This window comes from Curtobacterium sp. ER1/6 (assembly GCF_001742745.1).
GTDB classification, from domain to species: Bacteria; Actinomycetota; Actinomycetes; order Actinomycetales; family Microbacteriaceae; genus Curtobacterium; species Curtobacterium citri.
In genome coordinates this window covers 111,535-160,533 of record NZ_MJAK01000006.1, presented here as the reverse complement: position 1 = coordinate 160,533, position 48,999 = coordinate 111,535, and the positions used below count along the sequence as shown (strand labels likewise).

At 72.9% G+C, this 48,999-nt stretch carries 53 protein-coding genes (1 of these 53 only partly in view); 26 read left to right on the top strand and 27 right to left on the bottom strand.

Translation table 11 applies throughout. The annotated features are described in order from the left end of the window. Positions 1-241 precede the first annotated feature (241 nt). Both Cus16_RS11205 and Cus16_RS11200 read left to right on the top strand, forming a co-directional pair. On the top strand, positions 242-427 hold the full coding sequence (locus Cus16_RS11205) for a hypothetical protein (RefSeq protein ID WP_069712730.1): 186 nt from the start codon (positions 242-244) through the stop codon (positions 425-427). Between the two features lie 62 nt (positions 428-489). Further along, positions 490-1,347 (top strand): NAD-dependent epimerase/dehydratase family protein, encoded by an 858-nt coding sequence (locus Cus16_RS11200; RefSeq protein ID WP_069712729.1) that lies wholly within the window; start codon positions 490-492, stop codon positions 1,345-1,347. An 83-nt stretch (positions 1,348-1,430) separates the two neighbouring features. Here the strand turns inward: Cus16_RS11200 and Cus16_RS11195 are convergent, their stop codons facing one another. The 3 genes from Cus16_RS11195 to Cus16_RS11185 all read right to left on the bottom strand — a co-directional run bounded on the left by Cus16_RS11195 (position 1,431) and on the right by Cus16_RS11185 (position 3,277). Beyond that, positions 1,431-1,625 (bottom strand): zinc transporter permease, encoded by a 195-nt coding sequence (locus tag Cus16_RS11195; protein WP_069712728.1) that lies wholly within the window; start codon positions 1,623-1,625, stop codon positions 1,431-1,433. Between the two features lie 69 nt (positions 1,626-1,694). Further along, complete coding sequence (locus Cus16_RS11190; protein ID WP_223246596.1) at positions 1,695-2,210, bottom strand: GNAT family N-acetyltransferase; 516 nt, start codon at positions 2,208-2,210, stop codon at positions 1,695-1,697. A gap of 101 nt (positions 2,211-2,311) precedes the next feature. After that, positions 2,312-3,277, bottom strand: coding sequence for a DNA-3-methyladenine glycosylase 2 family protein (locus Cus16_RS11185; protein WP_189319579.1), 966 nt, complete (start codon positions 3,275-3,277; stop codon positions 2,312-2,314). A 77-nt stretch (positions 3,278-3,354) separates the two neighbouring features. Here Cus16_RS11185 and Cus16_RS11180 point away from each other — a divergent pair, with 77 nt between their 5' ends. The 5 genes from Cus16_RS11180 to Cus16_RS11160 all read left to right on the top strand — a co-directional run bounded on the left by Cus16_RS11180 (position 3,355) and on the right by Cus16_RS11160 (position 8,332). After that, positions 3,355-4,383 (top strand): 6-phosphofructokinase, encoded by a 1,029-nt coding sequence (locus Cus16_RS11180; protein ID WP_069712726.1) that lies wholly within the window; start codon positions 3,355-3,357, stop codon positions 4,381-4,383. A 47-nt stretch (positions 4,384-4,430) separates the two neighbouring features. Further along, positions 4,431-5,408 carry an MDR family oxidoreductase gene (locus tag Cus16_RS11175; RefSeq protein ID WP_069712725.1) on the top strand — a complete coding sequence of 326 codons (978 nt, stop codon included), beginning with the start codon at positions 4,431-4,433 and terminating at the stop codon, positions 5,406-5,408. 94 nt (positions 5,409-5,502) lie between these two features. After that, positions 5,503-6,171 (top strand): GntR family transcriptional regulator, encoded by a 669-nt coding sequence (locus tag Cus16_RS11170; protein ID WP_069712724.1) that lies wholly within the window; start codon positions 5,503-5,505, stop codon positions 6,169-6,171. 8 nt (positions 6,172-6,179) lie between these two features. Continuing rightward, complete coding sequence (locus tag Cus16_RS11165) at positions 6,180-7,550, top strand: hypothetical protein (protein WP_069712723.1); 1,371 nt, start codon at positions 6,180-6,182, stop codon at positions 7,548-7,550. After that, positions 7,547-8,332 (top strand): ABC transporter ATP-binding protein, encoded by a 786-nt coding sequence (locus tag Cus16_RS11160; protein WP_069712722.1) that lies wholly within the window; start codon positions 7,547-7,549, stop codon positions 8,330-8,332. Before Cus16_RS11165 ends, Cus16_RS11160 begins: the two co-directional genes overlap by 4 nt. A 125-nt stretch (positions 8,333-8,457) precedes the next feature. Here Cus16_RS11160 and hemL read toward each other — a convergent pair whose 3' ends face one another. The 11 genes from hemL to hemE form a co-directional block, all read right to left on the bottom strand. Then, positions 8,458-9,807 carry a glutamate-1-semialdehyde 2,1-aminomutase gene (hemL, locus tag Cus16_RS11155; RefSeq protein WP_069712721.1) on the bottom strand — a complete coding sequence of 450 codons (1,350 nt, stop codon included), beginning with the start codon at positions 9,805-9,807 and terminating at the stop codon, positions 8,458-8,460. Beyond that, entirely contained in the window at positions 9,804-10,859 is a 1,056-nt protein-coding gene (gene hemB / locus Cus16_RS11150; RefSeq protein ID WP_223246595.1) for a porphobilinogen synthase, read from the bottom strand. Before hemB ends, hemL begins: the two co-directional genes overlap by 4 nt. Next, positions 10,856-11,605, bottom strand: a complete 750-nt coding sequence (locus Cus16_RS11145; protein WP_223246594.1) for a uroporphyrinogen-III synthase — start codon at positions 11,603-11,605, stop codon at positions 10,856-10,858. The genes hemB and Cus16_RS11145 overlap by 4 nt, the downstream gene beginning before the upstream one ends. Before the next feature lie 86 nt (positions 11,606-11,691). Continuing rightward, positions 11,692-12,768 (bottom strand): hydroxymethylbilane synthase, encoded by a 1,077-nt coding sequence (hemC, locus tag Cus16_RS11140; RefSeq protein ID WP_083263901.1) that lies wholly within the window; start codon positions 12,766-12,768, stop codon positions 11,692-11,694. Beyond that, on the bottom strand, positions 12,765-14,003 hold the full coding sequence (locus Cus16_RS11135) for a ferrochelatase (protein ID WP_083263900.1): 1,239 nt from the start codon (positions 14,001-14,003) through the stop codon (positions 12,765-12,767). The genes hemC and Cus16_RS11135 overlap by 4 nt, the downstream gene beginning before the upstream one ends. After that, positions 14,000-14,752, bottom strand: a complete 753-nt coding sequence (gene hemQ / locus Cus16_RS11130; protein ID WP_083263899.1) for a hydrogen peroxide-dependent heme synthase — start codon at positions 14,750-14,752, stop codon at positions 14,000-14,002. Before hemQ ends, Cus16_RS11135 begins: the two co-directional genes overlap by 4 nt. A gap of 70 nt (positions 14,753-14,822) precedes the next feature. Continuing rightward, entirely contained in the window at positions 14,823-15,053 is a 231-nt protein-coding gene (locus Cus16_RS16370) for a hypothetical protein (RefSeq protein ID WP_069712720.1), read from the bottom strand. A 35-nt stretch (positions 15,054-15,088) separates the two neighbouring features. Beyond that, the gene (locus Cus16_RS11120) at positions 15,089-15,523 is read right to left on the bottom strand and encodes a phage holin family protein (protein WP_069712719.1); all 435 of its coding nucleotides are present in this window, start codon (positions 15,521-15,523) and stop codon (positions 15,089-15,091) included. Continuing rightward, on the bottom strand, positions 15,520-15,774 hold the full coding sequence (locus Cus16_RS11115) for a hypothetical protein (RefSeq protein ID WP_069712718.1): 255 nt from the start codon (positions 15,772-15,774) through the stop codon (positions 15,520-15,522). The genes Cus16_RS11120 and Cus16_RS11115 overlap by 4 nt, the downstream gene beginning before the upstream one ends. Before the next feature lie 100 nt (positions 15,775-15,874). Beyond that, positions 15,875-17,203, bottom strand: a complete 1,329-nt coding sequence (locus Cus16_RS11110; protein ID WP_069712717.1) for a protoporphyrinogen/coproporphyrinogen oxidase — start codon at positions 17,201-17,203, stop codon at positions 15,875-15,877. Further along, complete coding sequence (gene hemE / locus Cus16_RS11105) at positions 17,200-18,330, bottom strand: uroporphyrinogen decarboxylase (protein ID WP_069712716.1); 1,131 nt, start codon at positions 18,328-18,330, stop codon at positions 17,200-17,202. The genes Cus16_RS11110 and hemE overlap by 4 nt, the downstream gene beginning before the upstream one ends. A 117-nt stretch (positions 18,331-18,447) precedes the next feature. On the opposite strand from hemE, the gene Cus16_RS11100 reads away from it, so the two are divergent. Both Cus16_RS11100 and Cus16_RS11095 read left to right on the top strand, forming a co-directional pair. Continuing rightward, positions 18,448-19,770: a glutamyl-tRNA reductase gene (locus tag Cus16_RS11100; protein WP_069712749.1), complete on the top strand. Its 1,323-nt coding sequence runs from the start codon at positions 18,448-18,450 to the stop codon at positions 19,768-19,770. After that, positions 19,767-20,207 carry an NUDIX hydrolase gene (locus Cus16_RS11095; protein ID WP_069712748.1) on the top strand — a complete coding sequence of 147 codons (441 nt, stop codon included), beginning with the start codon at positions 19,767-19,769 and terminating at the stop codon, positions 20,205-20,207. The genes Cus16_RS11100 and Cus16_RS11095 overlap by 4 nt, the downstream gene beginning before the upstream one ends. 38 nt (positions 20,208-20,245) lie before the next feature. On the opposite strand, the gene Cus16_RS11090 is transcribed toward Cus16_RS11095, so the two are convergent. Continuing rightward, on the bottom strand, positions 20,246-20,524 hold the full coding sequence (locus Cus16_RS11090; RefSeq protein ID WP_069712715.1) for a hypothetical protein: 279 nt from the start codon (positions 20,522-20,524) through the stop codon (positions 20,246-20,248). A gap of 103 nt (positions 20,525-20,627) precedes the next feature. Between Cus16_RS11090 and Cus16_RS11085 the strand changes: the two genes are divergently transcribed. Then, on the top strand, positions 20,628-21,302 hold the full coding sequence (locus tag Cus16_RS11085) for a DUF4232 domain-containing protein (RefSeq protein ID WP_069712714.1): 675 nt from the start codon (positions 20,628-20,630) through the stop codon (positions 21,300-21,302). A 76-nt stretch (positions 21,303-21,378) separates the two neighbouring features. Here Cus16_RS11085 and Cus16_RS11080 read toward each other — a convergent pair whose 3' ends face one another. Then, entirely contained in the window at positions 21,379-21,672 is a 294-nt protein-coding gene (locus tag Cus16_RS11080; protein WP_141718945.1) for a hypothetical protein, read from the bottom strand. Between the two features lie 211 nt (positions 21,673-21,883). On the opposite strand from Cus16_RS11080, the gene Cus16_RS11075 reads away from it, so the two are divergent. After that, positions 21,884-22,312, top strand: coding sequence for a MarR family transcriptional regulator (locus tag Cus16_RS11075; protein ID WP_069712713.1), 429 nt, complete (start codon positions 21,884-21,886; stop codon positions 22,310-22,312). Between the two features lie 64 nt (positions 22,313-22,376). Here Cus16_RS11075 and Cus16_RS11070 read toward each other — a convergent pair whose 3' ends face one another. The 4 genes from Cus16_RS11070 to Cus16_RS11055 all read right to left on the bottom strand — a co-directional run bounded on the left by Cus16_RS11070 (position 22,377) and on the right by Cus16_RS11055 (position 26,293). Continuing rightward, positions 22,377-22,934, bottom strand: a complete 558-nt coding sequence (locus tag Cus16_RS11070) for a hypothetical protein (protein ID WP_141718944.1) — start codon at positions 22,932-22,934, stop codon at positions 22,377-22,379. After that, positions 22,931-23,731, bottom strand: a complete 801-nt coding sequence (locus Cus16_RS11065; protein WP_223246592.1) for a serine hydrolase — start codon at positions 23,729-23,731, stop codon at positions 22,931-22,933. The genes Cus16_RS11070 and Cus16_RS11065 overlap by 4 nt, the downstream gene beginning before the upstream one ends. A gap of 197 nt (positions 23,732-23,928) precedes the next feature. After that, on the bottom strand, positions 23,929-25,893 hold the full coding sequence (locus Cus16_RS11060; protein WP_069712711.1) for a M13 family metallopeptidase: 1,965 nt from the start codon (positions 25,891-25,893) through the stop codon (positions 23,929-23,931). Between the two features lie 67 nt (positions 25,894-25,960). Further along, entirely contained in the window at positions 25,961-26,293 is a 333-nt protein-coding gene (locus Cus16_RS11055; RefSeq protein ID WP_069712710.1) for a hypothetical protein, read from the bottom strand. Between the two features lie 188 nt (positions 26,294-26,481). On the opposite strand from Cus16_RS11055, the gene Cus16_RS11050 reads away from it, so the two are divergent. From Cus16_RS11050 to Cus16_RS11015, 8 genes are all read left to right on the top strand, one after another. After that, positions 26,482-28,122: an APC family permease gene (locus tag Cus16_RS11050; RefSeq protein ID WP_069712709.1), complete on the top strand. Its 1,641-nt coding sequence runs from the start codon at positions 26,482-26,484 to the stop codon at positions 28,120-28,122. Between the two features lie 10 nt (positions 28,123-28,132). Next, positions 28,133-28,504 carry a tRNA-dihydrouridine synthase gene (locus tag Cus16_RS11045; protein WP_223246591.1) on the top strand — a complete coding sequence of 124 codons (372 nt, stop codon included), beginning with the start codon at positions 28,133-28,135 and terminating at the stop codon, positions 28,502-28,504. Further along, positions 28,504-29,811, top strand: a complete 1,308-nt coding sequence (locus Cus16_RS11040) for a glutathionylspermidine synthase family protein (RefSeq protein WP_069712707.1) — start codon at positions 28,504-28,506, stop codon at positions 29,809-29,811. Before Cus16_RS11045 ends, Cus16_RS11040 begins: the two co-directional genes overlap by 1 nt. A gap of 141 nt (positions 29,812-29,952) precedes the next feature. Next, positions 29,953-30,387 carry a hypothetical protein gene (locus Cus16_RS11035; protein ID WP_069712706.1) on the top strand — a complete coding sequence of 145 codons (435 nt, stop codon included), beginning with the start codon at positions 29,953-29,955 and terminating at the stop codon, positions 30,385-30,387. A gap of 1,254 nt (positions 30,388-31,641) precedes the next feature. Then, a complete protein-coding gene (locus tag Cus16_RS11030) occupies positions 31,642-32,979 on the top strand; it encodes a uracil-xanthine permease family protein (protein WP_069712705.1) in 1,338 nt (445 codons plus the stop codon). A 126-nt stretch (positions 32,980-33,105) separates the two neighbouring features. After that, positions 33,106-34,440, top strand: coding sequence for an MATE family efflux transporter (locus Cus16_RS11025; protein ID WP_069712704.1), 1,335 nt, complete (start codon positions 33,106-33,108; stop codon positions 34,438-34,440). Next, positions 34,437-35,675 carry a lipopolysaccharide biosynthesis protein gene (locus Cus16_RS11020; protein WP_069712703.1) on the top strand — a complete coding sequence of 413 codons (1,239 nt, stop codon included), beginning with the start codon at positions 34,437-34,439 and terminating at the stop codon, positions 35,673-35,675. Before Cus16_RS11025 ends, Cus16_RS11020 begins: the two co-directional genes overlap by 4 nt. 43 nt (positions 35,676-35,718) lie before the next feature. Further along, positions 35,719-36,864, top strand: a complete 1,146-nt coding sequence (locus Cus16_RS11015; protein WP_069712702.1) for an ATP-binding protein — start codon at positions 35,719-35,721, stop codon at positions 36,862-36,864. 34 nt (positions 36,865-36,898) lie between these two features. Here the strand turns inward: Cus16_RS11015 and Cus16_RS16695 are convergent, their stop codons facing one another. Further along, positions 36,899-37,996 carry an alpha/beta hydrolase gene (locus Cus16_RS16695; protein ID WP_069712701.1) on the bottom strand — a complete coding sequence of 366 codons (1,098 nt, stop codon included), beginning with the start codon at positions 37,994-37,996 and terminating at the stop codon, positions 36,899-36,901. A gap of 128 nt (positions 37,997-38,124) precedes the next feature. Beyond that, entirely contained in the window at positions 38,125-39,279 is a 1,155-nt protein-coding gene (locus Cus16_RS11005; RefSeq protein WP_083263895.1) for a LacI family DNA-binding transcriptional regulator, read from the bottom strand. A gap of 106 nt (positions 39,280-39,385) precedes the next feature. On the opposite strand from Cus16_RS11005, the gene Cus16_RS11000 reads away from it, so the two are divergent. From Cus16_RS11000 to Cus16_RS10985, 4 genes are all read left to right on the top strand, one after another. Further along, positions 39,386-40,741 carry an MFS transporter gene (locus Cus16_RS11000; protein WP_083263894.1) on the top strand — a complete coding sequence of 452 codons (1,356 nt, stop codon included), beginning with the start codon at positions 39,386-39,388 and terminating at the stop codon, positions 40,739-40,741. 9 nt (positions 40,742-40,750) lie between these two features. Continuing rightward, a complete protein-coding gene (gene nucS, locus Cus16_RS10995) occupies positions 40,751-41,446 on the top strand; it encodes an endonuclease NucS (protein ID WP_069712700.1) in 696 nt (231 codons plus the stop codon). A 106-nt stretch (positions 41,447-41,552) separates the two neighbouring features. Beyond that, the gene (locus tag Cus16_RS10990) at positions 41,553-42,215 is read left to right on the top strand and encodes an HAD hydrolase-like protein (protein ID WP_069712699.1); all 663 of its coding nucleotides are present in this window, start codon (positions 41,553-41,555) and stop codon (positions 42,213-42,215) included. Continuing rightward, entirely contained in the window at positions 42,212-43,483 is a 1,272-nt protein-coding gene (locus Cus16_RS10985; protein WP_069712698.1) for a CynX/NimT family MFS transporter, read from the top strand. The genes Cus16_RS10990 and Cus16_RS10985 overlap by 4 nt, the downstream gene beginning before the upstream one ends. Positions 43,484-43,659: 176 nt before the next feature. Here the strand turns inward: Cus16_RS10985 and Cus16_RS10980 are convergent, their stop codons facing one another. The 3 genes from Cus16_RS10980 to Cus16_RS10970 all read right to left on the bottom strand — a co-directional run bounded on the left by Cus16_RS10980 (position 43,660) and on the right by Cus16_RS10970 (position 44,803). Then, the gene (locus Cus16_RS10980) at positions 43,660-44,256 is read right to left on the bottom strand and encodes a TetR/AcrR family transcriptional regulator (RefSeq protein WP_083263893.1); all 597 of its coding nucleotides are present in this window, start codon (positions 44,254-44,256) and stop codon (positions 43,660-43,662) included. 70 nt (positions 44,257-44,326) lie between these two features. Then, on the bottom strand, positions 44,327-44,506 hold the full coding sequence (locus Cus16_RS10975; RefSeq protein ID WP_069712697.1) for a hypothetical protein: 180 nt from the start codon (positions 44,504-44,506) through the stop codon (positions 44,327-44,329). Between the two features lie 78 nt (positions 44,507-44,584). Further along, entirely contained in the window at positions 44,585-44,803 is a 219-nt protein-coding gene (locus Cus16_RS10970) for a hypothetical protein (RefSeq protein WP_069712696.1), read from the bottom strand. Between the two features lie 239 nt (positions 44,804-45,042). Between Cus16_RS10970 and Cus16_RS10965 the strand changes: the two genes are divergently transcribed. Continuing rightward, positions 45,043-45,996, top strand: a complete 954-nt coding sequence (locus tag Cus16_RS10965; protein WP_069712695.1) for an AraC family transcriptional regulator — start codon at positions 45,043-45,045, stop codon at positions 45,994-45,996. An 11-nt stretch (positions 45,997-46,007) separates the two neighbouring features. Beyond that, positions 46,008-46,979, top strand: a complete 972-nt coding sequence (locus tag Cus16_RS10960) for a helix-turn-helix transcriptional regulator (RefSeq protein WP_069712694.1) — start codon at positions 46,008-46,010, stop codon at positions 46,977-46,979. A gap of 408 nt (positions 46,980-47,387) precedes the next feature. Here the strand turns inward: Cus16_RS10960 and Cus16_RS10955 are convergent, their stop codons facing one another. Both Cus16_RS10955 and Cus16_RS10950 read right to left on the bottom strand, forming a co-directional pair. Beyond that, positions 47,388-48,221, bottom strand: a complete 834-nt coding sequence (locus Cus16_RS10955; protein WP_069712693.1) for an NmrA family NAD(P)-binding protein — start codon at positions 48,219-48,221, stop codon at positions 47,388-47,390. 58 nt (positions 48,222-48,279) lie between these two features. Beyond that, a complete protein-coding gene (locus Cus16_RS10950) occupies positions 48,280-48,921 on the bottom strand; it encodes a nucleoside/nucleotide kinase family protein (RefSeq protein WP_069712692.1) in 642 nt (213 codons plus the stop codon). A 37-nt stretch (positions 48,922-48,958) separates the two neighbouring features. On the opposite strand from Cus16_RS10950, the gene Cus16_RS10945 reads away from it, so the two are divergent. Continuing rightward, positions 48,959-48,999, top strand: partial view of a VOC family protein gene (locus Cus16_RS10945; RefSeq protein ID WP_069712691.1) — the 5' portion only. Its footprint extends 328 nt past the window's final position; only the first 41 of its 369 coding nucleotides appear in the window; the start codon lies at positions 48,959-48,961; its stop codon lies beyond the right edge, outside the window.

Here is a 48,999-nt window from a genome sequence, read left to right as displayed (position 1 = left end):
CGCTCGGCGCGGCATGCTGTGTGCGCGCCGAACACACCCCGACCAGGGGTGGAGAACCAGCTACGTGCGGCTGGTGAGCGCTCCGGGTGTTTCCCGGCTTGTGACAGTGGTTCGGCACCCTCCGCCGGAGGGTTTGGGTCGGTTCGGTCTCGTTACCGTTCTGTTACAGAACCGGGGGACACCCCCTCGTTCGAGGGGCACCCGGACGGCGATGGAGCCGACGGCGCGTAGCGTGCGCCGCATGAGCGACCAGCACAGCGACACCAACCCGACCGACGGTTCCACGGACGCCCCCGAGAGCGAGTTCCAGCGCACCGAGGACCTGCCCGACGGCTCGTCCACCGGCAACGCGACCGAGGACCCGCAGCAGGACAGCGACGTCGACTCGGGCGGCGAGCCCGAGTCGCCGGACAACGAGCAGGTCTGACGGCCGTCGGCCCGGGCGCTCGCGCCCGGGCCGCTCCGACGTCGACCTGACAAGCTCGGAGCATGCAGCACCACTCCCCCGTCGTCATCGCCGGCTGCGGCGACCTCGGTACCGAGGCCGGCCTGCGCTTCGCTGCGCTCGGCCACTCGGTGACCGGCCTCCGCCGCCGTGCCGAGCGCATCCCGGCACCGATCACCGGCCGGAGCGTCGACCTGCGGTACGAGGCCCCGCCCATCGACCCGGACACCGGCGTGGTGGTGGTCGCGTTCGCGGCCGGGTCGCGTGACGTCGACGAGTACCGCGCCACCTACGTGGACGGTCTCCGGAACGTCCTCGACGGCATCGACGCGTCGGGGGCGACACCGCGCCTCCTGGTCGTGTCGTCCACCGCGGTGTACGACGTCGACGACGGCAGCGAGGTCACCGAGCAGACGTCGACCCGTGCCTCCACCCCGACGGCGGGCGTGCTGCTCGAGGCCGAGGCGCTGCTGCGCGACCGGGCGCCCGATGCCGTGCTCGTCCGCCTGTCCGGCATCTACGGGCCGGGGCGGGAACGGCTCATCGAGCAGGTGCGCAGCGGGAGGGCGACGCTCTCCACGGGCGACTCCCCGCACACGAACCGCATCCACCGCGACGACGCCGCCCAGGCGCTCGTGCACCTGGCGGGCGTGGACCAGCCCGCGCCGACCTACCTCGCCACCGACGACGAGCCCGTGCGGCTCGACGACGTCCTGACCTTCCTGGCGTCCGAGCTCGGCGCCCCGGAACCCCCGTGTGCGGACCCCGAGGGGCGGCAGGCCGGCGGGGACAAGCGCCTGTCGAACGCGCTGCTCCGGTCCACGGGCTGGGAGCCGCGCTACCCGACGTTCCGCGAGGGCTACCGCGCGGTGCTCGCCGGCGAGGGCACGCGGCACCCGTAGTCGGGTGCGCGGTCGACGGACGGGAGGGACGTGGCGGGCTCGCCCCGTGCCTCCCGGCCGTCAGGTGGTCGCGTCAGCGTCCGTCAGTGCTCGTCGTAGTGGTCCTCGTGGCGGGCGTGGCGGTGCCCGTCGTGCACGAAGTCGACGTGGTCGCCGTGCTCGACGGTCTCGTGCTCGCCGCCGTCCTGCTCGTGGTCGTGTCCCGCGACGTCGTGCTCGGCGACGCGGTGCGCCTCGGTCTCGGCCTCGACGGCGGGGGTGGTGTTCGGGTCCGACATGGTTCCTCCTGAGTGAGATCGGTTCTCACCTGGAGCGTACGTCGCGATCAATCGAATGTCCGGTGCAGGTCACGCACGAGGCTCGAGCGTGACCCACTCCTCGTCCGTGACGTAGCCGAGACGTTGATTCGCGCGGATGATCGCCCGGTTGTCCGCCGATCCACCGGTGCGGAACCGCCGGACACCCTCTCCGGCCAGTACCCGCACCGAGAACGCCTTGAGGGCGACACCGATCCCCCGCCCTCGGTGCGCCGATCGGACGACCGTGAAGTCTGTCTCAGCAGCAATCCCGCTGACGTCCACGTAGGTCATCGCGAGCAGCACGCCCGCCTCGTCGAGGGCGCCGAACGCCCGGCGCGTGCGCGACGGGGTCGCTCGCTCGCGGTCCAGTGGGTCGTGTCGGGTCGCGAGGCTCCCCGGGTAGTCGCCGAGCGTCGCCGCGTCGAGCCGGAGCACGGCGTCGACGTCACCCTCGGCGAGGGAGCGGAGGGCAATCCCGTCACCGATCGTCGAGACGAGTGCGCTCAGTCGGTCGACGTCGGCGTCCGAGACGTCCAACCGGGCGCCGAACGACCGAGCGGTCACCGACCACCCCTCCGCCTCGAGGCGCGCACGTCGCGGATCCCCGGCCGGTACGACGACGACGTTCCCCACGACCCGATCATGACACGACCCCGCGAGGCCGGTCAGTGCCAGCGGTGGTCCTGGATCGTCATCCGCGGACCGAACGCCGGCTTCCGGAATCCCGAGCCTCCGATCAGCCGCACGACCCGCTCCCGGTGCCCGCGCCACGGCTCGAGGAGCTCGAGCATGCCGTCGTCGTCGACCGGTCCTCCGGCGAGCGCCCACCCGACGAGCGCCGGGACGTGGAAGTCACCCACGCTCGGCGAGTCCGGGTCGCCGTGGGACCGCTGCGCCGTCTCGGCAGCCGTCCACGGTCCGATGCCGGGGACCGACCGGAGCCGCTGCGACACGACGGCACCGCCGCGGCCGAGGGCGAGCGTCCGCTCGAGTGCCGGTGCGAGCTTCACCGCGCGCATCACCGTGGCGGAGCGTCCGGGCTCGATGCCGGCCCGGTGCCACTCCCAGCTCGGGATCCGCGCCCACTGCTCGGGGGTCGGCGGGACGAACATCTCGACGGGGACCGGTCCCGGTGCCCGTTCGCCGAAGCGGCGGAGCAGGTACCGCCAGGCACGCCAGGCCTGCCGCGAGGTCACCTTCTGCTCCATCACCGCGGGCACGAGCATCGCGACGACGGTGTTCGTCCGGAGCAGCCGCAGCCCCGGCTGCCGGTGTCGCGCCTCGGCGAGGAAGGCGTGCGCGCTGACGTCGAGGCCGGACCAGTCGTCGCCGCGTCCGAGCAGGTCCGGGGCGTGGGTGACCGCCCAGGCGGCTCCGTCGCCCCATGCGGACACCGCGATCGCGTCGTTGCCCGCTCGGCGGACCAGCACGGAGGCCGCTCCGGCCGGTGTGCGCAGGGCGAGCCACGTGTCGGCGCCGACCACCTGGAAGGCGGGGTCGCCGGAGCCGCGCTGCAGGGGCCGGAGGGTCGCGCGGACGTCCACCGCGCCTCCCGGCCGGTACACGGTGTCCACCCGACCGGCCGCACCGGACGCGTCACCGGACGGACCGGAGGCGAGGGCGGCGGGCAGGGACACACGGGGATGGTAATGCCACACCACCGTCAGACATGATGGGAGCGTCCCCTGCACCAGACGACGGAGTTCCCATGCGCATCGGCATCCTCACCTCCGGAGGCGACTGCCCCGGACTCAACGCGGTCATCCGGGCCATCGTGCTCAAGGGCATCGCGATCTACGGGCACGAGTTCGTCGGGTTCCGTGACGGCTGGCGGGGCGTCGTCGACGGGGACATCGTGCCGCTCGGGCGCAAGGACATCCAGGGTATCGCGAAGCAGGGCGGCACCATCCTCGGCACGAGCCGGACGAACCCCTTCGAGGGCCCGAACGGCGGCGTCGAGAACATCACCAAGACCCTCGGCCGGCACGGCATCGACGCGATCGTCGCGATCGGCGGCGAGGGCACGCTGGCGGCAGCGAAGCGCCTGACGGACGCCGGGCTCAAGATCGTCGGCGTCCCGAAGACGGTCGACAACGACCTCGGCGCCACCGACTACACCTTCGGGTTCGACACCGCCGTCGCGATCGCGACCGAGGCCATGGACCGCCTCCGCACCACCGGCGAGTCCCACTCGCGCTGCATGGTCGCCGAGGTCATGGGCCGTCACGTCGGGTGGATCGCGCTGCACTCCGGCATGGCGGCGGGGGCGCACGCCATCCTCATCCCCGAGCAGAAGACGAGCATGGAGCAGATCGCGGCCTGGGTGCGTGCCGCCTACGACCGCGGTCGCGCGCCGCTGGTGGTCGTGGCCGAGGGCTTCGTGCCCGACCACGAGGACAACGCCCACACCGAGCGGGGGCTCGACGCCTTCGGACGGCCGCGGCTCGGCGGGATCGGGGAGCGCCTGGCGCCGCTCATCGAGGAGATGACGGGCATCGAGACCCGCGCCACGACCCTCGGGCACATCCAGCGCGGTGGCACGCCGACCGCGTACGACCGGGTGCTCTCGACCCGGCTCGGTCTCGCGGCGATCGACGCGGTGGTCGAGGAGCGGTGGGGCCGGATGGTCGCGCTCCGCGGGACCGACATCGAGCACGTGTCCTTCGAGGAGGCCCTCGGCGAGCTGAAGACCGTGCCGCAGGCACGGTACGACGAGGCCGCCATCATGTTCGGCTGACGCGGTCCCGCCACGTCGGACGGGAGGCACGGGGTAGCGTCCGGCGCATGACGCGCGCAGTCCTCGTCTCCCGTTCCACCCCGCCGACCGTCACGCAGGTCGACCTGCCGGACCCCACCGAGGGCGAGGTCCTCGTCGACGTGACGTGCTCGAGCGTGAACTACAAGGACGGGCTCGCCCTGGCCGGCAACCCCGGTGTCGCCCGCATCGACCCGCTCGTCCCCGGCATCGACGTCGTCGGGACGGTGTCGGCGCTCGGCCCCGGTGTCCACGACGTCGCGATCGGCGACCGGGTGGTCTGCAACGGCGCCGGCCTCGGCGAGACGCGGTACGGCGGCTGGGCGGAGCACGCGGTGGTGCCGAGCGGCGCCCTCGTGGTGCTGCCCGACGCCGTCGAGGACTCCTTCGCCGCCGCGATCGGCACCGCCGGCTTCACCGCGATGCTCTCGGTGCTCGCGCTCGAGCGCACGGTGTCCCCGGACGACGGCCCGGTCCTCGTGACGGGAGCGTCCGGCGGTGTCGGCACGGTCGCGATCGCACTGCTCGCCGCCCGCGGGTACCGGGTGACCGCGTCGACGGGGCGGACGTCGAACGAGGCCTCGCTCCGCGCGCTCGGTGCCACCGAGGTCGTCGACCGGGCGACGATCGCCGAGCTCGGCCGGCCGCTGCAGCGGGCGACCTGGGCCGGTGCCGTCGACAGCGTCGGGGGTGCGACGCTCGCGAACGTCCTGGCGTCGACGCGGTGGGGCGGGGCGGTCACCGCATGCGGCCTCGCGCAGGACTCGGCGCTGCCGACGACCGTGATGCCCTTCATCCTGCGTGCGGTGTCACTGCTCGGCATCAACTCGGTCGAGGCCCCGCTCCCGCTCCGGCAGCGGGCGTGGGACCGGCTCGCGACCGACCTCGACCGCGTCCTGCTCGCCGACGTCACCCGGACGGTCGACCTCGAACGTGCGGTGGCGGTGGGCGCGGACGTCGTCGCCGGCCGCGTGCACGGGCGGACGGTGGTCGACGTCCGGGGGTGACGCCGACGCCCTCGCGGGCGATTTCCCAAGCGCTTGCTCAGTGACACGCTAGGTTTGGTACACGGCACACACCGGACCCTGTGAGGAGCAGCGCATGCCCGTCCCCAAGTCGACCGTCGAGAACTCCCCCCGGAAGCTCCTGCGTGACGTCGTCTACGAGAAGATGCTGGCCGCGCTCCGCGACGGGACCCTCGAGCACGGCGAGCGCCTCAACGACGACGAGCTCGTCGCGTGGCTCGGCGTCAGTCGAACGCCCATCCGCGAGGCGATCGCGAAGCTCGTCGACATCGGGCTCGTCGAGATGGAGGCGAACCGGTACACCCGCGTCGCGACCCCGACGCTCGACGACTGGGTGACCGCGAGCCGTGCGATGGCCGGGTTCTTCGAGCTCAGCCTGCGCTGGGGCGTCCCGGAGTACTCCGACGCCGAGGTCCGCGACCTGCGGAAGCTCCTGGACCGCGCGGACGACCTGCGGAAGGTCCGCGACAACGGCTTCAGCGGCGCGGTCACGGCCGTCATCGAGTTCGCCGTCGAGCACTCGGGCAACCCGCTCGTGCGGAACGCGGCACAGGGTGCCCTCGAGCGCGTCCGGTTCACGCTGAACCCGACGCCGCCGTTCGAGCAGTGGGACTCCGAGGCGTTCTTCTCGATCCTGCGCGAGTCGCTGGAGGACCGCGACGGCGAGACCGCCGCCGAGGCCGGGCGTGCGCTCACCCGGAACATCGAGCACCACATCGACGCGGTCCGCTCCTCGCGGGGCTGACCGGAGCGGTGCGGGACACGGGGGCCGACCGGGCGGACACCCGGGAGACGCCGTGGGACGACACGTGGCTGGCGATCCTCCGCGCCGCTCGGTCCGGCGTGCTCGCGGAGGGCAGACCGTGGTCGGTCGCCGAGCTCGCCGCGCGACTCGGTGCCGCGCCCGGTGCGGTGCGCGGGGCGCTCTTCCGGCTCGAGTACCAGGGATTCGCCCGACGGGTCGACGACGACGTCGTCGTCCTGACGCAGGCCGGACCCGAGCGGTGGGCCGCCGGCACCCGCGCCCTCGTCGGCATGCTCGAGTACGCGGTCCGCAGTGCGGTCCCGGTGCTGACGGCGGACGACGTCGACCGCTACCGCACGCTCGTCGACGAGGCCGACCGAGCCCTGCGCCTCCGGTCGGACGGCGCACGGTCGGCGCTGCTCGCGACGCTCGGGTTCTGGGTGGACGTGTGTCCCGACGTCCTGCTCGCACGCTTCACGCGACGCATGCTCGAGCTCGTCACGTTCGGGCTCGTGCCGGGGACCGCGTGGCGCACCTGGGACGCCGACGCCTGGCTCGCCTCGTCCCTGCTCGCGGCGACGACCGGCGACCGTGACACGGCCCACGACGCCGCCCACGCGCTCGCCCGGTTCCGCGACGTCCGGGTCGCCGACGTCGAGACGCAGGCCGGGCTGGCGGACGGTACCCTCGTGCGTCCGTCGGACCTGCGTCCGGCCGTCCCGAGCGTCGTGCCGTCGAGCGCCGCCGGCACCGCCTGGGACGCCCTGCTCGGAGCGGTCCGCAGCGGCGCGCTCGAGGCCGGGCAGCGGTACACCGTCGACGACGTCGTGCGGATCACCGGGCAACGGGACGCCGATGCGGACCTCGCGGTCCGGCAGCTCGAGGTCATGGGGCTCGCCCGGTTCCTCCCGGGCAACCGCACCGACTTCAGCCCCCGCACGCCGTCGCTCGACGAGTGGGCGGAGAACGCCGCCGCCGTCGTCGCGTTCGCCGAGCTCGGTCTCCGGATCCTGGTCGGACACGACGACCACACGCAGGTCGCCGAGGCCCGGGCGATCGTCGACCGTGTCCGCCGCCACGCGACCGTCCGCGACCCGCGACTGACGAGTGCGCTGGTCGACCTGGCCGGGTGGATCGCCGACCACGTCCCCGACCCGTTCGTACGCGACGCCCTGCACTACACGCACAGCCGCGCGTTCCTGCTGCTCGACGAACCGCCGCCGTTCCGGCAGTGGGGTGTCACGGATTTCGCGGCGCACCTCGACCGGGCGTTCGACGGGGACGAACGGGCCGCCGCGAACGCGGCGCACGCCCTCGCGCGCCACGTCGACGCGCACGTGGCCGACGTCCGGAACCGGTACGGCACGATGGGGACGTGACCGACCTCCTCGTCTCCGCCACCGGCCTCCGCGTCACCCGCTCCGGTCGCGACCTGCTGCACGACGTCGACCTGACAGTCCGGCGCGGTGAGCACTGGGCGTTGCTCGGACCGAACGGTGCGGGCAAGTCGACGCTGCTCACCGTGCTCGGGGCGGCCGGCCACCCGACCGCGGGGACCGTCGAACTGCTCGGGCGCCGGCTCGGTCGCGTCGACGTCCGGGAGCTCCGCGAGGACATCGGGCACGTCGACCCCCGCCACCGGATGCTGTCGCCGCTGACGGTGCTCGAGACCGTCCTGACCGGGCTGACCGGCACCGCCGACCTCATGCTGCGGTGGGAACCGACGGCCGAGCAGGTCGCCACGGCACGTCGGCACGTCGCAGACGTCGGCCTGGAGGCACGGGTCGACTCCCGCTGGCCGGTCCTGTCCCAGGGGGAGCGCGGTCGGACGCTCATCGCCCGGGCGCTCATGAGCGAGCCACGGCTGCTGCTGCTCGACGAACCGGCGACCGGACTCGACGTCGCCGCGCGCGAGCACCTGCTCGAGACCGTCGACGCCCTGCGGCAGCGACACCCGGACCTCGGCAGCGTCATGGTGACGCACCACCTCGAGGACCTGCCCGCGTCGACCTCGCACGCGATGCTGCTGCGGGACGGCGCCGTGGTGGCGCAGGGTCCCGCCGACGAGGTGATCACGTCCGGGGCGGTGTCCGACGCCTTCGCGTTCCCGTTGACCGTGTCGCGTGACGGGGGCCGCTGGCAGGCGCGCCGGGCGCGGTAGCCGCCCCGCGCCTCCCGGCCGTTGTCCCGCTCGTCCCGCTCGCGAAACGCAACGTCGGCGGCTCCGCGCAGCGGGATGTCGCTGCGAGGAACCGCCGACGTTGCGTCTTGCGGAAGTGGCTCGGGCTAGGCCGTCGCGGCGGCCGCCGCCCGCGCGGCAGCCGGCAGCGCGTCGAGCACGCGGCCGACGGCAGCGTCGTCGTGCGCCGCCGTGACGAACCACGCCTCGAACACGCTCGGCGGCAGGGTGACCCCCGAGTCGAGCATGCTGTGGAAGAACGGGGCGTACCGGAAGACGTCCTGCGCCCGGACGTCGTCGTAGTTCCGCGGCGCGGTCTCGGTGAAGGCGAACGAGAACAGGTTCCCCGCGTGCTGCACGGTGTGTGCGACACCCTCGGCGGACAGCGCGGCGCTGGTCGCGTCGGCGATCGTCGCGGCGGTCCGGTCCAGGTGCGCGTACACGTCGGGCGTCGCGGCCCGGAGCGTGGCGGTGCCGGCGGCCACGGCGAGCGGGTTCCCGGAGAGCGTGCCGGCCTGGTACACGGGGCCGAGCGGTGCGAGGAAGTCCATGACCTCCCGACGGCCGCCCAGCGCGGCGAGGGGCATGCCGCCGCCGATGACCTTGCCGAAGGTGATGATGTCGGGCTTCCACCCGGTGCCCTCGGGGACGGTGCCGTCGGCCTCCAGGCCCCACCACCCGGCGGGGCCGACGCGGAAGCCGGTCAGGACCTCGTCGACGATGAGCAGCGCACCCTGCGCGTGCGTGATCTCCGCGAGCGCCCGGTTGAAGCCGGGCTCCGGCGCGAGCACGCCCATGTTCGCGGCGGCGGACTCGACGATCACGGCGGCGATGCGCTCGGAGTGCTCGTCGAAGGCGGCCCGCACGGCGTCGAGGTCGTTGTACGGCAGCACGAGGGTCTGCGCGGCGGTCTCGGCGGTGATGCCCGCGCTGCCCGGGAGCGCGAGCGTCGCGACGCCCGAGCCGGCCTCGGCCAGCAGCGAGTCCGAGTGCCCGTGGTAGTGCCCGGCGAACTTCACGAGCAGGTCACGGCCGGTGTAGCCGCGGGCGAGCCGGATCGCGGTCATCGTCGCCTCGGTGCCGGTCGACACCATCCGGAGCTTCTCGATCGGACCGTCGCCGTCGACCTGCACGCGCTGCTTCACGAGCTCGGCGAGCTCGGTCTCCCCCGGGGTCGACGCCCCGAACGACAGGCCGCGGGACGCCGCCTGCTGCACGGCCTCGACCGTGCCGGGGTGGGCGTGCCCGAGGATCGCGGGGCCCCACGACGCGACGAGGTCGACGTACTCGCGACCCTCGGCGTCGGTGACGTACGCGCCCTTCGCGGCCGTGAGGAAGCGCGGGGTCCCGCCGACGGAGCCGTAGGCGCGGACCGGCGAGTTCACCCCGCCGGGGATGCTGTCCTTCGCGCGACCGAAGAGCGCGTCGTTGGTCGTGGTCGGTGCGGTGGTGGTCATTCGGGGGCCTTCCCGGTCGAGGCGACGCCGGACACCGCCGCGGTGCTGCCGGACGTGCGCAGGCCGGCCTCCTGATTGAGCTTCCGCGCGATGTCGACCGCGAAGTACGTCAGGATCGCGTCCGCGCCCGCGCGCTTGATGCCGACGAGTGCCTCCATCGCCGCGGCGTCGCGGTCGATCCACCCGTTCTGGGCGGCCGCCGTGATCATCGCGTACTCCCCGGAGATCTGGTACGCCCACACGGGGACCTCGGAGACGTCGGCGGTGCGGGCGAGGACGTCGAGGTAGCTCATCGCGGGCTTCACCATGACGACGTCGGCGCCCTCCTCGATGTCGAGCAGGACCTCGCGCAGGCCCTGGCGGCCGTCGGCGGCGTCGATCTGGTAGGTCCGGCGGTCCCCGACGAGCGTCGAGGCGACGGCCTCGCGGAAGGGCCCGTAGAACGCCGAGGCGTACTTCGCCGAGTACGCCAGGAGTGCGGTGCCGCTGTGGCCGGCGCTGTCGAGGGCGTCGCGGGCGGCGGCGATCTGGCCGTCCATCATGCCGCTCATGCAGACGAGCTCGGCGCCGGCCTCGGCCTGGGCGACCGCCATGTCGCGATAGCGCAGGAGCGTGGCGTCGTTGTCGACCGAGCCGTCGGCCGCGAGCACCCCGCAGTGGCCGTGGTCGGTGAACTCGTCGAGGCACAGGTCGGACTGCACGACGAGCGCGTCGCCCACCTCTTCGCGCGCGATGCGGATCGCGACGTTGAGGATGCCGTCCGGGTCGGTCGCGCCGGACCCCTCGGCGTCCTTCGACGTCGGCACGCCGAACAGGTTCACGCCGCCGACGCCCTGCTCCGCGGCCTCATCGAGCGCTCGGCGGAACGAGTCGAGCGAGTGCTGCTGCACGCCCGGCATGCTCGAGATGTCCACGGCGTCGGTGGCGCCCTCGCGGATGAACATCGGCAGCACGAGCTCGGCGGGGTGGATCCGGGTCTCGGCAACGAGTCGGCGCATGGCGGGGGTCGCACGGAGCCGCCGGGGGCGGACCTGGGGGAAGCGTCCGGTCACGATGACCTTCCTGTTCTGGGGTTCGGGTGGAGGGTCTCGACGACGGCGTCGAGGAGGGCTTCGGCGGACCGCTCGCGGGCGACGACGTGCACGGGGAGCCCGGCTGCACGGGCCGCGTCGGCGGTGGACGGTCCGATGCACGCGACGTGCGTGCGGGGGTCGAGGGGTGTCATCCGGCGGACGACCTGATGCGCGACGCTGCCGCTCGTCACGAGCACGGCGTCAGGGGGCGGGGTGAGGACGACCGGCTCGTCGCCCGTCCCCACGGTACGGTATGCGACCACCTCCGACACCGGGATGCCGCGGGCCCGCAGCGCGTCCACGAAGGTGGGCGCCGCGATCTCGGAGCGGGGGAAGAGCACGTGCGGCGCGTCGGCCGGCAGCGCGGCCGCGAGCCCGGCCGCCGACTCCTCGTCGGGCACCAGGTCGACGGACCACCCGGCGTCACGGGCGGCCCGTGCGGTCGCCCCGCCGACGCACGCCACGCGCACACCGGCCGGGAGGCGCGGCATCCGCCCGGCGACCACGCGCACGGCCGTCGCACTGGTCACCGCCAGCCAGGGGGCGCCGGGACCGGCCCCGTCGGGACGGGTGCGGTCCGCGGGTGGTGCGTCGCGCCTCCCGGCCGGGTCCGTCAGTCGGGCGAGGGCCGCGTCGAGGGCTGCCGGGTCCGCCGGCGGCGCGTCCGTGATGAGCGGGACCACGACGGGCGCGAGCCCGCGTGCGCGTGCCGCCTCGGCGACCACGTCACCCCAGGCACCGCCGCGCGGGACGAGGACGACCGGGGGTCGTGCCTCGTCCGCGGCGGGGGTGGTGTCGTCCGTGATGGTGCCTAGTCCGTCGCGGTGGTCGGCGTGGACGCGGTGTTCGTCGAGGCGTCGTCGGCCGGCTGCTCGGCCCCGGGCGTCGCAAGACCGGGTCCGGCGGAGTGGTCGCCCTCGGCGGGCGTGCCGGAGACCGAGGAGGCCAGGTCGGCGAGCTCGGCCGCACCGTTCTCCAGCAGCTCGGCGGCGACCCGACCGGCCACCTCGAGTGCCTCGTCGAGACGGTCCTGCGCGGACCCGTCGAGGTGCGCGGCGTGCGACGCCGTGCGGTACTCCGAGCCGTCCGGGCGGTAGACCGTCGCCGACACGAGCAGCAGCTCGGCGTCCACGACCGCCGTGGCGCCGATCGGTGCGGAGCAACCCGCCTCGAGCTTCGCGAGCACCTCGCGCTCGGCCGTCACGGTGAGCCGGGTCGGTGCGTGGTCGAGCTTCCGGAGCGCGGCGAGCAGGCCCTTGTCGGTCTCGTCCGCGCGGATCTCGACCGCGAGCGCCCCCTGGCCCGGGGCGCTCGGCCAGAAGCCGAGGTCGAGGAGCTCCGTCGCGGCGTTCAGCCGGTCGATGCGTCCGAGGCCCGCGGCGGCGAGCACGACGGCGTCGAGGTCGTCGTCCACCCGACCGAGCCGGGTGTCGATGTTGCCGCGGATGTCGATCACGTCGAGGTCGGGACGCTTGGCCTTGAGCTGCGCGACGCGGCGGGGTGACCCCGTGCCGACCTTCGCGCCCTCGGGCAGGGTCTCGACCGTCGCGCCGTTCCGCGCGACCAGGACGTCTCGGGCGTCGGCGCGCTTCGGCACCGAGGCGATCGTCAGGCCGTCGTACGGCGCGGTCGGCAGGTCCTTGAGCGAGTGCACGAGGACGTCGACCTCGCCGGCGACCAGGGCCTCGCGCAGGGCGCTGGCGAACACGCCGGTGCCGCCGAGGCTCGCGAGCGAGGCGCGGTTCGTGTCGCCCTCGCTCGTCACGGTGACGAGCTCGACCGGTCGCCCGGCCGCCTTCGCCAGGCGGTCGGCGACGTCCTGCGACTGCGCGACCGCGAGCCGGCTGGCACGGGTACCGAGCCGGATCGCAGCGGAGCCGTCCGTCACGGGGCGACGCCGGCCGCGGCGGGCTTGAACCCGGCACGCACGTTCTCGCAGCAGCCCGGGCGGCACACGTCGTACCAGGGGCCGATGTCCGTCAGGTGCGGGCGCTCCGCGGTCGGCGTGCCGTTGACGCGCTCGAGCACGAGGTCGACCAGGCCGGACACGTACGCCGGGTCCACACCGGGGGTCTGCGTGCGCAGCGACCAGAAGCCGAGCTCGCCCGCGGTCTCGGTCGCCTCCTCGTCGAGGTCCCACATGACCTCCATGTGGTCGCTCACGAAGCCGAGCGGGACGATGAGCACGGCGCGGGTCGGACCGCCCTTGAGCTCCTCGTTCATGTAGTCGTTGATGTCGGGCTCGAGCCACGGCTGCGTCGGGGGGCCGGACCGCGACTGGTAGACGAGCTTCCAGTCGGGCTTCGACGTGCCCCGGAGGTGCGCGTGCTCGGGCTGCTCGAGCAGCTCGTTCCACGCCTGCTCGAGGACGACCTCGCCGACGGCCAGGTGCTGCGCCTCGTACGCGCCGTGCTCGTCGAAGCCGCGGTAGTCGGGGCCGGACCGGGCGGCGTCGGTGGACGGGATGGAGTGCGTCGAGAACAGGATGCGCAGCTCGGTGGCGACGTCGAGCCCCTCGTTCTCGGCGATCGCGCGGGCCATGCCGTCACGCACGCCGTCGACGAACGGGCGGACGAAGCCCGGGTGGTCGAAGAACTGCCGGACCTTGTCGACCTGGATCGTGTCGATCAGGCCGGTCTCGGTGAGCACGCGGGCGTAGTCCTCGCGGTACTGCCGGCAGCTCGAGAAGGACGAGTACGCGCTCGTCGCGATCGCGATGAGCTTCGTGTAGCCCTTGTCGGCGGCCTCGGTGAAGGCCTCCTCCAGGTAGGGCTCCCAGTTGCGGTTGCCCCACAGCACCGGCATGTCGATGCCGCGGGACGCGAGCTCCGCCTCGAGCGCGGCCTTCAGCGCGCGGTTCTGCGCGTTGATCGGGCTGACGCCGCCGAAGTGGCGGTAGTGGTGCGCGACCTCCTCGAGCCGCTCGTCCGGGATCCCGCGGCCCCGGGTGACGTTGCGGAGGAAGGGGATGACGTCGTCCTGGCCCTCGGGGCCACCGAAGCCGGCGAGCAGGATCGCGTCGTACGCGGTCGGCACCTCGACGTGCTCTGGGCCGTCGACGGCAGCGGCAGTGGCGGCGAGGACGGTGCCCCGCCCGTTGGTGATGTTGCTGGTGTCGGTCACGACAGCACCTCCGGCAGCTCGGCGGTCGTCACACGACGACCGGTGAAGAAGGGGACCTCCTCGCGCACGTGCAGGCGCGCTTCGGTGGCGCGCAGGTCGCGCATGAGGTCGACGAGGTCGACGAGCTCCGGACTCTCGAGCGGCAGGATCCACTCGTAGTCGCTCAGGGCGAACGTCGCGATGGTGTTGGTGAGCACGCGACGGTACTTCGCGCCGGCGATGCCGTGGTCGCGGAGCATCTTCGAGCGCTCGTCCTCGGGCAGGAGGTACCACTCGAAGGACCGGACGAACGGGTACACCGTGATCCAGGCCTCGGGGTCCTTGCCGCGCAGGAACGCGGGGGTGTGGCGCTTGTTGAACTCGGCCTCGCGGTGCATGGCCATCGCGTGCCAGACGGGCTCGGCGTCGGCGAACAGCCCGGTGCGTCGGATCTCGCGCAGCACGGCCTGGATCGCCTGGGCGTCGTCGCCGTGCAGCCAGATCATGACGTCGGCGTCGGCGCGGAAGCCGGAGACGTCGTAGAAGCCGCGGATCGTGACCCCGCGCTCGGCGGCGCGTGCGACCACGGCGTCGAGTTCGGCGACCGCCCGGTCGCCGTCGTGCGAGACCGGGCCGAGCGGCCGCTGGAACACGGCCCACAGCGCGAACGCGGTGAGGAGGTTCGGGTCGATGCCGCTCGCCGGGTCGGTCTCGTGCGCGGGGCTGCTGGTGGCGTTGTCGTGCGGTGCTGCGTGCACGTCGGAGCTCATGGTTCCTCGTCTTGTCGGTTGCCTGGGTCGTGGCTGCGCGCCGCGGCCGGAGGACCACCGATCCGGCGGTCTACCGCCGTCGGAGCACCACCACGACGATACTCCCGACCACCGCCACGCCGGCTGCGAGCCCGGCCAGGTAGGGCACCGGCTTCTCGTCGATCCCATGCTTGACCTTCGACGCCGCGATGCCGAGCTGCTTCGGCACGTTGAGCTTGTCCTCGATCGCGTCGAGCGTCTCGAACAACTGCGTCCGCATCGCCGTCACGCGGTTCGCCAGGTCGTCGTGCTGGTCGGTCACAGGGGTCCTCACGTCGGGGGTGTCGGTCGCCCCGCTCAGGAGCGGGGGGTGCGGTCGTGCTGGCCGGGCTTGTTGCCCAGGCCCTTCACCGCGTTGATGTCGTCCTTGACGCTGTCGATCGTGCGCTTCGGCGTGAGGGGCAGCCCCTTCTTGAAGCGCTTCCAGCCCACGAACCCGAGGATCCCGGCCACGATGAGCATCAGGACGGCGAGCAGGAGCGCGGCGAGCCACGCCGGCATCACGGTCGCCAGCCCCATCACGGCGGCGGTGAGCAGGACCCCGATGGCGTACAGCACGATGACGAGCGCGCCGACGAGGAGCCCCGCGGCGAGGCCGAAGACCTTCGCCTTGGCGATCATCTCGGCCTTGAGCAGGTCCACCTCGCCCTTGACGAGGTTCTTCACCAGCTTCGGGACGTCCCCGACCAGACCGAACAGCGATCGCGACTTGCGGTCGCGGGTGTCGGTCATGAGGTGGTCGTGTCCTTCTTCTGGCTGACCTTGCGGACGACCTTCTTGGTCTGCTCACCGACGAACTCGGCCACGTCCGGGCCCTTGTCCTGGATGAACTCCTCGGCCTGGTGCACGCCCTTCTGGACGTTCCCGTTGTTCCAGATCTTGCCGCTGACGGTCTTGATCTGCTCGTACCGCGCCCGTCCGGCTCGCGATCCCAGGACGTACCCGAGTGCGGCGCCGGCGACGAACAGGAGCTTGCCTCGCATGTGCGATCCTCCGTTGTTGAGGGGTGTGCGGTGGTCATGCGCCGAGCGGTATACGTCCGGCGTTCCACTCACAGTAGCCCTCGGGGCCTCGTCGGTCCGCTCAGGAATCCAGGATGCGTCCGGCAGCAGCGCGCGCGGCGGCGACGATGCCCGCGAGACCGCGTCCGGACGAGGTCTCCCCGATGCCGACGACGCCCTCGGCCAGGTCGGCCGCCGCCAGGTCGGGTCCGTACCACCGGACACGGGCCGCGCCGAACACCCGGTCCGCCGTGACCGGCACCCCGAGCAGGGCGGTCGCGTCGCGGGTGGCGCGGGTGCCGACGGCGTCGTCCGGCGCGACCGGGAGGCTCGTGGCCGCGCCCGACGGGTCCGTCACGTCGTCGTGCGGCGGGGTCGCGTAGCTGAGCCGCAGCACGTGCCGTCCACCGGCCGCCCCGGCGAGCCACGGCCACTTCGCGGTCGCGTGGGTGAGCGCCTTCGCACCGACCCCCGCCGCCTCGGGGTGCACGAGCATCCCGGTGCCGCGCGGTGCCACGTCGAGCTCCGGCTGGTCGACGACGAGCGTCACGAGCTCGATGCCGGTGCGGTCCGGCGCCGTGGTCCGCGCCGGGTCGGCCGTCGAGGCGAGCACGTGCTGCGCGGGCAGGCGCTCCCGCGTGCCGTCCGCGGCCAGGGTCTCCACGGCGTACCGCTCGACGGCCGTGGCACGGGTACCGAGCCGGACGTCCACGCCGTACGTCACCGTGTCGGCGACGAGCTCGTCGACGAGGCGGACGATGCCGCCGCGGATGCCCTGCACCGCGGAACCCGCCGCCGCACGGGAGCGGAGGGCGAGCACGGCACGGGCGAGGGAACCCTCCCGCTGCAGGGCCGCACGGAGCCCGGGTGCGACGCGGTCGGGGTCGAGCTGGTCGGGGTGCGTGGAGTAGACGCCGCCGGCGACGGGGACGACGAGGTCGTCGAGGACCCGCTCGCCCATCCGCTTGCGGACGAGCGCGCCGAGCGACTCCGCCCGGGCGCCCACCGGCGAGGGCAGCAGCGAGTCCATCTGTGCGCGGAACGCGGCGCCCTGGCCGATCACGGCCAGGACGTCGGCGGCCATCGGGCTGCCGGGGATGCCGAGGAACCCGGTCTGCGGGATCGGGGCCGTCCGACCGTCGCGGGTCATCAGCCACGCGCCGCGCGGGTCGGGCGACACGATGTCGTTGCCGAGACCGAGCTCGATCGCGAGCCGCTCGACGGCGTCGGTCCGGGTCGCGAAGGACTCCGCCCCCATGTCGAGGTCGAGCCCGGCGACGGTGTGCCGGCGGAGCATCCCGCCCAGGCGGTCCCCCGCCTCGACGAGGACGACGTGGGCCCCCGCCTTCGCCAGGTCGCGGGCGGCGACCAGTCCGGCGACCCCGCCGCCGACCACGACGACGTCGGTCACGCGGCGGACTCCTCGCCCACGCCCGTGCCGTCGCCGAGCGAGTGGACCAGCTCGACGACGCGGGTCAGCACGGCCGGGTCGGTCTCCGGCGGGACACCGTGGCCGAGGTTCACGACGTGCGCCCGGGCCGTGCCGCCGCGGCGGACGACGTCGCGCACGTGGGCCTCGAGCACCGACCACGGGGCGGCGAGCATCGCGGGGTCGATGTTCCCCTGCACGGTCACACCGGTGCCCACGCGGCGCACGGCCTCGTCGAGCGGGAGCCGCCAGTCGACACCGACCGCGTCCACCGCGACCGTGTCCGCCGGGTCGCCCAGCGTCGTCATCTCGTGCAGGACCTCGCCGCTGCCGACGCCGAAGTGGATGCGCGGGACGCCGAGGTCGGCCACGTGCCCGAGCGCCGTCGCCGAGTGCGGGGCGACCGAGGACACGTAGTCCGCGCGGGACAGCGAGCCGACCCACGAGTCGAAGAGCTGCGCGGCCGATGCGCCCGCGGTGACCTGCGCACGGAGGAACCCACCCGACACCCCGGCCGCCCAGTCGAGCAGGCGCGCCCAGGTCTCCGGGTCGCTGTGCATCATCGTGCGGGCGCGGATGTGGTCCTTCGACGGCCCGCCCTCGACCAGGTAGGCGGCGAGGGTGAAGGGCGCGCCCGCGAACCCGATGAGCGGGGTGTCCCCGAGCTCGGCGACGGTGCGCTGCACGGCCTCGGTGATCGGCGCGAGGGCGTCCGGGTCGAGCGGGGCGAGGGCGTCCACGTCGGCCGCCGTGCGGATCGGCGCACCGAGCACCGGCCCGCGACCGGGGACGATCTCGACGTCGACGCCCGCGAGCTTGATCGGCACGACGATGTCGCTGAAGAAGATGCCGGCGTCGACCCCGTGTCGGCGGACCGGCTGCAGGGTGATCTCGGACGCCATCGCCGGGTCGAGGCACGCGTCGAGCATGGCCGTGCCGACCCGCAGCTCGCGGTACTCCGGCAGCGAGCGACCCGCCTGGCGCATGAACCAGACCGGCAGCGTCTCCGGGCGGTCGCCGCGGAGCGCCCGGACGAGCGGCGACCCCGAGGTCCGTCCGGTCACGAGCGGGTGGCTGTCGGGCAGGGCGGCAGGTGCGGCGGTGGTCACGCTCCGATCATCCCATCCGCGACCGGACGGGACACCGAGCGCATTCCCGGCTGCCGGTCCGCTGTGCACGCGGAGGGCGAACAGCCGGTGAACCGATGGCGAGTTACCATGGGACACGTGCTCATCTGTCTCACGGCGTCGCACCGCAACGCCAGCTTCGACCTCCTGGAGCGACTGAGCATCGGCGCACCGACCGCGGCGAGCCGTCTGGTGACGGACTCGGGCGTGCTCGACGGAGCCGTCGTCCTCGCCACCTGCAACCGCTTCGAGGCCTACCTCGACATCGCGGGGGACGACCGCGACTCCGCCGTCTCGGCCACCGTCGACGCCGTCGCCACCGCCAGTGACCTCGTGCCCGCCGAGGTGCTCGAGTCCGTCAACGTGCTCGGTGGCGGGGACGTCGTGCAGCACCTGTTCGCCGTGTCGAGCGGCCTCGAGTCCGTCGTCGTCGGCGAGACCGAGATCTCCGGGCAGGTCCGCCGCGCCCTCGAGGACGCCCGCGCCAACGGCACCACGACCTCGGACCTCGAGCGCCTGTTCCAGGAGGCAGCGCACACCTCGCGCGGCGTGAAGACCCGCACGCGCATCGGTGCCGCCGGTCGCTCGCTCGTACGTCTCGGCCTCGAGCTCGCCTCGTCGCGCATCACCGACTGGGCCCGGACCCGGGTGCTGCTCGTCGGCACCGGCAGCTACGCGGCCACGACCATCGCCGCGCTGCGCGACCGCGGTGCCGCCGACATCCAGGTGTTCTCGCCGTCCGGCCGGGCACCGTGGTTCGCTGCGAAGCACGACCTCGTGGCCGCCACCGACCTGCGCGAGGCGATCCGCACGACCGATGTCCTCATCACCTGCACCTCGACCGAGGTCCCGGTCGTCGAGCCGGCGGACCTCGACGACGGTCGGCGCCGCATCGTCATCGACCTCGGGCTGCCCCGCAACGTCGACCCCGACGTGGCCCACGTCGACGGTGTCGAACTGCTCGACCTCGAGACGATCAGCATCCACGCCCCGATCGCCGAGCTGAACGCCGAGTCCGAGGCGCGCCAGATGGTGGACGACGCCGTGTCCCGGTTCCGGGCGCAGGCGCTCGAGCAGTCGACCACCCCGGCGCTCGTGGCCTTCCGCAAGCACGTGTTCGACATCCTCGACGACGAGATCGACCGCGCGAAGCGCCGTGAGGGCGACACCGAGGCCGCCGAGCAGACCGAGCGCGCGCTCCGGCACCTGGTCGGCGTCCTGCTGCACCGGCCGTCGGTCCGCGCGCGGGAGCTCGGCCGTGCCGGTCGCGGCGAGGAGTTCGTCGGGGCGCTCGACGCCCTGTTCGGGGTGCGTCCCGAGCCCGAGGCGGAGCTGCCGGCGCCGGTGGTGCCGCTCGCGGAGCGCACCGCGCCCGAGTGCCCCGTGTCGACGGACCGCACCGGCGAAGCGGACGCGAGCTGAGCCTCCCCGAGCCCTCGGCGGGACCGCGGACGCTCCGCGTCAGCGCGCTGCTCCTGGTGCGCGACCGGCGCGTGCTCATGGTGCGTGCCCGCGGCCGCAACGTGCTCTACCTGCCCGGCGGCAAGGCGGAGCCCCACGAGACCGACGTGCAGGCAGCGCTGCGCGAGGCGCGCGAGGAGACCGGCCTGCACCTCACCGAGGCGGACGTCGAGCCCTTCGGCACCGTCACCGAGGCCGCGCACGGCCAGGGCGAGGGGACGATGGTCGCGATGTCGCTCTTCACGGTCCGGCCGGGAGGCGCGACCGACTCCGCCACGCCCGTCGCCTCCGCAGAGGTCGACGAGGTGGAGTGGGTCACCTCCGCGGACGCCGACCGGTGTCCGCCGGCGGGCGTCGAGACGCTCCGCCGGCTGGTGGACGCCGGCCTGGTCGACTGAGGATCCGACCAGCCTCGGCCGGGGTCACTCGGTCTCGCTCACTCGTCCTTGTCGACGTAGTGCCCGGTCTCGCCGTCCTGGGCCGGCTCGGCCTCGCCCGGGATGTCCGACTCGACGTACTCGCCCGTGTCGGCCGCCGGTGCGTCGTCCGGCCGCGTCTCGCCGGGGATGTCGCTGGAGACGAACTCCCCCGCGGGCTCGTGCGACTCGACGTGCTGCTCGCCCGGGATCTCGCTGTCGGTGAAGGCTCCGGCGTGGGGCTCGACGCCGTCCGCCCGGCCCTCGTCGCCGCGTGCCTGCTCGTGCTTGCCTGCCATGTTCCGACCTCCGTCGCTCGTGTGCCTGGCTGTGTCGCGAGTGTGGACGCGACGTCTGGACGCTACCCGAACGCGACGGGACGGGCCGGAGTTGCCTCGAGGCATGCACCGCAGCACCGCCGCTCCCGTCCTCCTCGCCACCACCGGGATCGTCCTGGCCCTCGCGCTCTCCGGCTGTTCCTCCGGTGGTCCGGACACGGCGCCCACCGCGACCCGGACGGTGACCGCCGCGCCGACGACCGCGTCCGCGTCGGCGCCTCCGGCGGGGTCGTCCGCGCCGTCGACGGCCTCGACCCCGACGGCGGCACCGAGCTCGACCGGCGGGACCGCGGCCGGCGGCCGCTGTGCCACCGGCTCGCTCGCCGGGAGCATCGAGGCGGGCAGTGGGGGTGCCGCGGGCAGCACCTACGTGCACCTGGCCCTGCGGAACACCGGGTCGAGCACCTGCACGCTGCAGGGCTGGCCCGGGGTGTCCTTCGTCGGGGGTGGTGACGGCAGCCAGATCGGCGCCGCCGCGACCCGCGCCACGGAATCGCCGCACCCGACCGTGACGCTCGCTCCCGGGGCCGTCGCCGTGGCCCCGCTCCAGGTCACCACCGCCGCCAACTACCCCACCGAGAAGTGCCAGCCGGTCGCGGCGGACGGCTTCCGCGTCTACCCGCCGGGGTCGAAGGAGTCGCTGTTCGTGCGGGACTCGGACTTCACCGCGTGCCGGTCCGCCGACGCCGGGCTCCTCAACGTGTTCGGACTGGTGCCGGAGGGCCAGGCGGCGGAGTGACCTGGACCACGCGCGGCCGACGGCCGACCGCCCGTGTGGGCAGCCGGCCGTCGGTGGGACGTGCGTGGGGCGTCGTTCAGACGGCGCGGTGGTCGTCGCCGCGGTCGTCGGACTTGTGGACCCCGGCCTTCGCGATGCCGCGGCTCAGGATGTAGGCCACGGTCACGAGGGCGACGTACGACCACGCCTTCTCGGCACCGAAGCCCTGACCGTCGTCGCCGTTGTCCACGACGGCCGACGCGATCAGGATCGCGATGGAGACGACGAGCCAGACGTAGAACTCCGTCGTCTTCACGGCGGCCTTGGTCTCGGTCCAGGTCCGACGGGCGGTGGAGTCGTTCCGGGCGGGGGTTCCTGCTGTGTTGGTCATGCTGATCCTCTTCGTCGTGCCCACCGTGGTGCCGGTGGGGCGTGGTCCACGGTTCTCGTACCTGGTTGATTACTTCCACGGTTAGGACATTCAGCGCACCGTGGGAGGATGCAGACCGCGGACATCGGACAGGACGGGGGCCGGGATGGACGGACACGGCGGACGGCAGGTGCGGCCACGCCCACGGACACGGCCCCGGACCGAGGCCGGTGTGGCGGCGATCGCAGGCCTCGAGGTGCTTGCCGCGAGCGTGCACGCGGCGGACGACGTCGCCCTCCGCAAGCTCGACCTCCGGCCCACCGACGCCCTCGCACTCCTGCACGTGGTGCAGGCCGCCGCCGCCGACCGTCCCCTCAGTCCCACCGCCCTCGCGTCACGACTCCAGATCACCACCGCCGCGGTGACGAAGCTCGTCGATCGTCTGAGCCGTGCCGGACGTGCGGAACGGCAACCGAATCCCCGCGACAGACGCGGCATCGTCGTCGTGCCCTCGGCGAGTGCGCCGGAGGAACTCGACCGGGCCTACGGGCACATCACGACCCCCCTGATCCGGATCATCGACGAGCTGACCGATGACGAGGCCGAGGTCGTCGCCCGGTTCGCCGACCGTCTCGGGACGGCGATCCGCCACGGCCTCTGACGTCACTGGTGCCGGAGGGGCAGGCGGCGGAGTGACCTGCGCGGTCCGGCGGCTGCCGGACCGGCTACCCGCCGGGGGTCGCCCGTGGGTCCGGCCCTGGTGGTGCGGGCAGGTCGAGCACGAGGGTCCGCTCCGTCTCCGAGCCGGACGTCTCGAAGTCCGGGCACGGGACAGCACGCGACGACACCGCGGAGCTCCCTGCGGTGAGCAGTGCGCGGAAGCACCCGTAGACGGTCGCACTGCTCGAGAGACCGCCGCCCTGCGCGGTGCCCGACACGTAGGCGGACACCTCGACCCCCGTGGACGACCGCGCCGTCCCGTACACGGCGGCTCGCAGGTTGCCGCGCTGGCGGGCCAGCTCCGCAGGGGTGAGCGATTCGACGTCCCCGTACCCACCGAAGCGCTGCTCGCGGACAGCGGCCTGGAGCGCGGGACCGTCAGGGGCCCCCAGCGCCGTGCTGCTCAGGGCCCGCAGCAGGCGGGACCCGTTCGCCTCGGCGATCTCGGTCGCGTCCGACGTCGGAGTGTGCACCTCGACGGAGCAGCCCGTCAGGGCGACCGCGATCACCGCGACGACCGCACCCACGCCCGCCCGGGCCGGCCTGCTCAACGAGGGGCTCACCGGTACGAGGGGGCGTGCACGACCTCGAGCACCTCGGTGCCCACGGTCCGCAGGGCCTCGATGACCGCCAGGCGCTGCTGCAGGGTCGCGTCGTCGAAGGTCACGGTGACGGCGTAGCTCACGGACGAGCCCGGCCCGCGGAGGATCCCGGCCTCGGCGCGGACCCCCGTCGACGAGCCCGTCACGACGACGGCCTGCAGCCCGTGGTCGAGCGCCCGGTGCGCCAGCGGGTCGACGCCGAACGCGCCCGCGACGAGCGACGTGTCACTCGCCAGGGACAGCCACCCGAGCACCCGGTTCGACACCGGCTCGTCGACGACCTCGCCGAGCGCCAGGCCGCGCATGAGCCAGGCGAGCTCCCCCGACGGCGCCACCGAGGCGTCCGGGGCGTCGTCCGGGCCGCGGCGGTCGCGGACCCGGTCGATGAGCGCGGTCCGGTCGATGCCGAGCGCCTCCGCCCGGTGCCGGACCGCGTCGATGCCGACCGTCGAGAGCAGGGCGTTCATCGCCCACGCGTCCGCCGTCGCGCCGACGAGGGTCGCAAGGTCCGGCACCTGCATGGTCGGTTCCTGCAGGAACTGCCACAGGCCCGCACCGGTCGCCGTGTCGCGGGCCATCCGCTGGAGCCGGTCGCCGTGCAGTCGTCCGTCCTCGAGCTGCGCGGCGACCTCGATGAGCAGGAGGATCCGACCGAGGCTCGCGACGGGCTGGACGAGGGTGTCGTCGACGGCGAGCAGGGCCCTGCCGGTCGAGGTGTCGATGACGGAGGCACTGACGGACGCACCGTCCCGTGCCAACGCGCCCAGTGCCTCCAGGCCGGCGCCGAAGCGTTCGTCCGCCCCGCCGCGGTGCCGCCCGCGCGCACGGGCGCCGTCCCCGCCACCGACGTGCTGTCGGCGACGGGGACGGCGAGGTGCGTCTGCGTCGGCTCCGGGCTGCGCACCCGGCTCGGGGGCACCCGGATCTGACGACGGAGCCGCGTCCGGCTCGGTCATCACCAGATCGCGACGCGCTCGGCCGGGTCGAGGTACATCGCGTCCGACTCGGTCACGCCGAAGGTGTCGTAGTAGACGTCGATGTTGCGCACGATCTGGTTGCAGCGGAACTCGTTCGGCGAGTGCGGGTCGATGCTGAGCAGGCGCGCGGCCTCCTCCGGGCGGATCGCCATGCGCCAGGCCTGCGCCCAGCTCAGGAAGAAGCGCTCGGCACCGGTCAGGCCGTCCACCACCGGGGGCTCCTGGCCGTCGAGCGACAGCAGGTAGGCCTTCCACGCGATGGACAGGCCGCCGAGGTCACCGATGTTCTCGCCGATCGTCAGCGCGCCGTTGACGTGCGCGTCCGGCACCTCGGTCGGCACCAGGGCGTCGTACTGGGCGATGAGGGCCTTCGTGCGCTCCTCGAAGGCGGTGCGGTCGGCCTCGGTCCACCAGTTCTGGAGCCGGCCGTCGCCGTCGTACTGCGAGCCCTGGTCGTCGAAGCCGTGCCCGATCTCGTGCCCGATGACGGCACCGATCGCACCGTAGTTCGCGGCGGCGTCACGCGCGGCGTCGAAGAACGGGAACTGCAGGATCGCCGCGGGGAACACGATCTCGTTGAAGCCCGGGTTGTAGTACGCGTTGATGGTCTGCGGGGTCATGAACCACTCGTCGCGGTCGATCGGCTTGCCGATCTTGCCGAGCTCGCGGTCGACCTGGAAGCTCGCGACCGCGCGGACGTTGCCGATCAGGTCGTCAGGGCTGACGGGCAGCGCCGAGTAGTCGCGCCACTTTACGGGGTAGCCGATCTTCGGCGTGAACTTGTCGAGCTTGTCGAGTGCCCGGGCCCGAGTCTCCTCGGTCATCCAGTCGAGCGCCGTGATGCTCTGCCGGTACGCCTCGACCAGGTTCGCGACGAGCTCGTCCATCTCGGCCTTGGACGTCTCGTCGAAGTGCTCCTGCACGTAGATGCGGCCGACGGCCTCGCCCATCGCGCCCTCGACGAGCGAGACGCCGCGCTTCCAGCGCTCGCGCTGCTTCGGTGCGCCCGTCAGGGCGGTGCCGTAGAACGAGAAGTTCGTGGCGGACATCGCGCTCGTCAGGTACGCCGCGGAGCCGCGGATGACCTGCCAGCGAAGCCAGTCCTTCCACGCCTCGAGCGGCTGCGAGCGGAGCAGCTCGGCCAGGCCCGTGACGAAGGAGGGCTCGCGGACCACGACGGTCCCGAACGCGCCCTCCGGAGCCCCGATGGCCTGCCACCAGAGGTGCAGGTCCGCGCCGTTGGCGAGCACGGTGACCTCGTCCCACGACATCTTGTTGTAGGTCTTCTGGCTGTCACGGGTTGTGACGTTGTCCCAGTGCACCGCGGCGAGCGCCGTCTCGAGTGCGATGACGGCCTCGGTGCGCTGCCCGCCGTCGGCGAAGCCGGCGAGGGGGAACATCGAGGCGACGAACTCGCGGTACTTCGAGCGGATGTCGGCGAACCGCTCCTCGCGGTAGTACGACTCGTCGGGGAGCCCGAGGCCGGACTGCTCGAGGAACACGATGTAGGACTCCGGGTCGCCCGGGTCGTTGTCGACGAAGAGCTGCACGAAGCCGGGCAGGCCGAGCCGCTCGAACCGGCCGACCATCGCGATGACGTCGTCGACGGTCTCGACCGCGTCGACCTCGCGGAGCAGCGGGTCGATCGGACCGGTGCCGAGCTCCTCGAGGTGGTGCTCGTCGGTGAAGGACGTGTAGAGGTCGCCGACCTTGCGCTCCTCGGTGCCGGGTGCGGCCTGCTGCGAGCGCTCGACGATGTCGCGGACGGCGACCTCGGCCTCCTCGGCGAGGACCGTGAAGGAGCCGTACCGGGCCTTGTCGTCGGGGATCGGTGTCTGCGCGACCCAGGTCCCGTTCACGTGCCGGTAGAGGTCGTCCTGGGGGCGGACGTCCGGGTCGAGCTCGTCGGTGTGGATCCCTGCGGTGCGTGCGACGTCGGTCATGCGGTCCACGATAGCCACCGGGGCCGCGGCCGCTCGGAGTCGGGGGCATTGTCCGGGCTCCGCGCCGTTACTCGCGCTCCTGCTGCTGCTCCTGCTGCTGCTCCTGCTCCTGCTCCTGCATCTCCGCGTCGCGCTCCGCCCGGAGTGCTCGCCGCCCGGCGATGCGCTGGACGAGCTTCCGGAGGGCGACCAGCTCGAAGGCGACCATGACGGCCAGGAGGAAGAGCGCGAACGCGATGTGCGCCGCATCGAAGCCGCCACTGAGGACGATCACCGGCGCACCGAGCAGCATCGCCCCACCGACCAGCACGTTCCACCACGAGCCGAGGAGCCCGATCGGAGCACGGTTGGTCAGCTCGGGACGGTCCGTCGGATCGGTCTGGTCCCACCACGACGTCACGCGGCACCCCCGGACCGGTCGTCGTGTCCTGTCCGCAACCGGCGCTCCCGTTCTCCTGCTCCCGCTCGCCGCACGTCGTGCAGCACGAGCGGTCGGTCGACGGCGGGCACCCGGATCACCGGGCGCGGCCGTGCGATCACCCTACGTGGCGCGCCCCGGCCGCTGCTCGGATCGTGTTGAGTGCAGGGATGCGTGCCACCAGCGGACCGACCCCGAGCCCCGGAGCGGCCCCTGCCGTCGCGACGACCGGTCCGAGCACCACGGCGAAGGGCCTGAAGCCCGGGTCGATCGGCCTCCTGGGGAGCATCGTCGTCAGCCTGTCGTCGACGGCCCCCGCCTACAGCCTGGCCGCGAGCCTCGGCCTCGTCGTGGCGAGCGGCGGGGTGTTGCTCGCCGGCGTCAAGGCGCCGAGCATCCTGCTGCTGGCGTTCGTCCCGATGTGGATGATCGCGGTGGCCTTCCAGGAGCTGAACCGCCTCGACCCGGACTGCGGCACGACCTTCACGTGGGTGACCCGTGCGTTCGGGCCGACGACCGGGTGGCTCGGCGGCTGGGGGATCATCGCCGCGGACGTCATCGTCATGGCCAACCTGGCCCAGATCGCGGGGTCGTACGGGTTCCGCTTCGTCGGCGCGGTCACGGACGTCGACGCGATCACCGCACTCGGCGGCGACACCCTGTGGTCGACGGTCGCCGGTGTCGCGTGGATCGCGGTCATGACGGTCGTCTGCCACCTCGGTGTCGAGGTGTCCACCCGCCTGCAGTACGCGCTCCTCGGCATCGAGGTGCTGGCACTGGCGGTCTTCGCGGGGGTCGCGGCGTTCCGCGTGCTCGGCGGCACGGCCGGCGTGACGTCGATCACCCCCTCGCTCGACTGGCTCTGGCCGAGCGGTCTCGACCCGGCGACCGTGATCGCGCCCGCGATGCTGACCGCGCTCTTCATCTACTGGGGATGGGACACGGCCCTCTCGCTCAACGAGGAGACGACCGACCCGCGACGCACACCGGGCCGGTCGGCCGTCATCAGCACCGTCCTGCTGCTCGGCATCTACGTCCTCCTGGCGACGGCGACGATCGCCTTCGCCGGTGTCGGGACGGACGGCATCGGTCTGGGGTCACCGGGCAACGCCGACGACGTCTTCGCCGCGATCGCGCCCGCCCTGTTCGGGTCGTCCGTCCTCGGGCACGCAGCCACGGCGTTGCTGGCGTTCGCGATCCTGACCTCGGCGTCGGCGTCCACGCAGACGACGATCCTGCCGACGGCCCGGACGGCGCTCTCGATGGCGGCCCACGGTGCCCTGCCGTCGCGCTTCGCCCGCGTGCACGAGCGCTTCCGCACCCCGACGTGGTCGACCTTCGGGATGGGGATCGCCTCGGCCGGGTGCTACGTGCTCCTCACCGTGCTGTCCGGCACCCTGCTCACGGCGCTCATCGGGTCCGTCGGACTGATGATCGCCTTCTACTACGCCCTCACCGGATTCGCGTGCGTCTGGGTGTTCCGACGGACCCTCCTCGACAGCGCGCGCCACTTCGTGGTGCGCGGCGTCGTCCCGCTCCTCGGCGGCGCGACGCTGACGGTCGCGTTCGGCTACGGGCTCGCGCAGTTCGCGCGGCCCGACTGGCTGCAGGACGCGGACGGGAGGGACGTGACGGTCCTCGGGATCGGTGCGGTCGCCGTCGTGGGCGTCGCCGCCATCGCGGTCGGCGTCGTCCTCATGGTCGTCTGGCGCCTCCGGTCCCCGGCGTTCTTCGTCGGACGCAACGCCGCGGCAGGCGAGGACCCGGACCCGGTCGAGCGACGACAGCCCCGGCCCACCGTGGATCGCTAGGGTCGTGATCGTGAGTGTTCGTCGTCGCGCATCGCGCGCTGTCTCCATCGGCGTGGTCGCCGCGCTGGCCGCTTCCCTGACGGGCTGCGGCCAGGGAGCCGGCGTCAACGCCGACTACGCGAAGATCTGCCGCGACAACTCGACGCAGAAGCGCCTCCCGGACGACGACTGCAACAACCACGGCGGACACGCGGGCTGGTACTACCTGCCCGTGAGCAGCAGCCGCAGCACCCGGGTCCCCGCGGTCGGCGAGCGCGCCTCCGGCGGGACGACGTCGCTGCCCTCGGGGAAGACGGCGAAGTCCGGCCTCTCGTCGCGCGGTAGCTCCGTCTCGAAGGGCGGCTTCGGCGGATCCGGCGAGCACGGCGGGTTCGGCGGCTGATGGAGCGCGTGGAGTACACGCCGCGACCGGACTGGCAGCGGAAGATCCAGCAGACCGGGCTCGTCTACTCGCGGTCGCACCGCGAGGACGGCACCGAGGTCGAGTACTGGAACGACGGCGCCGCCTACGTCTTCACCCTCCCCGAGGTCGAGGCGCTCGAGCAGCAGACCGAGGAGCTGCACCGGATGTGCCTCGAGGCCGCCCGGTACATGGCGTCGGGCGAACTCGGCACCCTCGGCCTGACGCGGGACGGCTTCGAGCTCGCAGCGTGGTCCCTCGAGCAGGGCGAGCCGGACGTCTACGCGCGCTTCGACCTCGCGTACGCCGGCGACGGCTCCCCCGCGAAGCTCCTCGAGTACAACGGCGACACCCCCACCGGGCTCATCGAGGCTTCGGTCACGCAGTGGCACTGGATGCGCGAGCGCGTCGAGTCCGGTGAGCTGCCGGCCGACGCCGACCAGTGGAACGGCATCCACGAAGCGCTCGTCGCACGGTGGCGGACGCTCCTGCACGACTCGCTCCGCGCCGAGGACGGCGGACGGCTGTTCGTCGCGCACTCGGACCTCGACACCGCGGGCGAGGACTGGGACACCGTCGCGTACATGCGCGACCTCGCCGGCGAGGCCGGTTGGGAGCACACCGGCATCGAGATGAAGGACATCGGCTGGCACGGTGTCGCCCGGCAGTTCGTCGGCAACCAGGAGCCCTCGGGGTCCGCGCGGAGCGTCTTCACCCTGCCCGGCGACGAGCCCGGCACGCAGTGGCCGGTCATCCGGAACCTCTTCAAGCTCTACCCGTGGGAGGACCTGGTCTCCGGGGAGGACCGCGCCACGGGCGACCAGGAGTTCGGGGCCTTCCTCGTGCGGGACCGCGGTCGGCTCGGACGTTGGTACGAGCCCGCCTGGAAGATGTTCCTGTCGAACAAGCTCCTGCTCGTGGCGCTCTGGCGGCTGTTCCCCGGGCACCAGAACCTGCTGCCGTCGTACGCCGACGGGCCGAACGGCATGACGGACTTCGTCGTGAAGCCGGTCTTCGGCCGCGAGGGCGACGGCATCGCCGTGCACCGCGCCGACGGGTCGGTGACCTCGAACGGCTCGGAGTACCGTCGCGCCGGGACCGCCGGCGAGCGGGTGTGGCAGCAGTACCACGAGCTGCCGGACTTCCCCGGGTCGAACGGGCACAACCACCCGGTCCTCGGGTCCTGGGTGGTGGACGGCGAGTCGTTCGGCGTGGGCATCCGCGAGTCCGACGGCCCGATCACCGACTACTGGTGCCGCTTCGCGCCGAACGTCATTGCTCCGGGCTGAGCAGGGCCGGCGCGTTCGTCGTAGCCCAGCCGTACCAAAGCCTGCGGCTGCACCTACGGTCGAGCGGGAGCACCCCTGTCGGGGTCGCACCTTCGGGCCCACGGCTCCCAGGTTCGCCACTGACGTGCGGGCGCTGAGCGGATGAACGCGCGGGAGTTGCGGCCGAGGAACAAGGCCGCCCTCTTCGTTCTTCTGGCGGTCGCCACAGCGATCGTGGTGGCGGTCAGCATCGGGATGTGGTGGAGCAGGACAGGCGATGCTCGACTTGCCGATAGCGGAGTGGACACCAAGGGCACACCGACAGGTGAGGTCTGCTCCTTCGAAGTGCGGAAGTACCGGGGGTCGTACACCCAGTACGCGGCGATGTACGCCTACATCGTCGACGGTCGCCGCTACGAAGTCAGGGGAGCAGCCCACTTCGAGGAACCCACAGACGTCCCTACGGACACGACCGGCGTCCGGGTGAAGTACCTGCCGGCTCAGCCGACCCAAGCCATCGCTCACGACGAACGCATCGAACGCAGCTCGGCCCGATCCGGCACGGCTCCGAAGGTCACGACGGACTGCGCTGGATAGCAGCATTCGTCCGATCATGGTGCCGCGCCCGCGACCCGCTGATTCCCGCAGTCTCCCCACGATCAGGCGGCAAGGACGCACCCTGGGAACAAGGCGAGACCCCCATCACGCGCCAATCACGACGAACCAACGTCGCTGACGTCCGGCCGCAACGCACCCGATCCTCGAAGGTCGGCCCCGCGCGGGAGCGAGGTCGTCAATTCGGGCCATTCTTGAGGATGGGGCCAACACGACAAAGGCGCTGCACGCGTAGTGCGTGCAGCGCCTTCGTCGTGAGCTATGTGAGCTCTCATCGTCGCCGGTGCGCGCGGGGCTCTGCCCAGCGCGGGAACGAAGCTGCTGACTGTGACTGCGCTGCTTCACTTGCGACGTTGAAGCAGATTTAGTACCACACCGAGCCAGAGCACGAGACCCCCAGATGCTATCGCCACGGCGAGCAACCAGACTGGGAGGCCATGTCGCGAGACCTGGTCCCGTAGAGGGGAAAAGAGGAATATGCATGCGATCACAAGAAGCACCGACCCCACGATGGCGGCTGGCAACTCCTTGCCATTCTTCACGATCAGGACGAACCCCCCGTAGCTGCGAGTCCACGATCACCATTGACATCGGCCAAAATGCATGCAGCATCGCCCAATAGATCCCCAGATGATGCAGCAGTCGAAGAAGTCAAGAGAACATCTTGGTGGCCGCAACATAGAAAGCCGTACCCATACAGACGAACCCCAAACAGATCAGCAGAACCTCCTGAGGTGTATCGCGCCGTTTTACTCCTCGTGGCTGACCGCGGTAACGCAGGAACGAGCTCAGCACCGCTACACCTGACGTCACCGCCGCTCCGAAGACCAGCGCGACAAAAACGAACTGCCAGAGAAGCTGCCCCATCAGAAAAAGCGGCGAAGCAACGTGAGATGATCCCCAGCAATGCCCAAGTCGTTGATCGTGTTGGCGGCGAGGTCATCACCGGCTTCAGTTGCAAGGTAGATCGACACTCCGGTAGCGCAACCGAGCAGCGCAGTGCCAGCAGACAACGACGACGTTGCGAACACGCGGAAGAACCCCTCATCACGGCCACACCAGCTCTGCAGTCCCCATGACGACGCTGTGCGGCCACTCAGGACGCTACGGAGCATGCCTCATCTGCGCACCCCCACAAGAGGGGGACGATCCGGAACAGCACGGACTGGTAGAGCGCGCGCCCGCGCCGATGTACTCCACCCGCGGAGCACCCACCCCACCCGGTACCGTCATCCCATGGCACTCGGCTGGAAGCTGCACGGTGACGGCGCGACCGTCTCCTCCTCGACCATCGTGGCGCCGGACGAGCGCCTCTCCTGGGGCCGCACGATCGGGCTCGGCGTCCAGCACGTCGTCGCGATGTTCGGCGCGACCTTCCTCGTCCCGCTCATCACGGGCTTCCCGCCGTCGACCACCCTGCTGTTCAGCGGCATCGGGACGATCCTGTTCCTGCTCATCACGGGCAACCGGCTGCCGAGCTACCTCGGGTCGTCGTTCGCGTTCCTCGCGCCGATCGGTGCCGCGACGAAGATCGGCGGCATCCCGCTCGCCCTGTCCGGCATCATCGTGGTCGGTGTCCTGCTCGCGATCGTGGGTGCGATCGTGCACCTGGCGGGCGCCGGGTGGATCGACCGTCTGATGCCGCCGGTGGTGTCGGGCGCGATCGTCGCGCTGATCGGCTTCAACCTCGCACCGGCCGCCCGCGACAACTTCACGAAGGCCCCGGTCGTCGCGCTCATCACCCTCGCGGCGATCATCCTCGTCACGGTCCTCTTCAAGGGGCTGGTCGGCCGGCTGTCGATCGTGATCGGCGTCGCGGTCGGCTACGTCGCGGCGCTCGTCGGCGGCCAGGTCGACCTGTCGAAGGTCGGCGAGGCGGCCTGGATCGGCCTGCCGACCTTCACCGCCCCCGCGTTCGACGCCGGGCAGCTCGCGGTCTACCTCGGCTTCGTGCCGGTCGTGCTCGCCCTCGTCGCCGAGAACGTCGGCCACGTGAAGGGCGTCGGCCAGCTGACCGGCCGCGACCTCACGCCGCTGACCGGTCGCGCGCTCTTCGCCGACGGCGTCTCGACGGTGCTCGCCGGAGCGGGCGGCGGCTCGGCCACGACGACGTACGGCGAGAACATCGGCGTCATGGCCGCCACCCGCGTCTTCTCGACGGCCGCCTACTGGGTCGCCGCGATCGTCGCGATCCTGCTCGGGCTGTCGCCCAAGGTCGGCATGATCATCTCGTCCGTGCCCGCCGGGGTGCTCGGCGGTGCCACGACCGCGCTCTACGGCCTGATCGGCGTCATCGGCATCCGCATCTGGGTCGAGAACCGCGTCGACTTCGCCAAGCCCAAGAACCAGCTCACCGCCGGCATCGCGCTCATCATGGGCATCGCCGACTTCACGTTCTCGTTCGGCGGTGCGACGTTCGGCGGCATCATCGTGGGCACGATCGCCGCGATCGTCGTCTACCACCTGATGGACCTGGTCGGCCGGGCCCGCGGCACGGACCCGGCGACGCCGGAGGCGTCGGACCAGGCGCACGCCGCGACCGGTGCGGTCCCGGCAGAGCCGCGCGCGGACTGAGTCGGACCACCTGACGGACGGGAGGCCCGTGGCGACGCCGCCACGGGCCTCCCGTCCGTCCACCGGTCACACCGCAGGGCGCGCCGCCGGTCACCGGACCGGCCGCGGGACGGCCAGAATGGGCCGGTGCCCCGACCCACGACCACCGCCGAGCGCGCCGAGCGCCGGTCGGTCGACCGGGACGTCGTCCGCCTCGCCGTCCCCGCGCTCGGGGCCCTCGTCGTCGAGCCGCTCTTCCTGCTCACCGACACCGCACTGGTCGGCCACCTCGGGGCGACCGCCCTGGCGGCCGTGGGGCTTGCGAGCGTCGTCCTGCAGACGGTCACCGGGCTGCTCGTCTTCCTGGCGTACGCCACGACGCCCGAGGTCGCACGCGCCCTCGGCGGCGGCGACCGTCGCGGGGCGATGCACGCGGGCATCGACGGCATGTGGCTCGCGCTGGCACTCGGCGTCGTGCTCGCGCTCGTCGGGTGGCCGCTCGCCGGACCGCTCGTCGACCTGTTCGGGGCGTCGCCCGAGGTGTCGGCCGCAGCGACCGCGTACCTGACCCTCTCGCTGGTCGGCCTGCCCGGGATCCTCGTCGTGACCGCCTCGACCGGACTGCTGCGTGGGCTGCAGGACACCCGGACGCCGCTCGTCGTTGCGACCGTCGGCTTCGTGGCGAACGGGCTGCTCAACGCCGTGCTCATCTACGGCGCCGGGTGGGGCGTCGAGGGCTCCGCCGCCGGCACCGTCGTGGTGCAGTGGGCGATGGCCGCGGTGTACGTCGTCATCGCCGTGCGCGCCGCCCGGGCCTCGGGTGCGCCGCTGCGCCCGGGCGCCTCCGGGGTCGTTCGGGCCCTGCGCTCCGGTACCTGGCTGTTCCTCCGGACCGTGTCCCTGCGGGTGGCGATGCTCGCGACCGTGGCGACCGCGAGCGGGCTCGGGACGACCGGCCTGGCGACGACGCAGGTCGGGCTGACCGTGTTCTCGACGCTGGCCTTCGCGCTGGACGCCCTCGCGATCGCCGGGCAGGCGCTCGTCGGGCACGGCCTCGGCGCGCGCGACCCCGCACGGGTGCGACTGGTCACGCGGCGGCTCGTGGTGCTCGGGATCCTCGGCGGTGTGCTGCTCGGCGTGGTCGTCGTCGCCGTCAGCGGCGTGCTCGGCCCGGTGTTCTCGGACTCCGCCGCGGTCCGGTCGGCGCTGCCGGTCGTGCTCGTGCTCATCGCCGTGGGGATGCCCGTCGCGGGCTACGTGTTCGTGCTCGACGGCGTGCTCATCGGCGCCGGGGACGCGCGGTACCTCGCGCTGGCCGGCGTCGTGAACCTCGTCGTGTACCTGCCGCTGCTCTGGTGGCTCGGTGGGAGCCTCGCCGGGCTCTGGGCCGCCTTCGCGCTCGGCTACATCGGCGTCCGCGCGGTCACCCTCGGGGTGCGCGCGCACCGGCCCGGCTGGGTCGGACAGGCGTTGGCCCGGTGAGCGGGCGTTCGCGCGTCGCGTCGTCGGCGCTCCTCGCCACGGTCGGCATCGGCGTGCAGGGACTCGCGAAGCTGCTCGTCACGGTGGTCGTCGGGCGGGTGTTCGGCACCGAGACCCTCGGGCAGACGACGGCCCTGCTGTCCCTCTCGGTGTTCACCGCCCTGCTGTGGCCGAACGCGGCGGGCAACACCGCCTCGCGGGTGCTGGCGATCGCGCTGCGCGGGCACCGGTCCGACACGGCGGTGAACCGACTGCTCGGGGCCTCGATGGCGGTGTCGAGCGTCGTGCTCGCCGCGGTGACCGTACCGGTCGCGATCGCCTGGGGTGCGAGCCCCGGCATGGTGGTCGGTGGGGTCGGGGTCGTCGTCGGGTACGGCCTGTACTGCTACGCCCGCGGCGCCCAGCTCGGGTACGACCGCGCACCACGCGTCGCGCTGTGGGACACGGTCACGAGCCTGCTCGCGCTCGGACTGCTCGTCGCGGCGTGCGTCGCCCGGCTCGAGCCGCTCGTCCTGCTCCCCCTGGCCGTCGGGTACACCGTCTTCGCGATCGCCTGCTGGCCGCGCGGCAACCGGGCCGCCGGCACTCCGGAGCCGACCGCGGGGGTGCTCGGCTTCGCGGCGTGGAACGTGCTCGCTGTCGTGACCTCGAACGGCCTGCTGCAGCTGACGATGATCTCGGCGCAGGTGTCCTCCTCGGCGCTCGAGGCCGGGGTCTACGCCGCGGCCTTCACGCTCGCGACACCCGCGTCGATGGTCGGCCAGGCCCTGGGGCAGGTGCTCGTGCCGGCGTTCGCGCACCGGTCGGACGGCGGGTCACTGCGCTCCCGCGGGGTGCTGCTGCTCGTCGGCGGGTTCGCCGCGGGCACCGCCGTGGTGTTCGGCCTCGTCGCCTGGCTCGCCGGGTGGTTCCTGCCGCTGGTCTACCCGGCCGAGGGAGCCGCCGCGGTCGCGGACCTGCGGTACCTGATGGTCGGCGTGTGGGTGTTCACCGTCGGACTCGTGCCGGCGGCGCTCCTGCTGGCGTCCGGTCGGTCACGGCAGGTGGCGCTGGCGTCGGTGGCGGGGTTCGTCGTGGGCGTGGTGCTCATGGCGGTGCTCGCGCCGTCGACCGGGGTGGCCGGGGGGACCACGGGGTTCCTCGTGGGGAGCGCGGTGAACCTGGTGGCGGTGGTGGTGCTGGGCCTGCGGAGCGGTCACCAGCGCACCACACCCGACCAGGAGGCTCCGCGATAGTCTGTTATGAACAGGGCACTTCATAACAACTCATCGAGGATCCGTGCAACCCAGTCCCTACACTCCAGGCGAGATCGCGCGTGCGGTCCCCGGGCGCGCGCTGCAGCTCGCCGAGATGGACGAACGCCTGTCCGTACTGGTCGATCTCAGGCGTCTCGTCGGCCGGATCCGGGTCGACCACGCTGCCCGCGGGTTCGGGAAGACGTCACTGCTCCGCGAGTACCAGCGCCGCGCGGCCCTGCGCGGTGCTCGTACGGTGTGGGTGACGGCCGGCGAGACGCACGGGCTCGTCGCACAGATCGCGGAGGAACTCCGTCACGTGGCGGACGAAGCAGACCGGGCTGCACTCCTGCGCACCATCGAGTCGCTGCAACTCTCCGTCGGCATCCCCGGAGTGGCGACGGCCACCACCACGCTCCGGTCTCCGGAGCCCAGAGCCGGTACCGACAGCGCTCCGGCGGGAGCTCGCGCGTTCGAATCGGTGATCCGTGCAGCTGCAGAAGACCAGCCGCTGGTGATCCTCGTCGACGAGATACAGTCGGCCGATCCCGAGGGCCTGCGGATCCTCGTCTACGCGTGGCAGCACCTGCAGGCCGAAGGCGCGGACGTCCCGGCCGCTGTCTTCGCCGCCGGCCTGCCCAACGCACCGGAGACCATCGCCGGTGTCGTCACCTTCAGCGAGCGCCTCGCGTACCGACCGCTCGGTCCACTGCACCGTGATGCTGAGGAGGTGGCCCTGATCGGTCCGGCTCGCGTGCTCGGTGTCGACTGGACACCCGATGCCGTCGACCGAGCACTGGCGATCGCTCAGGGCTACCCGTACTCCGTGCAGCTCATCGCGGATGCGTCATGGGCGGCCGCGGGCCGTCCGGATCCGGGTGCCGTGATCGACCTCCCAGCGGTCGAACGCGGACACCGTGCCATGCAGGCGGACCTCGACGCACTCTTCCGCGCGCGGTGGGCAGCGTGCTCGCCCTCGGAACGACGACTGCTCACCGCGATGGCCGGCCTCGGCGACGGCCCGACCCCTCGGGCGGCGATCGCGGAGGCCCTGGGCACCGGGAGCAACCAGCTGTCGACACCTCGCGCTCGGCTCATCGACAAGGGACTCGTCCAGCCTGCTGAACGCGGGTCGCTGGAGTTCACGATCCCCGGGTTCGCCGCCTTCGTCAGGAACATTGGGTCGTAGCGCGCTCCGTGGACGTCGTGCTCGATCCGGACCGTCAGCCGGCGGGCGCCAGCCCCACGTGCGGCTCCAGCCACGCCATACCCGCGGCGATCGCCGCCCGCGCCATCGTCCAGTTGTGCCGAGCACCGGGCAGGACCCACCGCGTCACGTGCATCCCGACCGCCGCCGCACGTTCCGCGACGACGGGCATCGCCGGGCCGTAGTGGGTGTCGAGCTGCGCCGCGGTGAAGAACGCCCACGTCGACGCGTAGTGGCCGTGCCGGGCCATGACCGCCAGGGGCTGGGCCGCCCGGTACGCCGCCGCGTTCCCCGAGAACCCGCGGGCGATCGTCCGCGCCGGGTCCCCGAGGGAGGGGCCGAGCTCGCCGGAGACGTCGATGATGTTCCCGAAGCGGTCGGGGTCCCCGGCGCCGAGCTGGATCGCACACGTGCCGCCCTGCGAGAACCCGCCGATCGTCCAGGCCGCGGCACCGGTCTGCACGCGCAGGTGGCTCGTGATCCATGCGGGGACGTCGTGCTCGAGGTACGACCGGCTGTTGCCGAGCGGCCCGTCGACGCACATCGGGTTGCCCGACTCCGGGCCGAGCTGGTCGGGGACGACGACGATCGGGGTCAGACCACGGTGCAGCTCGGCGATCGCGTCCATCGTCTGCTCGATGTGCCCGCCGTTCTGCAGGTCGTCCGGGCCGGACCCCCGCGACTGCCCGGGCATCACGACCGCCACCGGCAGGGGCGGCGGGTCCGCGACGAGGGCCGCCGGGGGCAGGTAGAGCAGGGCGTCGCGGGCGGTGAAGTGCGACGTCGTGCCCGGGATCGACACGTGCAGCAGCCGACCGGTCTGCGGCATGTCCGACGGCGCCACCCAGGTCGTCGCGAGGTCGACGGTCGACGGCTCGTCCGGGGTCGGGCGCTCGCCCGCGGGGACCGTCGAACCGAGCACCAGCGGCCGGAACACGGACAGCCTGGACCCGAGTCCGTCGGCGGTCGGGGTCGACGCTGCGGTCGGGGTCGCGCTCGGGACCGGGGCAGCAGCGGCGGCAGATCGGTCCGGCGGACGGAACCACCCGACCAGGGCGACGGCGACCGCTGCCGACGTCACGGCGACCACCAGGACGAGGACGACCCTCGTCACGACTCCGACACGCTGGACACGCTGCACGAGGACGGATCGTAGGGACGGCACCTCCGGGTCCGGGTCGACGGCGGCTCGCCGGCGCTGAGGGAACCACCAGCCGACGTCCGGGGTGTGGGACGGGGTGCTCAGCCGCCGATCGCCGCGCGCACCGGCCCGGTCGTGTCCCCGATCCGCAGCTCCGACCGGAAGGCGGCCGGCTCCGGCTGGACCCCCTCGAGCATCGCCAGCGCCGCACGTGCCGCGGCCCGGCCCTTCTGCTCGAACGGCTGCTCGAGCGTCGTCAGCCGCTGGATCGGCGAGCGGTGCAGCAGGCTGTCGTCGACGGTGATGCCGTCGAACCCGATCACGCTGACGTCCTCCGGCACGCGGAGCCCGGCGTCGAGCGCGGCCGAGATCACCCCGACGGCGAGCAGGTCGCTCTGCGCCACGACTGCGGTGGGCACGGGCGCTCCGTCGGTGAACAGGGTCCGTGCGGCGGCGCGGCCGTCCTCCACCGAACTCCCGGCGGCCTCGACCGCGGCCGCGTCCGGGTAGACCTCGCGGACGCCCCGCAACCGCTCGAGCGTCGTGTGCGCGACGCCGGCGGCCTCGCGGGCAGCGTCGACCGGTCCGCAGCGGCGCTCGGCGTCGAGCGGCAGGGTCACGATCGTCACGGCGGTGTGGCCGAGCTCGGCGAGGTAGGAGGCCGCCCGCCGCGAGGCGTCGCGGTTGTCGAGGTGGATCGGCACCGCGCCCTCGATGTCGTCCGCCTCGATCGCGACGACGGGGATCTGCCGACGGCGGAGGACGGCGACCGCGGGGTCGATGCGCACGTTGCACCCGACCAGGACGACGGCGTCCATCGGGGCGTCGACGATGGGCCCGGTGCCGCGCTCGTCGTCGAGGGGACTGCGGACGAGCAGCAGTGACGCCCCGGCCTCGCCCGCGACCTCGGCGATCCCGTCGAGCGTCAGGACGTTCACCGGGTCGCGGAACGCGTCGCTCAGGCGTTCGTCCATGACGACGCCGATCACCCCGGAGCGCCCGCGGCGGAGCGACCGTGCGCGGGGGTCGGGTCCGCCGTACCCGAGCTCCGCGGCGGCGGCGAGCACACGGGCCTTCGCGTCCTCGGACACCGGTCCGGCGCCGCTGAACGCGAGCGAGGCGGTCGACGGGGCGACGCCCGCCGCACGGGCCACAGCGGCCAGCGTGGGGCGGGGCCCACGGCGCGCCGATCCGGCGACGTGGTCGCGGGAGCCGTCGGTCCCGGACGCGCCGCGTGCTGTTGCCGGTTGGTCCATCGCCCGTTAGCGTAGTCACACCGAGCGGTCGAATCGATTCGACAACCGCCGGGACGCACCGCATCCGCAGTCCAGCAGCCGCCACCAGCACGAGACCGGAACCGACATGACGACGACGTCCACCCGCACCGCCCCGACGACCCGGGTGTGGATCACCGCGGTCTTCGTGGCCTTCACGCTCTCCGGGCTCGCCATCGCGACCTGGCTCGGCCGGATCCCGAGCGTCCGTGACTCGCTCGGCGCGACGACCTTCGAGATGGGTCTGCTCGTCCTCGGCATGGCCGTCGGCTCCATCGGTGGCCTGACGTTCGCCGGGCACATCGTGTCGAAGGTCGGCGCCCGTCGGGGCGTGCAGGTCGCGTCCGTGTGCCTGGCCGTCGGGCTGGTGTTCGCCGGCTTCGCCGTCACGTACGGCTGGGGCTTCGCGGCCATCTGGGTCGGGCTGATCGCCTTCGGCTTCGGCAACGGCCTGGTCGACGTCTCGATGAACGTCTCCGGCGCCGCCGCCGAGAAGGCCGGCGGCCGCACGATCATGCCGCTGTTCCACGCGGCCTTCAGCGTCGGGACGCTCGCGGGTGCCGGCCTCGGCGCACTGACCGAGGCCCTCGAGGTGCCCGTCGTGCTGCACTTCGCGGTCCTCGGGGTCGTGGTCTGCCTGGTCATGCTCGCGGCCGCGTCGCGGTTCGGCGACGAGCACCGGTACGAGGAGCACGAGTCCACCGCCACGAGCCCGACGCCCGTGCAGCTCACGCGCTGGCAGGTCTGGGCGCAGCCGTCGACGATCCTCATCGGCGTGATCGTGCTCGGCATGGCGCTGGCCGAGGGCTCCGCCAACGACTGGCTGCCCCTCGCGATGATCGACGGGCACGGGCTCGACAACGCGGCCGGTTCCGCGGTGCTCACGGTGTTCCTCGCGGCGATGACCGCGGGACGCATCGCCGGCAGCCCGCTCATCGACCGGTTCGGCCGGGTGCCGGTGCTCCGGGCGAGCGCGATCGTCGCCGTGGTGGGCCTCGGCATGCTCATCTTCGTGGACGTCGTCCCGATCGCGATCGTCGGCGTGGTGCTCTGGGGCCTCGGTGCCAGCCTCGGCTTCCCGATGGGCATGTCCGCCGCGGCCGACGATCCCCGCTCGGCAGCGCTCAAGGTCAGCGCGGTGGCGACGATCGGCTACGTGGCGTTCCTGGCCGGCCCCCCGCTCATCGGCTTCCTCGGCGAGCACATCGGCCTGCTCGGCGCACTGCTCGTGGTGTTCGTGTTCATCATCGCGGCCGGCCTGGCGTCGGGCGCAGCCCGCGAGACGGGTGCGGCGGCGGAGACGCTGCGGCGCCGACGTGCGCGGCGGGACGGGGGCGACCACGGGTCGGACGGTGACCACGGGACGGACGGGACGACCGACGACGGGCGTGCCTCGCGCCTCCAGGCCGAGCCGACGGACGCCGGAGCGCACACCGACCGTTAGGATCGCCGGGTGCGTCTCGTCATCGCCCGCTGCTCCGTCGACTACGCCGGACGCCTGTCGGCCCACCTGCCGCTCGCGACCCGCCTGCTCATGCTCAAGGCGGACGGCTCGCTGCTCGTCCACTCCGACGGCGGCAGCTACAAGCCGCTGAACTGGATGAGCCCGCCGTGCTCCGTCGAGATCGGCGAGCCCGACGAGGAGCAGGCGAGCGCCGGCATCACGCAGGTGTGGACGGTCACGCAGAAGAAGACGCAGGACAAGCTCATCGTGAGCCTGTACGAGGTCCTCGCCGACGAGAGCCACGACCTCGGCACCGACCCGGGCCTGGTGAAGGACGGCGTCGAGGCGCACCTGCAGCAGCTCCTCGCGGAGCAGATCGAACTCCTCGGTGACGGGCACACGCTCGTCCGCCGCGAGTACATGACAGCCATCGGACCGGTCGACATCCTGGCGCGCGACGACGCGGGGGCGAGCGTCGCGGTCGAGATGAAGCGCAACGCGAACATCGACGCCGTCGAGCAGCTCACCCGGTACCTCGAACTCATGAACCGCGACCCGCACCTGCGTCCGGTGCAGGGCGTGCTCGCCGCGCAGACGGTGGCGCCGCAGGCGCGCACCCTCGCCGAGGACCGCGGCATCCGCGTCCTGGTGCTCGACTACGACGCCATGCGCGGCATCGAGGGCGGGCACACCCGCCTCTTCTGACGTCCGGCCGGTTCTGACGTCCGGCCGGGAGGCACGGCTGCGGTCCGCCACCCCGCTGCGGCCGTCCCGTGGTCGCCGCCACCGCCCCGACTAGGCTGGGCAGGACATGACGCGCCCGTACACCGCCATCCTGTTCGACCTCGACGGCACCATCAGCGACTCCGCTCCGGGGATCCTCGAGAGCATGACGCACACCTTCCGGACGGTCGGCGTGCCCGTGCCCGACCACGCGACGCTGATGTCGTTCGTCGGCCCGCCGATCATGGACACCTTCCGGACCGCGATGGGCATGGACGACGCGCAGGCGGAGCACACGCTCGCCGTCTACCGCGAGCACTACCTGTCCCGCGGCGCGCTCGACTCGGCGATGTTCCCCGGGATCGACGTCGTCCTCCGCACCCTGCACGAGGCCGGGCTGCCGATCTCGACCGCGACGAGCAAGCCCGAGACCCCGGCGACCGTCATCCTCGACCACTACGGCCTGACGCGGTACATCGACTTCGTCACCGGCGCCAGCGACGACGAGGTCCGCAGCGCCAAGGCCGACGTCGTCGCCGAGGCCCTGCGCCGCCTGGAGGCTGCTGGCCACGACGTCAGCCGCCCGGTGCTGGTCGGCGACCGGTTGCACGACGTCGAGGGCGCCCGCGTGCACGGCGTCCCGGTGGTCTTCGCCGAGTGGGGCTACGGTGCCCCGTCCGAGGCCGAGGGGACCGTGGCGCAGGCCGCGACCCCGCTCGACCTGCTGCCGATCCTGCTGCCGGCCTCGTGACGGACGGCACCGCGGTCCGCCGCGGACTCCGCGGGGCCGCCTGGCTGCTGCCCGCCGCGATCGTCCTCATCGCCCTGAACTTCCGCGGCCCGATCGTCGCGCCGGCGCCGGTGATCGGCGAGGTCCGGGTCGACCTCGGGCTGACCGCGACGATCGCCGGGCTCCTCACGACGATCCCGGTGCTGTGCTTCTCGCTCGCGACGCCGTTCGCGAGCTGGGTCATCGCGAAGGCCGACCCCGAGCGTGCGGTCTCGCTCTCGCTCCTCATCGTGCTCGTGGGCACGGTCGTGCGGTCGCTGCCGTCGTCGGCCGCGCTGCTCGTCGGCACCGCGGTGATCGGCGTCGGCATCACGATCGGCAACGTGGTCGTCCCGGTGGTCATCCGGCGGGACACCTCCCCCGAGCGCGTCGGCATCGTCACGGGCGTGTACACGTCGGCGCTCAACGTCGGGTCGATGATCACCTCGCTCGGCACCGCGCCGATCGCCGCCGCGTGGGGCTGGCCCGTCGCGATCGCCGTGTGGGCGGTCTTCGCCGTCGTCGCCGGACTCGCGTGGACGTACACCGTCGGCGCCCGGGCCGCGTGGCTCCGGCCGCTCCACCACGAGCCCGTCGCGGCCACGGGGCCCGTCGAGCTGCTGACCGAGACCGGGTCGATCCGCACCGTCGCGTCGACTTCGCGGTCCGGTGCCGCGGCCGAGCCGGTGCGACCGGCCCGACGGCTCATCACGTGGGGGCTGACGCTGGCCTTCGGCGGGCAGGCGTTCTCGTACTACGCGCTCACGGCGTGGATCCCGACCCTGCTGCACGACGAGATCGGCTTCTCGGCCGAGTCGTCCGGCGCGAGCTCGTCGGTGTTCCAGATCATGGCGGTCGTCGGCGCACTCGGGGTCCCGGTGCTCGCGACCCGGTTCCGGCCGCGCGGGATCATCGCCCTGGTGGGTTTCCTCTGGCTCGCGATGCCGCTCGGGCTGCTGTTCGCGCCGCAGCTCTGGTTGCTCTGGTCGATCCTCGGCGGGGCCGCGCAGGGCGGAGGCATCACGGTCATCTTCATCGTGATCGTCCGGATCGTGACGAGCGACGACGACGCCCGGCGGATGTCCGCGTTCGTGCAGGGCGGCGGGTACCTGATCGGCTCGGCGGGGCCGCTCGTCGCGGGCTCCCTGCACGGTGCGACCGGCACCTGGACGGCACCCCTGCTCGTCGTGCTCGTCGCGGTGCTGACGCTCGGCGTCGCGGGGACGATCGCGGCGCGGCGCGTCGACTGACGCGGGCGGGCTGCGCCGTCGCGCGGCGCGGCGTGCGGCGTGCGGGTGCGCGCGGGATCGCGTCAAACCACGCTTGCGACATCGAACCAGTGTCGACGCCTGGTTCGATGTCGGCAACGTGGTTCGACACGCGCCTGTCGCCGCCCGCGCGAGCGTCGCCACGCCCGCGCGCGGCGTCAGAAGGTCGGACGCGACTCGTAGACCGACATGAGCACGGCCGCGGCCAGCCGAGCGGAGCGCGCCGGCTGAGCCGACCGTTGGACGGCGGACTCGACCCGCGCGCCCTCGATCAGGAGCGACAGGCCCTGCGCGATGTGCGCCGGCATCGCGCCCCGCTCGCAGACGAGCGTGAGGTGCCGCTGGACGTCGAGGAAGTGCTCGCGCGCGAGCTCGGCGACGCCCGGGTCCTGCCGACCGAGCTCCGCGTGGCCGTTGATGAAGGCGCAGCCGCGCCACCCCTCGTCCTCGAAGCACTCCTCGAGGTACCCGAAGATCGCGAGGACCTCGTCCCGCGGATCGCTCTCGGACGACGCGATCCGGTCCAGCGCCCGGCGCCAGGCCCCGTGCCACCGCTGGAGCACGGCGACGACCAGGTCACGCTTGGTCGGGTAGGCGGCGGTGAGCTCGGCGAGGGTCAGCCCCGCGCGGTCCGCGACGTCCTCGAGCGTGACCGGGATGACACCGCGCTCGGTGAAGAGGGCGTCGGCGGCACCGGAGGCGGCGCGCTGCACGTCGGTCTCGCGGCGGGAGGGCGTGAGGGTGAGGAGGGTCATGGTGTGACGTGTCCGTTGTGCGGGGTCCGATCGGGGTGCTGACCGGCACCCGGGTCGGGCGCGGCCGGGATCAGGCCGCGGTGAAGAAGTCCGCGTAGGACGGTTCGAAGGCGGAGCGGGCGGTGCTGGAGAACTGCGCCCCGAGGCGTTCGGAGATCATCCGGTCGAGCTCCGCCGGAGCGGTCATGCCGCGGCGGTGCCACTCGGTCGGGTCCTGGCGGAGGGCGGCGAGGTCGTGGCGGTCACGCATCGGTGCGGTCCTGTTCTGCGAGGAGGGCGGTCATGTCGATGGCCTGGGTGGCCAGATCGTCGTGCGCGAGCAGGGCGCTCATGCGGAGAGGGTGAGGATGATCGCCGCGGAGGCCGCGACGGTGACGGACAGGATGCCGGAGCTCACGGCTGCCACCTGCAGGGTGTGCTGCCGACGCGCCTCGAGGACCTCGGTGAAGGGGCTGCGCTGTGCCGGACGGCGACGGCGACGGAGCGACACGGCGTCGTGCGCGGTCGTCGGCGCGACCTGGAGGTCGGTGGCGGTGATGGTGGTCATGGGGGTGTCCCTCGTTCTGCTCGGCGCCGGATCGGGAGTGGCGTCGGGCGGTGGTCCGACCGTACGGCGCGGGTGGCGACGCCCGCGACCACCGGCGACGAGCTCGTCGGATAGCGGATGCGGTGCCGTCGGATAGCGGATGTGGCTGCGTGGGGACGGCGCCGGTCGGGTCAGATCCTGACGTGTTCCGGATACTGGTCGGCCCCTGCCCGGTTCCTCCGGCACACTGCTGCCACCCCATGGATGACCCGAACCCGACCCGTGTCCAGGAAGCGACGCAGAGCACCGACCTCGATGTCGCTCGCGACTTCCTCTCCGAGGCGTACGCGGGCCAGCAGTGGAGTGCCGACCAGACCCGGCAGCCGTTCTCGTTCCGGTACACCGCCGTCGGTGACCGGTCCATGACGCTCAGGACGATCCGGTTCGACGGACACCTCGACGGCGTGATGACCCCGTCCGAGGACTTCGTCGTGCAGTGGACGACGAAGGGCACCGCGACGATCGGCACCGGTGACGACCAGGTCCGGATGGAGCCCGGTCGGCCGCAGCTCTGGCCGCAGCAGGGTGCGGCGTTCTCGTACGACGACTACGACCAGCGCATCGTCCAGGTGAACCGTGCGGCGCTCGAGACCGTGGCGGGCGAGCGCGGCACGGCACCCGGTGACCTGCGACTCGACCACACGGTCCGCCCGGACGACCGGGCCCTGCAGGTGTGGCGCAGCAGCGTGCAGCTCATCTCCCACACCGTGATGGACCGTCAGGCGTCACCGCTCCTGCAGGCCGAGATGGGCCGACTGGGGGCGCTCGCCCTGCTCGAGCTGTACCCGGTCGTCTCCGCGTCGCTGCCGGCCGACCTGCTGCTGCCGAAGAACAGCCACGTCCGGACCGCCGTGGAGTACGTGCACGAGCACGCCCACCTGCCGATCACCACGGCGGACCTGGCCTCGGTCGCGAACCTCAGCCTCCGTGCCCTGCAGCACGCCTTCCAGCGAACCGTCGCGATGAGCCCGAACGGCTACATCCGGCACGTCCGGCTCGACCGGGTGCGGGACGCGCTGCTCGCCGGCGACCCGGCGACGACGAACATCGCCGACGTCGCACGGCACTGGGGCTTCGCGCACGCCGGTCGGTTCTCCGCCTCCTACGCTGAACAGCACGGGGAGTACCCCCGCGACACCCTCCGCCGCAGCTGAGGAACGGACGCATGCACGACCACGACGACGACCCGGTCGCCGCGACCATCACGCGGACGCGCCTCGTGACGCGGACCCGCGACACCGCGACCGCCCGGAACGCGATCCTGCACACCTTCCTGGTGCGCGGCCTCGACGTGACCGGCAGCAGCGACTTCACGTTCGAGGAGACCCTGACCGGCACGCCGCTGCTGACCCTCGAGTCGACCAGCTGCACCGGCACGGTACGCGGCGAGGTCGACGCGACCGCTGCGATCGTCCTGGTCTGGTTGAAGGCCGGCCACGCCGTGGTGGGTGGCCAGCAGCTGCCGATCGGTCGTCCGGTCCTGTACTCGCCCGGTCGCCAGCAGGTGCAGTGGGACCGGTTCCAGAAGGACGTCCTGCGCATCGACCGCGAGGTCGTCGAGCGCGTCGCCGCCGAGCGCGGCGGGTGGGAGCCGGGGCCGCTCGAGTTCGAGCCGAACCACATCCCGGACGGGGCACCGCTCGCCGCGTGGTGGCTGATGGTCCGCACCGTCGCCGCGGAGATCCTCGGCACCACGGGCGAGGTCTCCCTGGCCCGCGAGCACGAGCTCGCCGCGATGGCCGCCGCGGGCCTGCTCACCGCGATCCCGCACTGGCCCGCGCAGGTCGACACACCGCGGACCGCCCACGCCGGCCTCGCCGACGCCGAGACGTTCCTCCTCGACCACGTCGCCGAGCGCATCACCGTCGACGACGTCGCCGCGGCCGCCGGCATGAGCGTCCGCGGCCTGCAGAGCGCGTTCCAGCGCATCCACGGCACCACGCCGATGAGCTACCTGCGGAGCGTCCGGCTCCTGATGGCGCGGCAGCAGCTCGAGACCGGACAGCACGCCGCGGTCGCGGACGTCGCGCGGGCCGTCGGGATCACGCACCTCGGCCGGTTCTCGGGTGCGTACCGCGAGGAGTTCGGCGAGCTCCCGGGTGAGACGCTCCGGGCGGCCCGGGAGCGGCACGCCTGACCGGGACCGACCACCGGTCGGGGGTTGCGAGGGTGCCCGTAGGTGTTCGGGTCACGGGCGGGCACCCTCGCGCTACGGCGCCGTCGGGTCCGACGCTGGGTGAGACGAGACCAGCCCGGGAACAGGGATCCGGGCTTCCGCGCAGGGTACGGCGCGGAGTAGCGCCGACGACACTACGAGGCGCGGTCGGAGACGCTCCCAGGTGCGTGCGTCATCCGGACAGACACCGGGCCGGCGCTGGGTGCGGTGCCTGGCCGTGACCCGAACACAGCCAGACACGTCGACCGCCGCCCCGGAGGGCTGCAGCGATCCCGGCGCGAGCGCCGGACACCCGTCCATCAGACCACCTCGTCGGCGGGCACCACGAGACCCACAACGCGGGAAGAACGATCGTTCTCCCTCGCCGGCTCAACCGGCTTGCAGGACCTCGCGCAGGGACAGCGGACGTCGACCGGTCACGCGCTCGACGTCCGTCGACACGTGCGCGAGCGCACCCTCGGCGATCGCGGTGTACGTGCTCACCCAGGCGTCCGCCTGCCACGACTCCGGGTTCCACCGCGCCCGCGACGCGTACGCCTCCTCCACCGACTCCGGGTGGTACGTCACCGCACGGCCCCGGACCTCGGACACGGTGGCGGCGGCCTGCGCGAGGGTGATCGCCTCGGGTCCGGTCAGCTCGTAGGTGCGGTCACGGTGCTCGTCCGGGTGGAGCAGCACCTCGGTGGCGACCCGTGCGACGTCCGCCCGGGCGACCGCGGCCATCGCACCGACCCCCGCCGGCCCGCGGATCACGCCCTCCTCGCCGACCAGGTCCTCGACGAAGTCCAGGTAGAACGAGTCCCGCAGGAAGGTGTGCGCCGCGCCCGACTCCTCGATCGCCCGCTCGGTCGCCCAGTGGTCCCGACCCAGCGTGAACGTCGCGTCGGGGGCCGCGCCGACGAAGGACGTGTAGACGACGTGCCCGACGCCGGCGTCGGCGGCCGCCGCCACGAAGGTGCGGTGCTGGTCGAGACGGTCCCGCGCCTCGGCGCCGGAGACCATGAGGAGCAGGTCCACGCCCTCGAGTGCGGCACGACTGGCGCCGGCGTCGGCGAAGGACGCCACGGCGACCTCCGCGCCGGGGAGTTCCGGTGCCCGGGACGCGTCGCGGACGAGCAGGCGGACGGGCGTGCCCGCCGCGGCGAGCGCGCGGGCGACGGCGCCGCCGATGTTGCCGGTGGCCCCGGTGATGGCGATGGTCATGGTCGCTCCTGTCGTGTCGTCGGGCTGGCGTGTCGGCGGACTGGTGGGTCGGGTCAGGTCAGGTCCGGACCGTCCGGGAGGCACGGGTCATCGTGGTCGCGACCCTCGCCGCGTTCACGCCGTCGACCTCGAGCGCCCAGCTGCGGGCCGCCTCGTGGTCGCGTCCGTGGCGCATGTGCCGCCCGACCAGGCGGTCGACGCGGACCCGGTCGTCGACGACGCACGCCCAGGTCTCGGCGAACAGGGTCGGCAGGGCCGACCAGGGCTCGTCGGCGTCGAGCAGGTAGTTGCCCTCGGTGACCACGAGCCGGGCCGAACGGGGCACGGGGATGCTCCCGGCCACGGGTTCGTCGACGCGACGGTCGAAGTCCGGGGCCCAGACGACGTCCTCGTCCGCGGCCACCAGGCGGCGCACGAGCGCGACGTAGCCGCCCGCGTCGAACGTGTCGACCGCGCCCTTCCGACCACGGCGGCCGAGGGCGTCGAGTGCCGCGTTCGCCAGGTGGAAGCCGTCCATCGGCACCTGCACGGCCGTCCCGGTGCCGTGGGCGGCGTCGACGGCGGCGACGATCCGCCGGGCGAGGGTGGACTTGCCCGCGCCGGGAGCCCCGGTGATGCCGAGGACCGTCCGCCCCGGTGCTGCGGCGAGCGCGACGGCCCGGTCGACGGCGTCGTCGACGGACAGCTCGGTACCGGTCACGCGTCCATCCTCGCAGGCCGGGTGGTTCACTGGCCGCATGGTCGACGCGACGACGGCGTTCAGCGGGTTCTCGGTCCG

Coding starts and splice junctions, on each gene's coding strand:
- Cus16_RS11005 (WP_083263895.1), bottom strand. CDS start 39,279: ATGGACCAACCGGCAACAGCACGCGGCGCGTCCGGGACCGACGGCTCC.
- Cus16_RS10960 (WP_069712694.1), top strand. CDS start 46,008: ATGCACGACCACGACGACGACCCGGTCGCCGCGACCATCACGCGGACG.
- hemL (WP_069712721.1), bottom strand. CDS start 9,807: ATGACCACCACCGCACCGACCACGACCAACGACGCGCTCTTCGGTCGC.
- Cus16_RS11080 (WP_141718945.1), bottom strand. CDS start 21,672: ATGACCAACACAGCAGGAACCCCCGCCCGGAACGACTCCACCGCCCGT.
- Cus16_RS11115 (WP_069712718.1), bottom strand. CDS start 15,774: ATGCGAGGCAAGCTCCTGTTCGTCGCCGGCGCCGCACTCGGGTACGTC.
- Cus16_RS11175 (WP_069712725.1), top strand. CDS start 4,431: ATGACGCGCGCAGTCCTCGTCTCCCGTTCCACCCCGCCGACCGTCACG.
- Cus16_RS11085 (WP_069712714.1), top strand. CDS start 20,628: ATGCACCGCAGCACCGCCGCTCCCGTCCTCCTCGCCACCACCGGGATC.
- Cus16_RS11090 (WP_069712715.1), bottom strand. CDS start 20,524: ATGGCAGGCAAGCACGAGCAGGCACGCGGCGACGAGGGCCGGGCGGAC.
- Cus16_RS11040 (WP_069712707.1), top strand. CDS start 28,504: ATGGAGCGCGTGGAGTACACGCCGCGACCGGACTGGCAGCGGAAGATC.
- Cus16_RS11200 (WP_069712729.1), top strand. CDS start 490: ATGCAGCACCACTCCCCCGTCGTCATCGCCGGCTGCGGCGACCTCGGT.
- Cus16_RS10975 (WP_069712697.1), bottom strand. CDS start 44,506: ATGCGTGACCGCCACGACCTCGCCGCCCTCCGCCAGGACCCGACCGAG.
- Cus16_RS11180 (WP_069712726.1), top strand. CDS start 3,355: ATGCGCATCGGCATCCTCACCTCCGGAGGCGACTGCCCCGGACTCAAC.
- Cus16_RS11000 (WP_083263894.1), top strand. CDS start 39,386: ATGACGACGACGTCCACCCGCACCGCCCCGACGACCCGGGTGTGGATC.
- Cus16_RS11205 (WP_069712730.1), top strand. CDS start 242: ATGAGCGACCAGCACAGCGACACCAACCCGACCGACGGTTCCACGGAC.
- Cus16_RS11050 (WP_069712709.1), top strand. CDS start 26,482: ATGCGTGCCACCAGCGGACCGACCCCGAGCCCCGGAGCGGCCCCTGCC.
- Cus16_RS11030 (WP_069712705.1), top strand. CDS start 31,642: ATGGCACTCGGCTGGAAGCTGCACGGTGACGGCGCGACCGTCTCCTCC.
- Cus16_RS11195 (WP_069712728.1), bottom strand. CDS start 1,625: ATGTCGGACCCGAACACCACCCCCGCCGTCGAGGCCGAGACCGAGGCG.
- Cus16_RS11120 (WP_069712719.1), bottom strand. CDS start 15,523: ATGACCGACACCCGCGACCGCAAGTCGCGATCGCTGTTCGGTCTGGTC.
- Cus16_RS11170 (WP_069712724.1), top strand. CDS start 5,503: ATGCCCGTCCCCAAGTCGACCGTCGAGAACTCCCCCCGGAAGCTCCTG.
- hemQ (WP_083263899.1), bottom strand. CDS start 14,752: ATGAGCTCCGACGTGCACGCAGCACCGCACGACAACGCCACCAGCAGC.
- Cus16_RS10990 (WP_069712699.1), top strand. CDS start 41,553: ATGACGCGCCCGTACACCGCCATCCTGTTCGACCTCGACGGCACCATC.
- Cus16_RS10955 (WP_069712693.1), bottom strand. CDS start 48,221: ATGACCATCGCCATCACCGGGGCCACCGGCAACATCGGCGGCGCCGTC.
- Cus16_RS10980 (WP_083263893.1), bottom strand. CDS start 44,256: ATGACCCTCCTCACCCTCACGCCCTCCCGCCGCGAGACCGACGTGCAG.
- Cus16_RS11035 (WP_069712706.1), top strand. CDS start 29,953: ATGAACGCGCGGGAGTTGCGGCCGAGGAACAAGGCCGCCCTCTTCGTT.
- Cus16_RS10970 (WP_069712696.1), bottom strand. CDS start 44,803: ATGACCACCATCACCGCCACCGACCTCCAGGTCGCGCCGACGACCGCG.
- Cus16_RS11060 (WP_069712711.1), bottom strand. CDS start 25,893: ATGACCGACGTCGCACGCACCGCAGGGATCCACACCGACGAGCTCGAC.
- Cus16_RS10965 (WP_069712695.1), top strand. CDS start 45,043: ATGGATGACCCGAACCCGACCCGTGTCCAGGAAGCGACGCAGAGCACC.